This is a genomic window from Brevibacterium ihuae (assembly GCF_900184225.1).
In the GTDB taxonomy this organism is placed as follows: domain Bacteria; phylum Actinomycetota; class Actinomycetes; order Actinomycetales; family Brevibacteriaceae; genus Brevibacterium; species Brevibacterium ihuae.
This window is the reverse complement of sequence record NZ_FXWZ01000003.1, coordinates 57,672-115,342: the sequence shown is the minus strand read 5'-3', so window position 1 is coordinate 115,342 and position 57,671 is coordinate 57,672. Positions and strand designations below refer to the sequence as shown.

Genomic DNA, 57,671 nt, shown 5'->3' with positions numbered 1-57,671 from the left:
CTGGTACTCGTCCCGGCCGGCGTCGGTGCGCCGACCCACCGGCGCGCCGAACGTCAGCCCCTTGGGGTACGTGCCGAGGGTGGCCTCGGGGAAGACCGCGAGCTCGGCTCCGGCGAGAGCGGCATCCTCGAGCAGGTCGCAGATCCTCCGGGTCGTGGCTGCGGTGTCGAAGGGGACGGAGCCGGTCTGGACGACGGCGACGCGGGTCATGGTGTTCTCCTCGGGTGGGTCGGTGTCGGTGGGTCGGTCGCCGGTATGCGTGAGCGGTCCAGCGGGTGGAGCCCGGCAGGAGCCGGATCCCATCTGCCATCGTGCCATCACCGGTGAGGCCCCTGATACCGGCAGCGGCGGTGAGGCGCCGAGGGCGAATCGGAATCATCTGCGATCGGGGCGCCTCGGCTCCGTCCACAGTTGTCGGACCATGGGAAAAATGGCCGTAAGTTTTCGAACGAACTGTGGATAAAGGAGTGTTTGCACTGACTTGATCACTCCCGTGTCCGTGCCTCGCGATAGCGTGGAATCACGGCAGCACCACCGCTCATGGGGTCTCGATCACGGGATGCCGCGTTCGACGGCAACAATACGGGGCGGGTGGGGTCGAAGGCGCCGGGCCGGAGTCGCATGACTGCGGCTGAGATCAGCCCGGACGAGGGAGGAGAAGAGGTGAGCAGCTGATGACCGAGACGACGTTCGAACCCGCCGGCGCCCGGACACCCGCCGATGTCCCGGCACTGCTGCGGCTGCAGGACTCCCTGCCCTCCTACGATCGGCTCATGCTCGCGCGGATGCGGCTCATCGCGGACACCGTCGTCGAGGAGTGCCTCGAACTCGAGCCTCAACCGGCATCCGCACCCGAAGCGAGGACCGCAGTCGGAACCGCGGCCGCGTTGGAGTCAGGATCCCCAGCCGCAGCCGGATCCACGCTCGGGGCCGGATCCACCGGCGAGGCCCGATCCGAAACCGGCGCCGGGCCCGTACGCCCGGGTCTTCCCGCTGAGGAATCCCTGTCGAAGTGGGTCCTCGAAAGGATGACGGGAGAGCACCTCACCTGCCTCGCGGCCGTGCTCGACTCGACGATCACCCGGGCCTACTCGACTGCCCGCGACGCGCTCATCGCCTGCTTCAGCCTCCATCGCTCGCGCGCGCTCGTCGAAACCGGGCGGATGCGCTTCGATCGACTGCAGTACGCGGCACGGCGCGCTCATCGCCTGGGTGACCCCAAGCTCGCCGAGCTCGATGCGGGGATCGCGGAGCTGCGCGCGGATCTGTCGTGGGAATCGTACTGCCGAGCGGTCAACGATCTCATCCGTCTGCTCGCCGATGATGACGAGCAGGCTGAGGACGTCCACACCCGCAGGCGCGTCGAGTTCTGGCGCAGTGACCCTCATGAGGGGAAGCTCCAGCTCACCGGTCCGCTCGAGCCGCTGTACGCACTGCACCGTCGGCTCGAGGCCACCGCTCGGGCGATCGCGCGTGCACAGACCGGCACCTTCGGTGAACAGCTCCAGCCGGGGTCGGTGATCATCGACGATCGCACCGTCCCGCAGCTGATGTTCGACCTCATGAGCACGCTTGCGCCCGGCACCGAGGTCGAGGTCCTCAATCCCGTCGACTTCGGTCGCGCCACTCCGGACTCACGCACCGCCACCGGCAGCCGTGCCGAAACCAGCCTCCGCGACGCTGCTGGCACCTGCACCGTCTCCGTCTCTCGAACCACCACCGAAACCGACTCATGTGCTGATACCGACTCTCGAACCGCCGCCGACTCTCGAACCGCTGCCGACTCTCGAACCGATGCCGCCACCCGCACGACGTCGGACGCGGAAGCAGGTTCGACGGCGGATGCGTCCGATCGGACTCGACCTCGAACCGCGGCGACTGGCACCGGTGCGGGAACCGATCCCGGGCTGCGGGATTGCGGCGACCTCGCTGAAGCGCTTCTCCGCACCGCAGGTACCTCGCCCGAGAATGTCGGAATCGCATTGCCGACTGATGCACGACCGGTCCCGGAACCGGAGCGGCCGCCAGACGACCTGAGCCGTGTCGTCATCACCTGCCCGACGAATCAGGAATGGCTGCGCCGCCAGGCGACCGTCGTCGTCACGGTCCCGTTCCTCACCCTCACCGGACACTCCGACCTGCCAGGGCACTGGTCCGACCGCGGACCCGTGCCGGTGGAGATGGCCCGGCGACTCGCTTCCCGCAGCTCGACGTTCCACCGGATCCTCACCGATCCTGTCACCGGTGTCGTCTGCGACGAGACCGCCCGGTCCTACGCGATCCCCAAGGGCATCCGGATGACGATGAACGAGAAGTGGACCTGGTGCACCGCACCCGGGTGCACGCGGCGTGCCGAGACCTGCGACGCCGACCACGCGATCCCGTTCGATCATGCGGATCCGGCAGCCGGCGGCAGGACCGACCTGGAGAACCTGCACCCCCTGTGTCGGTCGCATCACCTGATGAAGACCGAGGGGACCCTCCGGCTCCGTGCCGGTCCCGGGAACATGAAGAGGTGGGAGTTCCCGCACGGCATCGTTGCCGAGATCCGTGCCGCCGAGCGCGTCATAGACCGCGCCGCTGCCCGTGAGATGCTCCGGATCCTCGGTTCGACGGGTTCGGACGACCGCGCCGGGCCGGAGACCACGGACGACCGCACTGGACAGGAGAACCTGGACGACCGCACTGGACAGGAGAACCTGGACGAATGCGCTGGCCGAGCAGGTCCGGGTGAGCGCGGGAGACCGACTGAATCTGACCGCCGGGACGAACCGGGCGATCATGAGCCTCGGTCCGGACCCGGTCGTTCGCACCGCCGTGCGGAGGATGGCCGTCATCCACGGCCCGCTGCGCCGCCCGATCCGTGGACCAGCCGGAATGATGATGCCGGGGAGCTCTGGACCCACGCGGACGATGACCCGCCGCCGTTCTGAGTACAGTCGGGCACCGTCGCCAGTGCGCCTGCGTCGTTGCCTCCTGACGTTCGGGCCAGGTGCACCGCCGGACAGAGTCGGACTCGCCGCCCTTCTGAGTACAGACAGGTACCGGCGCCGGTGCGCCTGCGTCAGGTCTTCCCGCGGTCTCGGACACGTGCACCGCCGGACCGGGCCGGCCCATCCGCCGCTCGGACACGTAATCCGTTCCGGCATCTGATCCACCGATCACGGCCGGACCTGCAACCGATCTGACATGTGCCAACCGTTCCCGCGCTGCCCGGAATGCTCGACCCACGCGGTTCCGAGCGTCGGTTCCGCGTGGTCTCGCGTGAACGAGCGCGGTGTCGTCGCTCCGGTCGCAAGCAGTTGCAGGCGGTGTTGTCGATCCGCTCCTGCACGCGGCCCTGTCACGCCCGCGCCGAGCGACAGCTCAGGCTCCGCTGATCACCCACGGGAAGGCGTGCGCGGTCGATCGTGCGCCCTGTGCCGACTTCGAGGCGTTCCGCTCGCCGAGGCGCGAGGTGAGATCCTCACCCAGCTCGACGATGCGTCCGAACCGCTCAGGGGTGAGCCACTCCGGTTTCGTCGCGAAGAGGATGTCCTCGCTCGAGGTGTTCCCCGAGGCCCCGGGCGCGAACGGGCATCCGCCGAGGCCGCCGAGCGCACCGTCGACCGAGGTTGCCCCCGCCCCGATCGCCGCGAGGGTGTTCGCCACGCCCAGACCCCACGTGTCGTGACCGTGGAACACGACGCCCGCATCCGGCCGCAGACGCGCGGACTCCGCCACGAGGTGTGCCACCTGGGCCGGATCGGCCTGCCCGAGGGTGTCGGCGATGACCGTCTCGCTGCACCGGGCCGCGCGCGGGTCGGCGACGAGCGCGAGCGTCCGCTGCGGGTCGACCGGCCCGTCGAACGGGCACGTGAACGACGTCGCGAGACACAGCTGGAGCTCGGCCCCGGCCTCGGCGGCGATGTCGAGCGCACGGGGGAGCGCTTCCATGGACGCCTCGGTCGAGCGCCCGATGTTCGCCTCGTTGTGCGCATCGGACACCGAGAGGCAGTACTGCAGACGGGTCACCCCGGCGGCGACCGCGCGCTCGACATGGCGCGGTGTCGCCACCCACAGCCAGCAGCTCTCCAGCTCCTCCGGCGTGAGCTCGGCGACGACCTCGAGCGTGTTCGCCATCGGCGGCACGAGATCCGGCCGCGCGAGCGAACCGATCTCGAGTTCGGGCACCCCGAGAGCGAGGAGCTCACGGATGAGCTCGACCTTGCTCGCGGTGTCGAGCACTCCGCCGGTGAGCTGCAGTCCGTCGCGCAGCGTGACGTCCCGCAGTCGAGCGGTCGCCCGCGGACCGGATCCGGTGGGGGTGTCGTCGATCATCGTCGTCCTCCCTCGGTCCCGGATGCGCTCCGTGCCCCGCCGACCTCGTCGTCGGCCTCACCACCGCCCAGGATCGTCTCGATGGTCCCCGCTTCGACTCCGGCGGCCTCGAGGACCTCGCGCGTATGCTCCCCGAGGTCGGGGCCGAGGTGGTCGATGTCGACCGAGGCCCCGCCGATCACCGGCGTGATACCCGGGAAAGCCACGTCGGTGAGCACCCCGTCGCCGGTGTCGACGTCGAAGTGCTGGAGCATGTTGCGCGCCCGGTACTGCTCGTCGTCGAGGATGTCCACGGCGGTGTAGATCGGACCTGCCGGGACTCCGGCCCTGTCGAGTGCGGCGAGCGCCTCGTCGACGGTGTGCTCCGCGGCCCATGCGCCGATCGCGGCGTCGAGCTCGTCCCGGCGCGCCCAGCGCTGCGCGTTCGACTGCAGGTCCGGGTCGGCGGCGAGGTCCGGCCGGCCGATGACCTCCATGTACCGGCGGAAGATCCCGTCGCCGTTGCCGGCGATGACGATCGACTTCCCCTCCGCGCACACGTACGCGTTCGACGGCGCGATCCCCTCGGTCCGGCCGCCGGTCCGTGTCCGCAGCCGACCGAAGGCGGAGTAGTCGGGCACGAGCGATTCCATGACGGAGAACATCGCTTCGTTGAGCGCGACGTCGACCGTGCGCGGGGGAGCCGCCGCTCCGGACTCCCCGGTGCCGGAGAGCTCGCCGGTGCCCGGACGCACGCCGGTGCCGCGACCCGCTTCGCTCTCCGCCGTCCCCGAATCCTCGGCCCCGGCCGCCTCGGCCGCCTCGCTCCCGGCCGCCTCCGCGCGTCGGCGCTCGCGCTCGAACAGCATCATGCACGCGCCGAACGCCGCCTGCATGCCGGCGATCGAGTCCCCGATCGACACCCCGACGCGCGTCGGCGGCCGGTCCGGGTCGCCGACGAGCTCGCGGAACCCGCCGTAGGCCTCGGCGACGGCGGCGAACCCCGGCCGGGCCGAGAGCGGACCGGTCTGGCCGAACGCGGAGACCCGCACGAGGACGAGCTCAGGGTTGAGCGCGTCGAGCACCTCCGGGCCCAGGCCCCACTTCTCGAGGGTGCCCGGACGGAAGTTCTCGAGCACGACGTCGGACTGTGCGACGAGCGCCTTGACCGCCGCGAGGCCGGCGGGGGAGCGGAGGTCGAGCGCGACCGACTTCTTGTTCCGGTTGATCGTCCGGTAGAGCAGCGAGGTCGTGCCCTGCTGGAGCCGCCAGTTGCGGAGCTCGTCGCCGGTGCCGGGCCGCTCGATCTTGACGACCTCGGCGCCGAAGTCGGCGAGCATGCGCCCGGCGGTGGGCGCGGCGATGTAGTTGCCGAGCTCGAGCACCCGCACTCCGGCGAGCGGCAGATGTGAGCGATCGGTCATGGAACCTCCCGGGACCAGCGATGGCGACGCATCCGGCAGGGGAGCGTCGACGGCGACGAAGAACGGTACCGGCAGTGTGGCACAGCGGCCGCGACGGCACCGGGCCGTCTCATCCCGCGAGGCGCCGGCGCACGCCCGGCCCGGGAGCCCGCGCACGCCCGGCCCGGCGGGCCCGCGGTGATACAGTCCCAAGTGATCGCCTGTGCCGATCGCCCCCGTCTCTAGAGGAGAGTCCTTCATGCCCCTGCGGATGTCGTCCCTGTTCGTGCGCACCCTCAAGGAAGATCCGGTCGACGCCGAGGTCGCCAGCCACAAGCTCCTCCACCGCGCCGGATACATCCGCCGGGCGGCCCCGGGCATCTACACCTGGCTCCCGCTCGGTCTCACCGTGCTGCGCCGGGTCGAGGAGATCGTCCGCGAGGAGATGAACGCCGCAGGCTCCCAGGAGGTCCACTTCCCGGCCCTGCTGCCCGCCGAGCCCTACCAGGCGACGGGCCGCTGGGTCGACTACGGCGACGACATGTTCCGTCTCCAGGACCGCCGGAAGAACGACTACATCCTCGCGCCCACCCACGAAGAGGTCTTCACCCTTCTCGTCAAGGACCTGTACTCCTCGTACAAGGACCTCCCGCTCTCGATCTACCAGATCCAGACGAAGTACCGCGACGAGGCCCGCCCGCGGGCCGGAGTGCTCCGCGGCCGCGAGTTCATCATGAAGGACGCCTACTCCTTCGACATCGACGACGAGGGGCTGTCCGCCTCGTACGAGACCATGCGCCGGGCCTACATCCGGATCTTCGACCGGCTCGGCCTCGAGTACATCACCGTCAAGGCCACCGCGGGAGCGATGGGCGGATCCGAGACCGAGGAGTTCCTCCACCCCTCCGAGGTCGGCGAGGACACCTTCGTCCGCTCGCCGGGCGGATACACCGCGAACGTCGAGGCCGTCACCACCCTGACCCCCGAGCCGCTCGACTTCGCCGACGTGCCGGCGGCCCACGTCGAGGACACCCCCGACACCCCGACGATCGCCACGCTCGTCGCCGCCGCGAACGAGCAGCACCCGCGCGCGGACCGCGAGTGGACCGCCGCCGACACCCTGAAGAACGTCGTCGTCGCGATCACCCACCCGGACGGCGAGCGGGAGATCGTCGTCATCGGGCTGCCCGGCGACCGCGAGGTCGACCTCGACCGCGCGGCCGGCTCGGGCGCGCTCGGCGCCGGCGAGATCGAGGTCGAGCCCGCCACCGAGGCCGACCTCGCCGCCCACCCGGGTCTCGTCCGCGGTTACATCGGCCCCGGCAACAGCATCGACGCCCCCGTCCTCGGGCTCGAGGGCTCGACCGGCATCAAGTACCTCCTCGATCCGCGGGTGGCCCAGGGATCCCGCTGGATCACCGGCTCCAACGAGCACGGCCGCCACGTCTTCGACCTCGTCCACGGCCGCGACTTCACCGCCGACGGCACGGTCGAGGCCGCCGAGGTCCGCACCGGCGACCCCGCACCCGACGGCTCGGGTCCGCTCGAGCTCGCGCGCGGGGTGGAGATCGGTCAGATCTTCCAGCTCGGCCGGCGGTACGCCGAGGCGCTCGGCCTCACCGTCCTCGACGAGAACGGCAAGCGGGCCGTCGTCACCATGGGCTCCTACGGAATCGGCGTCACCCGGGTCATGGCCTGCATCGCCGAGGGCAACCACGACGAGCGCGGCCTCATCTGGCCCCAGCACCTCGCCCCCGCCGACGTCCACGTCGTCGCCACCGGCAAGGGAGACGAGATCCTCGCGAAGGCCGAGGAGATCACCGCCGACCTCGAGGCCGCCGGCGTGCGGGTGCTCATCGACGATCGCCCCAAGACCTCCCCGGGCGTGAAGTTCGGCGATGCCGAGCTGCTCGGCGTGCCCACCGTCCTCGTCGTGGGACGCGGACTGGCCGACGGCACCGTCGAGCTCCGCGACCGCCGCACCGGGGAGAGCCGCGATCTCCCGGTCGCCGAAGCCGTGGCGGAGACCACGCGCTTCGTCGACGAGCAGTACGCCGCGCTCGGAGCGCAGCGCACCGGCCGGTGACCGAGGCCGCCGTCTCCCTGCCGGTCGTCCTCCTGGCGCTCTTCGCCGCCGGGCTGGTCGCCGGCTGGGTCGACGCGGTGGTCGGCGGCGGCGGGCTCATCCAGCTCCCGGCGCTCCTCCTCGTCCCCGGGATCACCCCGCTCGCCGCGGTCGCGACGAACAAGGTCGGGTCGATCGCCGGCACGGCGGTGTCGGCGACGACCTACATGCGGCGCATCCCGCCCGACCTCTCGGCGGTGATCCCCGCCGCGGTCTGCGCCTTCCTCGGGGCGGTGGGCGGCGCGATGCTCGCCGCCTCGGTGCCGGAGGCGCTCTTCACCCCGATCATCCTCGCCGCCCTCGTCCTCGTCGCGATCTTCACGCTCCTCAAGCCGAGCCTCGGCGCCGAGGCCGCCCTGCGGTACCCCGAGCGGAGCCGCCGGTACCATGCGTACTCCTGGCTCATCGGCGGGATCGTCGGCATCTACGACGGGGTGCTCGGTCCGGGAACCGGATCGTTCCTCGTCATCGCCTTCGTCTCGCTCATCGGGCTGAGCTTCCTCCGCGCCTCGGCGCAGGCGAAGATCATCAACTTCGCGACGAACGTCGGCGCGCTCGCGTACTTCATCCCGCAGGGCCACGTCGTCTGGGAGTACGGACTCGCGCTCGCCGCGGGCAACGTGCTCGGCGGATGGATCGGGTCGCGCACCGCGCTCCGGCGGGGCAGCGGATTCGTGCGGATCGTGTTCCTCGTCGTCGTCGGCGCGCTCATCGTCCGGCTCGGCTGGGACTTCGTCAGCGGCCTCCGCTGACAGCGGACACCCAAGGCCTCCGCTGACGGCGGACCTCGGTGGCCTCAGCCGAGGCGCTTGAGCGAGTGGGCGTCGACGCCCTGCACGCCGATCCCGCACAGCGCCCGGCACACCCACAGCGATCGCGCGGCGTCGCCGAAGGCCTTCTCGTTGCCCCCGTAGGCCGAGCGCAGGTACCAGAACATGTTCTCGACCTCGCGCGCCACCGCGGCCCCGATGCCGTAGGCGGGGTCGATCTCCGCATGGGTGCACAGTCGCGTCGCGAAGTCGTGGAGCCACCGGGCCTGCGCCTCGGGCGTCGGACCCGGCAGCTCGAACAGGCGGTTCCACAGGACCGGCGCGACCATGTAGGCCGTCGGTCCGCTCAACGGCTGCGGATCGATCGCCTTCCACGTCGCGACCCCGCGGTGATCGGGGTTCCCGGCGAGGATGTTGTAGTAGTGGAGGTCGGCGTGGATGAGCCACGACTCGTCCGAGCGGGCGAGCGTCTCGATCCACGCGCGGGCGGAGTCGAGGATGTACCTGTCCGCCGGGGTGAATGCGGGGAAGTCGCCGGCGAGCGCGACATCGGCGGGGAACTTCTCGAGCCAGCCGGCCGCGATGTCCTGGACCCGCACGAAGCCCGGCCCGGCGGGGACCTTGAGGGAGCGGGCGAGCTGGCCCCAGATCGGGGCGACGGACTCGAGCGGCTCCGCCGACAGGTTCACCGAGGTGCGCAGCCGCTCCTGCAGCGTCGCCCGGAACGAGGAGTCCTCGCTGATGACGCGGACCGCCCCGTGCCCGCCCCAGGCCTGGAGCGCGTGGAGCACCTGGGTGTGGACGAGCGGATTGTCGGTGTTCGGCCACGCGAACCGCAGCACCGCGCGGTACCGCTCCTGCGTGAGGACGGGGATGACGAGGCTCTCCGCACCCGCCCACGGGGCCGAGGGGATCGGGTCGGCGGTGAGCTTCCACCGGTCGAGGAGCTCGAAGACCATGTGGTCGAGCGCATCCGCCCACGCCTGTGCGCGCGGCGCCCCGATGATCTCCGCGGCGGAGTTGAACAGCACCTCGGGGATCTGCATCACGCGTCGCCTTCCGCGTTCGGGGAGGCCGTTGCGGCATCGCGGATCGCGTAGCGGAGCAGCTGCCGCTCGCCGGTCCGGGCACGGGCCTCGCCGGTGAACCACAGCTGGGCGGCGGCGAGGAACGCCGCGCCCGGGGTGTCGAACAGGCCGAGCACGGCCCCCCGGCGGATCCCGCCGCTGCCGCCGATGGGCGCGAGCTCGCCGCGCTCGCCGACCACGGCGGGCAGTCCCTCGGCGAAGCGCTCGACGGCGGCGGCCGTGCCGTCGGCGAAGTCGAAGGAGACCGGCGTCGGGGTCGCGGTCGGGGTGACGAGCTCGGTCGGCGGCGCCCAGACGGGGCCGACGGCGGCGCGGAGCTCGTCGAGCTCGGCGGAGCCGGCGGCAGGGGGTTCGGTCGCTGAGAGGATGCGGGCGACGTCGTTGCGGAGGGAGTCGAGTGCGTCCGGTTCGGGCACCGCGGGCGGGACGTCGAGCCGCAGTCCGCAGCCGCTGAGCACGAGGCTCGTCCCGACCACTCCCAGCCCGAGCACGGCGCGTCGGCTGGGCAGACGGGCGGGAGAGGGGTGCATGGGCCCAATCGTACCGTGGACTACCCTGGGGGAGACGAGCAGCAGTGCAGACGAGGAGGCCGGAGATGGCGCACGACGAGCAGACCGTTCTCGACCGGATCACCGAGCCGCTCGCGGCCGCCGGGTTCGTCGTCGAGGAGGTCCGAGCGGTGGCGGCCGGCCGCCACCGGACGCTCACCGTGATGATCGATCTGCCCGACGACACCGCCGACCCGGTGTCCCTCGAGCACATCGCGCAGGCCACCCGCGTCGTCTCCGAGGCGATCGACCCGCTGCCGCTGTTCAACGACCATCCCTACGACCTCCAGGTGACCTCGCCGGGCGCCACCCGCGCGCTCTCCGAGCCCCGCCACTTCCGCCGGGTGCGCGGCCGCACGATCGCGGTGCGCACGGCGGAGGGGACGGTGCGCGGCGAGCTCGTCGCCGTCGACGAGGCGCAGATCACCCTGACCGAGGAGAAGACCGGCGAGCAGGCGGAGATCCCGGTCTCCGGGATCGAGCACGCCGAGGTCGTGCTCCGCTTCCGCTGAGAAGCCCTCCGGGTCTGCTGGGAGCTCCCCGGGGGCACCCGGCACTCTGCCCGTCCTCCCTTGCCGGTCGACTAAGGTGGGGTACTCGAACGCACACCGCCGACATGTGAACAGCCGGGCACCACCGCAGCTGTCTGATCGAAGGACTGATCATGGACATTGACCTCAGCGCCCTGCGCCTCGTCGAGCGCGAGAAGGAGATCCCCTTCGACACGCTCGTGGAGCTCATCGAGCGGGCCCTGCTCAACGCCTACCTCAAGACCGAGGGGTCGTACCCCGACGCCCGCGCCGAGCTCGACACGAAGACCGGCGCCGTGGTGATCTGGGCGGTCGAGTTCGACAACGACGACAATCCCATCGGCGAATTCGACGACACCCCCGACGGATTCGGCCGGATCGCGGCGATGGCCGCGCGGAACATCATCCACCAGCAGCTGCGCGACGTCGAGGACGAGTCCGTGCTCGGGTCGTTCCGCGACCGCGAGGGCGAGATCGTGTCCGGCATCATCCAGCAGGGCCGCGACGAGCGGATGATCCAGATCGACCTCGGCGAGGTCGAGGCCGTGCTGCCCCCGCACGAGCAGGTCCCGGGGGAGGAGTACACGCACGGCAACCGGCTGCGGGTCTTCGTCACCGACGTCCACAAGAGCCTCAAGGGACCGTCGATCACCGTGTCGCGGTCGCACCCGAACCTCGTCCGCAAGCTCTTCGCGCACGAGTCCCCGGAGATCGCCGACGGCACCGTCGAGATCGTCGCGCTCGCCCGTGAGGCGGGCCACCGGACGAAGATGGCGGTGCGCGCCACCGTGCCCGGCGTCAACGCCAAGGGCTCGTGCATCGGGGAGCTCGGATCGCGCGTGCGCTCCGTCATGGCCGAGCTCGGCCAGGAGAAGATCGACATCGTCGATCACAGCGACGACCCGGCGAAGTTCGTGGCGAACGCGCTGTCCCCGGCCCGGGCGACCGCGGTCGAGGTGCTCGACCCGAAGCTCAAGGTCGCCCGCGCCACCGTGCCCGCCGACCAGCTCTCGCTGGCGATCGGCAAGGAGGGGCAGAACGCGCGCCTCGCCGCCAAGCTCACCGGCTGGAAGATCGATATCGTCGCGGCCGAGTGACCGGCCGGACGATCGGCGTCCGGCCGGTGATGTAGACTGGAGGGCGTGCCTCACGCAGTCGATCCCACCCGGATGTGCATTGCGTGCAGACGACGCGGACCGCAGTCCTCCCTCCTCCACCTCGGTGTCGTCGAGGGGGATCCGCCGCGGGCCGTCGTCGACACCGGCCGCAGGCTCCCCGGACGGGGCGCCTGGATCCATCCCACGGTGGACTGCTGGCAGGCGGCACTGCGGAAGAATGCATTCGCCCGGGCGTTCCGCCGGTCTCGACTCGAGGCCCCGGAGATCCCGAGCCGGATCCACCATTCGACAGAAGAGCGGGTACACCGAAATGGAAACCAAGCAGTGAGTGCTCAGAAATGACACCCCACACTGACGGTCGTGAGCAGTGAAATGAGCACTGCGACCCGGTAATGAGGTTCCTCCCTGTCCGGGAAGGAACCCGGACAGGAGAGAAGTGGCAAAGCCCCGTGTCCATGAGCTCGCGAAGGAGCTCGGCACAACCAGTAAGGACGTCCTGGAGAAGCTGCAGAACATGGGCGAGTTCGTCCGTTCTGCGTCCTCCACCGTCGAAGCCCCCGTCGTCCGCAAGCTCAAGGAAGCGTACGGCGATCAGGCCGGCGGCGATTCCGCGAAGCCCGCGGCGAAGAAGACCACCGCACAGAAGCCCGCCGGTCGCGGCGCTCCCAAGCCCGGTGCCCCGGCTCCCACGCCCGACCCGGCAGCCGCGAAGAAGGCGAAGCCCGCCGCACCCGTACCCGCGCCTCGGCCGACCGCGAGGCTCCTCGGCCGACCGGCGCCAAGCCGGCCCCCAAGCCCGGTGCCGCGGCCCCGAAGCCGCGCGGCGGCGCACGCCCCGGCAACAACCCGTTCGCACCCTCGCAGGGGATGCCCAAGCCCGGCGGCAAGCGCGGCGGCGCACGCCCCGGCAACAACCCGTTCGCACCCTCGCAGGGGATGCCCAAGCCGGGTGCGAAGCCCGGCCCCAAGCCCTCCGTCGCGGGTGCCCCGCGTCCGGGCGGACCCAAGCCCGGTGCGCGTCCCGGTGCCAAGCCGGGCCCCCGCCCCGGTGCTCCGCGCCCGAACCCGGGTCTGCTCAAGAACTCCGCGCTCGCCACGCCCGCGCCCTCGCGCGGCGGCGGTCGCGGCGGTCCGGGCGGCCCCGGCGGCGGACCCGGCGGTCCTCCGCGCGGCGGCGGACGTCCGGGCGGTCCGCGCGGCTCCGGTCGGGGTCGCGGCGGCACGCAGGGCGCCTTCGGGCGCGGCGGCGGCCGGACCAAGGGCCGGAAGTCGAAGCGCGCGAAGCGTCAGGAGCTCGAGCAGATGCAGGCGCCGTCGGTCGGCGGCGTCACCGTCCCGCGCGGCGACGGCAGCACCCCGCTGCGCCTGCGCCGCGGCTCCTCGCTCGCCGACTTCGCCGAGAAGATCAACACCGATCCGACCAACCTCGTGACGGTGCTGTTCCACCTCGGTGAGATGGCGACGATCACCCAGTCGCTCGACGAGGACACCTTCCAGGTGCTCGGCGAGGAGCTCGGCTACAAGATCCAGATCGTGTCCCCCGAGGACGAGGACCGCGAGCTCCTCGAGAGCTTCGACATCGACCTCGAGGCCGAGGAGGAGGCCGAGGACGACGACGAGAAGCAGGCGCGCCCGCCGGTCGTCACCGTCATGGGCCACGTCGACCACGGCAAGACGCGGCTGCTCGATGCGATCCGCTCGGCGAACGTCGCCTCGAAGGAGGCCGGCGGCATCACCCAGCACATCGGCGCCTACCAGGTCGGTGTGGAGCACGACGGGTCGGAGCGCCGCATCACGTTCCTCGACACCCCGGGCCACGAGGCGTTCACCGCCATGCGTGCCCGCGGCGCCAAGGCGACCGACGTCGCGATCCTCGTGGTCGCTGCCGACGACGGAGTGATGCCGCAGACCATCGAGGCCCTCAACCACGCCCAGGCGGCCGACGTGCCGATCGTGGTCGCGGTGAACAAGGTCGACAAGGACGGGGCGAACCCGGCCAAGGTCATGCAGCAGCTCACCGAGTACAACCTCGTCTCCGAGGAGTACGGCGGCGACACGATGTTCGTGCCGGTGTCCGCGCTCAAGGGCAACGGCATCGAGGATCTCCTCGAGGCCGTCCTTCTCACCACCGACGCCGCGCTCGACCTCCGGGCCAACCCGGACAAGTCCGCGCGCGGCATCGCGATCGAGGCGAAGCTCGACAAGGGCCGCGGCGCGGTCGCGACGGTGCTCGTCGAGTCCGGCACCCTGCGCCAGGGCGACGCGATCGTGTGCGGCACCGCCTACGGTCGCGTGCGTGCGATGTTCGACGAGAACGGCGCACCGGTCGACGAGGCCGGACCGTCCCGTCCCGTCCAGGTGCTCGGCCTGTCGAGCGTGCCCCGCGCCGGCGACACCTTCCTGTCGACCGACGACGACCGCACCGCCCGGCAGATCGCGGAGAAGCGCGATGCCATCGAGCGCAATGCCGCTCAGGCCCGCGGTCGCAAGCGGATCAGCCTCGAGGACTTCACCAAGGCGCTCGAGGAGGGCAAGGTCGACATGCTCAACCTCATCCTCAAGGGCGACGTGTCCGGTGCCGTCGAGGCGCTCGAGGACTCGTTGCTCAAGATCGATGTGGGCGACGAGGTCGATCTCCGGATCATCCACCGCGGCGTCGGTGCGATCACCGAGAACGACATCAACCTCGCGACCGTCGACAACGCGATCGTCATCGGCTTCAACGTGCGTCCCGAGGCCAAGGCCCGCGACGCCGCCGACCGCGAGGGCGTGGACGTGCGCTACTACTCGGTGATCTACGACGCGATCGACGACATCGAGAACTCGCTCAAGGGCATGCTCAAGCCGACCTTCGAGGAGGTGCACACCGGTTCGGCGGAGATCCGCGAGATCTTCCGCTCGTCGAAGTTCGGCAACATCGCCGGTTCCATCGTCCGCGACGGCGTCATCAAGCGGAACTCCACCGCTCGGGTCACGCGCGACGGCGTGGTGGTCGGGGACAACCTCGCCATCGAGTCGCTGCGTCGGTTCAAGGACGATGCCACCGAGGTCCGCGAGGGCTACGAGTGCGGTATCGGACTCGGCAAGTTCAACGACATCCGCGAAGGCGATCTCATCGAGACCTTCGAGATGCAGGAGAAGCCGCGCGACTGAGTCGCACCGGCTCCACCCGATCCGCGCACGGACCGCACGCCGGTCCGTGCGCGGATCCTTCACCGAAAGGAGCACCCATGGCCGATCCCACACGCGCCCGGAAGATCGCCGACCGGATCCAGGTGATCGTCGCCCGGACCCTCGAGAAGCGGGTCAAGGATCCGCGCCTCGGCTTCGTCACCGTCACCGATGTGCGGGTGACCGGCGATCTGCAGCACGCGACCGTGTTCTACACGGTGTACGGCGACGACGACCAGCTCGCCTCGACGCAGGCGGCGCTCGACTCCGCGAAGGGGATGATCCGCTCGGAGGTCGGCAAGGGCCTGCAGATCCGTCTCACCCCGACGCTCGAGTTCGTCGCCGACCAGGTGCCCGCCGCTGCGGCCGAGCTCGACGATCTGCTCGCCAAGGCCGCGGCCCACGACGCCGAGGTCGCCCGGCTCGCCGCACAGGCGAAGCCTGCCGGTGACGCCGACCCGTACCGCAGGCCCAAGGCCGAGGACGACGAGGGCGAGCAGACCGCAGGGTCCTGATCACAGGCCGCGGCCGGCTCCGCACGCCGCTCCGGTCCCGTCCCCCGATCCCGCACCGGATCGGGGGACGCGTGCGTTCCGCCTCGTCAGCCGGGGTGCGATCGATGTCACGGAAACGAGGTGTCGTTATCGTTTTGTCATCATCGGAATCCCCGCTACACTCGGTGGAGATCACGGAACGATTACAACTTTGTTAAGGGACAGTCGAATTGGGTAAGCACTCTGATCCGAAGCCTTCCTGGGGCGCAAACGCGCGGACGCTCGTCCGTGACATCTCCGCCATGGGACGGAAGTCTTCCGGGCGTCACAGCGCCGAACCGAACACCGCGACCGGCGTTCTCAAGACCGTCAAGCGTCGGCCGATGGTCGCCGCGATCGCGCTGCCGGCCGCCGCGACCACCGCGATCGTCGCCTCCTCCTTCGCCTTCGCGCCGGACGAGAACGCCGGCGTCGTCAAGGCCGAGAACCAGGCCACCGCCCCGCCCGCCGAGGCGCCCGAGGAGACCCCCGCGGTCGACGAGGCCGCCGAGCAGGAGCACTGGGACAAGGCCGCCGAGGAGTACTTCGAGTCCCTCAAGGACGACCCGAACTACACGTCGGAAGCGAAGACCGAGGCGAAGCTCCCCACCCCGGAGCCCGAGCCGACCCCCTCGGAGTCGAAATCGAAGTCGAAGGAGCGCACGGAGTCGAGCTCGCGCTCGAGCGACCGCTCCGGTGAGACCGCCTCGGGCTCCTCGAAGGAGTCCTCCGACGAGTCGTCGTCCGGCTCCTCGAAGGAGTCCTCCGACGAGTCGTCGTCCGGCTCCTCGTCCGAGGGCGTGTCGAACTCGCCTTGCTCGGTGTTGTCCTCGATCGAGTCCGGCCTCACCGCCAATGCGAAGAAGGGCTACCGTGCGGTCTGCGCGGCCTTCCCGGAGGTCAAGTCCTACGGCGGCCGCCGCAACGACCCGGGCTCGGACCACCACTCCGGCAAGGCCGTCGACGTGATGATCACCGGCTCGACCGGCGACCGCATCACCGAATACCTCATCGCGAACAAGTCCGAGCTCAACATCAAGTACGTGATCTTCGAGCAGAAGATCTTTGCCTCCTACACCGGCTGGAAGGGGCGCCCGATGTCGGATCGCGGCTCCGCCACGGCCAATCACTACGACCACGTGCACATCTCCTTCCAGTGATGTCCTCCGGCCCCCACCCGGGCCGGACCCGCACGGCGGCGGAACCGCTGCGCTGATACCCTCGGCGCAGCGGTTCTCCTATTCACGGCGGGCGCGATCTCCCCAGCGACAGGACGGTCATGGACCCGAACACCGGCATGCTCATCATCGACAAGCCCCAGGGCATCACCAGCCACGGGGTGGTCTCGCGGGTGCGCAAGTGGTTCGGCACGCGCAAGGTCGGGCACGCCGGCACGCTCGACCCCATGGCCACCGGGGTCCTCGTCCTCGGCCTCGGCCGCGGGACCAAGCTGCTGACGTACCTCGTCGGAGCCCACAAGACCTACACTGCGACGATCCGGCTCGGCAGCTCGACGCCCACCGACGACGCCGACTCCGCGCCGGACGCCTTCGCCGCGCCGGCCGCGCTCGCCGCCCTCACCGCGGAGCGGATCGGCGCCGGCGCCGCGGAGCTCACCGGCGACATCGAGCAGGTCCCGAGCGAGGTCTCGGCGATCAAGGTCGACGGCCGCCGGTCCTACGCCCGGGTGCGGGCCGGTGAGGACGTCGAGCTGCGCGCGCGTCCGGTGACGGTGTCTGCCTTCGACGTCCATGCCGTCCGACCGGGGGAGGAGCACTGGGACGTCGACGTCGAGGTGACCTGCTCCTCGGGGACGTACATCCGTGCCCTCGCCCGTGACCTCGGCCGCGCGCTCGACGTCCACGGCCACCTCACCGCGCTGCGGCGCACCCGGGTCGGGGCGTTCGGCCTCGCCGATGCCATCGCGCTGCCCGAGGACCCCGCGACCGCTTCCGCGCCCGAGCTCCTCCCGCTCGCTGCGGTGGCCGCGCGCGTCCTGCCGGTCGCCGCGCTCACCCCGAACGAGGCGACCGCGCTCATGCAGGGGAAGTTCGTCGACCTGCCCGAGGCGCCCCCGGCGCCGGGCGGGCGCTGGGCCGGGATCGCCGACGGCGAGCTCATCGCGATCCTCGAGCGGCGCGGCGGCCGGTACAAGTCCGCGACCGGGATCGCGATCCCCGGTCCGGGCGCCAGGTGATTCCCCAGGACCACCGATCTCTACAACCTATTTCGGGCGTTTATCTCGGTTACAACTGATTGTGGTTGTGGGTGTCCGCGCCGTCTGCTTGACTGGGTGCATGTTCGTCCTCACGATCGACCAGCGCCGATCGCGCAGCACGCCTGACGCCGTCCCCGGCCTGCTCGCCGCGCTCGACGACCTCGAGGCGGCGATCCCGTTCGCCCGCACCGTCGGTGACGAGATCCAGGGGGTCCTCACCTCGCCGGAAGTCGTCGTCGACGCGGTGCTCCGCGCCGCGCACCCGGACCGGTGGTCGATCGGCATCGGGCTGGGAGGGGTGGAGAGCCCACTGCCCGCGCACAGCCGTGATGCACGGGGCGATGCCTTCGTCCGCGCTCGACAGGCCGTCGAGGAGGCGAAGGAAGCGCTGACCCCGCTCGCTCTCCGGGGAGAGCCCGCACCGTCGGACGCGCCGATCACCGCTGCGGACGCGCAGACGGCACTCCGGCTGCTCGTCCGACTCATCGGCGCGTGCACCGAGGTCCAATGGACGGTGATCTCAGCCGCGCTCGCCGACCCCGCGCTCACCCAGCGCGCCCTCGCTGATCGCCTCGATGTGAGCCAGCAGTTCGTCTCGAAGACCCTGCGGGTCGGCGCCGCCGACCTCATCGCCGACGCCGTGGCGCTCTGCACCCGACTGCTCGCCGCCGTTCACGAACCCGGGGAGTCCGATCATGGGTGAGATCCTCGTCATCTGCGCGGCAGCCCTCGCCGCGGCCGTGCTCGGCTGGCCGGTCACCTCGGGGATCCTGAATCTGGCTGCACGGGCCGACGCGCCCACAGGCGGGGAGCCCGCACGCGGGGAAGCGGAAGCCGCACGTGGGGAAGCGGATCACGACAACGGAACCGCTGCGTCGATCGACGATTCCGGCCTGCTGAGCGGGGGACTGTGGATCGGGATCCTCGAGCGCGCGGGATCGCGGCAGGGCATCCGGCGATCCTCGCCGCCGTCATCGCCGTCAAGGGCCTCGGACGCTTCCCCGAGCTCACGTCGAGCCGGACTGCCGGCGAGCGGTTCATCATCGGCTCTTTCGCCTCGCTGCTCGTCGCCTCCGGCATCGGAGTCCTCGCCCGGATGCTGCGGCTGTGATGCGATACCCTGAACCGGGTATTCGCGCAGGAAGGACGGATGTGGAAGTTTTCTGGGAGCTCGACCGGATCCCCGAGGAGTTCGGACCCACGGCGGTGACCCTGGGCAACTTCGACGGGGTGCACCGCGGGCACCGAGCGGTGCTCGGAGAGCTCGCAACCCTCGCCCGTGCCCGCGCGCTCACGTCGCTGGCGGTGACCTTCGACCCGCACCCGCAGACCGTGCACCGGCCCGACACCCCCGCCGCCCTCATCGGGGCGCTCACCGATCGTCTCGCGCGGATGTCCGAGACCGGCGTCGACGCCGTGCTCGTCCAGCGCTACAGCCTCGACTTCGCCTCCCGGACCCCCGAGGAGTTCGTCCGCGACTACCTCGTCGGCGGCCTCGGCGCGCGCCTCGTCGCCGTCGGCCGGGACGTCCGGTTCGGCCGGGACAACGCCGGGAGCATCGACACGCTCCGCGAGCTCTCCCTCACCTACGGCTTCGAGGTCGTCGTCATCGACGACGTCGGCACCGACGGCCGGTTCTCCTCGACCGAGGTGCGCCGGCTGCTCCGCGCCGGGGACGTCCGCGCGGCCGGCGACATGCTCGGCAGTCCGCACATCGTCAGCGGCACCGTCGTCCACGGCGACGCCCGGGGCCGCGAGATGGGGTTCCCCACCGCGAACCTGTCGCCGGATGCCACCGGCCTCGTGCCCGCCGACGGCGTGTACGCCGGATGGGCGTTCTTCGACGCCGACCCCGAGCGCTATCCCGCTGCGATCTCGATCGGCACCAATCCCACCTTCGACGGCGCCGAGCGCCGGGTCGAGGCGCACATCGTCGACGTCGCGTTCCCCGATCTCGACGTGTACGGCTCGGGGATGACGCTCGAGTTCGTCGACCGGATCCGCGGGCAGGTGACCTTCGACGGGATGGACGCCCTCATCGCGCAGATGCACCGCGACATCGACGACGTCCGCGCCGTGCTAGGCTTGTGAACGCCGTTTTCTCAGCCGGCCGCGGTTCCACAGTGCTCGTCGACACCAGGTCCGGGCGCCGCGCAACGACCAGAAGGAGACATCCATGGCTCTCGATCCCAAGATCAAGCAGGACATCATCAAGGAATACGCGACCCACGAGGGCGACACGGGTTCCCCCGAGGTCCAGGTCGCAGTGCTCACCCGGCGGATCAAGGATCTGACCGAGCACTTCAAGGAGCACAAGCACGACCACCACTCGCGTCGCGGTCTGCTCCTGCTCGTCGGCCAGCGCCGCCGTCTGCTCGGCTACCTGCAGAAGGTCGACATCGAGCGCTACCGCGCGCTCATCGCCCGCCTCGGCCTGCGCCGCTGAGCACCGCGGCCGCTGCGGCCGCGCCGAACCACCCGAACCCGCTGAGGAATCAGCGGGTTCGGTGCATTCAGGGCTCTCCCGGACTCCCGGGGCGCCCGGCGGTGCGGCCCGCTCGGTTCCGCGGCGCCCCCTTGCTAGACTGGAAGGCGTCAGACCCGCCGGAACGGCTTCGCCGGTGATCGGTAGTGACCTCCGCAGCATGACGAATGCGTGGGTCTCGATCGATGACCGGGCCGGATCAGGCGCGCACACGGGTGCGCGCACAGCGGCGGTCACCCCGAGCGCAGCGTCGCTTCGACGCGCGCACTACGAACGGAGCTCACTTGGGCCTCAATCCCGAATCAGCAGTCGCACACATCGACAACGGGCGCTTCGGCTCCCACACCGTCCGGTTCGAGACCGGACGCCTCGCGCAGCAGGCCGCCGGCACCGCCGTCGCCTACCTCGACGACGAGACCATGCTCATGTCGGCCACCGCGGCCGGCAAGTCCCCGAAGGAGCACTTCGACTTCTTCCCGCTCACCGTCGACGTCGAGGAGCGGATGTACGCTGCGGGCCGCATCCCCGGCTCGTTCTTCCGCCGGGAGGGCCGCCCGTCGACCGACGCGATCCTCACCTGCCGCCTCATCGACCGCCCGCTGCGCCCCTCCTTCGTCAAGGGGCTGCGCAACGAGGTGCAGATCGTCGTCACCGTGATGTCGATCCACCCCGACCACATCTACGACACCCTCGCCATCAACGCCGCGTCGATGTCGACCCAGCTCTCCGGTCTGCCGTTCTCCGGCCCGATCGGCGGCGTGCGCGTGGCGCTCATCGAGGACCAGTGGGTGGCCTTCCCCAACCACTCGCAGCTCCAGGACGCGACGTTCGACATGGCCGTCGCGGGCCGCGTGGTCGGCGACGACGTCGCGATCATGATGGTCGAGGCCGAGGCCTCGGTGAACGCCTGGGACCTCATCCAGGGCGGCGCCACCGCTCCTACCGAGGAGATCGTGGCCGACGGCCTCGAGGCCGCCAAGCCGCACATCCGTGAGCTCGTCCGCGCGCAGCAGGAGCTCGCCGACAAGGCCGCGAAGCCCACCGTCGAGTTCCCGGTGTTCCGCGAGTACGAGGACGACGTCTACGCCGATGTCGAGAAACTCGCCTTCGACCAGCAGACGAAGAACTTCCAGATCGCGGACAAGCAGGAGCGCGAGGCCGCCGGCGACGCCCTCCTCGATTCGCTCTTCGCAGAGCTCGGCGAGAAGTACGCCGGGCGCGAGAAGGAGATCGCCGGAGCGCTCAACGCCCTGACGAAGAAGGTCGTGCGCCGCCGCATCCTCACCGAGCAGGTGCGTATCGACGGCCGCGGGCTCAAGGACATCCGTCCGCTCACCGCCGAGGTCGGCGTGCTCCCGCGCGTCCACGGCTCGGCCCTGTTCGAGCGCGGCGAGACCCAGATCCTCGGCGTCACCACGCTCAACATGCTCAAGCTCGAGCAGCAGATCGACTCGCTGTCGCCGGTGACCCGCAAGCGCTACATCCACCACTACAACTTCCCGCCGTACTCCACCGGTGAGACCGGTCGCGTCGGCAGCCCCAAGCGCCGCGAGATCGGCCACGGCGCGCTCGCCGAGCGGGCCCTCGTGCCGGTGCTGCCCTCGCGCGAGGAGTTCCCCTACGCGATCCGCCAGGTCTCCGAGGCGCTCGGCTCCAACGGCTCGACCTCGATGGGCTCGGTCTGCGCGTCGACGCTGGCGATGCTCGACGCGGGCGTGCCGCTGCGCGCACCCGTCGCCGGCATCGCGATGGGCCTCGTGTCCGACGTCATCGACACCGACAGCGGTCCGCAGACGGCCTACGCCGCCCTCACCGACATCCTCGGTGCCGAGGACGCCTTCGGCGACATGGACTTCAAGGTCGCCGGCACCTCGGACTTCATCACCGCGATCCAGCTCGACACCAAGCTCGACGGCCTTCCCGCCGCCGTGCTCGCCGCCGCGCTCAAGCAGGCGAAGGAGGCGCGGACGGTCATCCTCGACGTGCTGACCTCCGCGATCGACGGCCCGGCCGAGATGGCGCCGACCGCACCGCGCATCATCTCCGTGCGGATCCCGGTCGACAAGATCGGCGAGGTCATCGGCCCCAAGGGCAAGATGATCAACCAGATCCAGGAGGACACCGGCGCCGAGATCAGCATCGAGGACGACGGTACCGTGCTCATCGGCGCGACCGACGGCCCGGCTGCCGACGCCGCGCGGTCGGCGATCAATGCGATCGCCAACCCGCAGGTCCCCGAGGTCGGCGAGCGCTACCTCGGCACCGTGGTCAAGTGCATGTCGTTCGGCGCCTTCGTGTCGCTGAGCCCCGGGCGCGACGGACTGCTCCACATCTCGGAGCTGCGCAAGCTCAACGACGGCAAGCGCGTCGAGGACGTCGAGGACGTCGTCTCCGTCGGTCAGAAGATCCAGGTGGAGATCACCAAGGTCGACGACCGCGGCAAGCTCTCGCTCGTCCCCGTCACCGACGAGGACGACTCCGAGGCCGGCCAGGACGAGGAGTAAGCACCCGGTTTGACCACCGAACAGCTCCTGGGGGAGGGCAGCAGCGTCTACCGCTCTGTCCTCCCCAGCGGTATCCGCGTGATCTCCGAGACCATGCCGGGCCTCGAATCCGAGACCGTCGGCATCTGGGTCGACTCCGGATCGCGCGACGAGGCGCCGGAGGCGGCCGGGTCGACGCACTTCCTCGAGCACATGCTCTTCAAGGGCACTCCGGGGCGGTCGGCCCGGCAGATCGCCGAGGCGTTCGACCGCACCGGCGGGGGGAGCAACGCGGTGACCGCGAAGGAGTACACGTGCTACTTCTCCCGCTGCCTCGTCGACGACGTCCCGGAGATCACCGCGCTCCTGTGGGACATGGTGCTGACCTCGACGATCGATGCGGCGGAGTTCGAGCGCGAGCGCGGGGTCATCCTCGAGGAGCTCGCGATGAGCGCCGACGACCCCGCCGAAGTGCTCTACGACGCCTTCGACGAGCACGTCTACCCCGACCACCCGCTCGGGCGGCCGGTGGGGGCGCGCAAGGAGCAGATCCGGGCGCTGCCGCACCGGACGCTCCTCGACCACTATGCGCACGACTACGTCGGGCCCCGGCTCGTGTTCGCCGCCGCCGGCGGGGCCGCGCACGAGCGGCTCGTCGAGCTCGTCGCCCGGGCGACCGCGACGCTGCCCGACCTCGGCGGCGGCGCGCCGACCGGTCTGCGCCCGGTGCGCACCGCTCCGGATTTCACCGCCGGCGTGCGCTCGGTCGTCCGGGAGACCGAGCAGCAGGGGATCATCCTCGGGATGCCCGGCCTGCCCGAGGCCCACGACGACCGGTTCGTCATGACCGTGCTCTACTCGCTGCTCGGCGGCGGCATGTCCTCCCGCCTGTTCCAGGAGATCCGCGAGGACCGGGGCCTCGCCTACAGCGTCCACTGCATCGCGAGCACCCATGCGGATTCCGGGCAGTTCGGGATCTATGCCGGGACCTCGCCGGCCGCGGCCCAGGAGGTCGTCGACCTCAGCGTCGCGGAGCTCGAACGGCTCGCCTCCGAGGTGCCGAGCGAGGCCGAGGTCGAGGCGATCGTGTCGCAGGTGGCGGGATCCACCGTGCTCGGTCTCGAGAGCTCGGCGGCGCGGATGAACCGCCTGGCGCGCGCCGAGCTCTACGGCCGCGAGCTCCAGTCGCCGTCCGACCTCATCGACCGCGTCCGGGCGGTCACCCCCGAACAGGTCACCGCGCTGGCGCATCGGCTGGCCGCGGGACCGCGCGCGCTCGTGACCTGCGGGCCGAACCCGGATCTCACCCTGCGGACGTGAGGCCGCGCTCTCGGAATACTGGGAGGCCCGATCTCGTTGTCGGTGGCAGAACCCTTCGATAGGGTCGAGAATGCATGGCGGCAGATCGCCGCACCCCAGTCGGACCGGAGCCCGTCGCGGCATCCGTCCATAGAGGAGGAAACACATGGTTGAGCAGTACTCGCTCCCGGAACTGCCCTACGACTACGCTGCGCTCGAGCCGCACATCTCGGCGAAGATCATGGAGCTGCACCACGACAAGCACCATGCCACCTACGTCAAGGGTGCGAACACCGCCCTCGAGCAGATGGCCGAGGCCCGTGAGAAGGGCGACTTCGGCACCATCGGCAAGCTCTCGAAGGACCTCTCCTTCAACCTCGGCGGCCACGTCAACCACTCGATCTTCTGGAACAACATGTCCCCGGACGGCGGCGACAAGCCCACCGGCGAGCTCGCCGCGGCGATCGACGACCAGTTCGGCGGGTTCGACGGCTTCCAGGGCCAGTTCACCGGCGTCGCCACCTCGATCCAGGGCTCCGGCTGGGCCATCCTCGGCTGGGACACGCTCGGTCAGCGCCTCACCATCGAGCAGCTCTACGATCAGCAGGGCAACGTCCAGGTCGGCTACATCCCGCTGCTCCAGCTCGACATGTGGGAGCACGCGTTCTACCTCGACTACCAGAACGTCAAGCCCGACTACGTCAAGGCGTGGTGGAACATCGTCAACTGGGAGGACGTGCAGGGTCGCTTCGAGCGTGCACGCACCCAGACCCCGGGTCTGCTGTTCGGCAAGTGAGCCGACGCGCCTGAGCGCTGACGCATGATCTGCGGACCCGGTCGTCACGACCGGGTCCGCAGTCGTCTGCGCCCGCGCCGACGGTAGGATGGACCGCCGGGAGGACAAGAATTCATGAATGACATCAGGGTCGCCGTCATCGGCGCACAGGGACGCATGGGCTCGAACGCCGTGCAGGCGATCGAGGAGGCCGCGGGTCTCGAGCTCGTCGCCGCGCTCGGCAGCTCCGACCCGCTGGAGCAGGTGCTCGACGCGCGGCCGGACGTCGTCGTCGAGCTCACCGTGCCGAAGTCCACCGAGGACAACGTGCGCTTCCTCGTCGAGCACGACATCGACACCGTGGTCGGGACCACCGGGTGGGACGCCGAGCGCCTCGGCAGGCTCGAGGAGCTGCTCGCCGGACATCCGGACACCGCGGTGCTCATCGCCCCGAACTTCTCGATCGGCGCCGTGCTCGCGATGCACTTCGCCGAGATCGCGGCGAAGTACTTCGACTCCGCGGAGGTCGTGGAGATCCACCATCCGCGCAAGCTCGATGCGCCCTCGGGCACCGCCGTCCACACCGCCCAGCGGATCGCCGAGGCGCGGCGGGCAGCGGGCCTGCCCCCGGTGCCCGACGCCACCGAATCCGACCCCCACGGGGCGCGCGGCGCCGTCATCGACGGGATCCATGTCCATGCCGTGCGGCAGCTCGGGATGAACGCGAGCGAGGAGATCCATTTCGGCACCACCGGTGAGGCCCTCACCGTCCGCACGGACACCTTCTCGACGACCGCCTTCATGCCCGGCATCCTCACCGCGGTGCGTGCGATCGGCTCCCGCTCCGGACTCAGCGTCGGCCTCGAGAACTACCTCACCCTCTGATGCCCGCCGCGAAGATCGGGGCGTTCGTCGTCGCGGCGCTGCTCGCCCTGTACCTCGCCTTCACCGTGCAGCGCGGCTGGATCATGATCACCGACGACAGCACCGTCGCGAAGGCGCTCGGCGTCGCCCTGCTCGCCCTGCCGATCGTCGGCGCTTGGGCGCTCATCGCCGAGCTGCTGTTCGGCTCCAGGATGCAGCGCCTCGGGAAGATCCTCGAGGCCGAGGGCGGCCTGCCGGAGGACACCCTGCCCCGCGCGCCGGGCGGCCGGATCGTCCGCGAGGCGGCGGATGCGGAGTTCGCGAAGTACCGCGCGGAGGTCGAATCCGCGCCCGCGGACTGGCGCAGCTGGTTCCGCCTGTCGTGCGCCTACGACGCCGCCGGCGACCGCAAGCGGGCGCGCCGGTCCATGCGGAAGGCGATCGCCCTCGAGCGCGGCCGCTGACCGGACGCTCCCTCAGCCCGCGGCGTCGGGCCGCTGGACCTGGTCGCGGAGCACGGTCTTCTGGATCTTGCCGATCCCCGAGCGCGGGAAGGTGTCGAGGATCTCCACGCCCTTGGGATGCTTGTAGTTCGCCAGCCGGTCGGCGAGGTACTCCCTCACGGACGCGAGGTCAGGCGGGTTGTCCGGGTCCTTGGGGACGATGCAGGCGACGGGCACCTCGCCCCACTTCTCGTCGGGCCTGCCGACGATGCTCACCTCGGACACCTGCGGGTGCCAGGTGAGCGCGTTCTCGATCTCGGCGCAGTAGATGTTCTCGCCGCCGGAGATGATCATGTCCTTGAGCCGGTCGACGACGTAGATGAACCCTTCGGCGTCCCGGCGCACGAGGTCGCCGGAGTGGAACCAGCCGCCGTGGAACGCCTCGGCGGTGGCCTTCTCGTTGTTCCAGTACCGGTCCATGACGCACGGGCCCCGGTAGACGATCTCGCCGACCTCGTCGACGCCGACGTCGTTCATCTCCGGGTCGACCACCCGGATCGAGGTGTCGTCCATGGGCTTGCCCACGGAGCCGATCTTCCGTAGGGAGTCCTCGAACTCGAGGCCGACGCCGTAGCCGGTCGTCTCGGTCTGTCCGAACGAGGCCTTGACCTCGGCCCCGGGCATCGAGTCCTTCATCCGCTCGAGGAGCTTCTCCCTCGCCGGCGCGCCGCCCCAGTTGACGTGGGTGATCGCCAGCCCGTCGCCGCCGGAGCGCTCGATCTCCGCGCACAGGAGCTGCCACTGCTGGGGCACCATGAATGCCGCCGTCACCGCGAACCGCTTCATCGTCGCGAGCGTCTCGCCCGCGTCGAACCCCGCGCTCGGCACGACGAGCGCGGTGCCGCCCCCGGCGAGCGCACCGTGGCAACCGAGGAAGGTCCCGATGTGGAACAGGGGAGGGGCGAGCATGACGACGCCCCGTCCGCTCCGGATGCCCCACCGGTTCGCCACCTGGGTCGAGCACGCGAAGATGTTCGAGTGCGAGATCACCGCGCCCTTGGGATTGCCGGTGGTGCCCGAGGTGTGCATGATCGCGAAGTCGTCGTCCGCCGCGGGGACCACGAGATCGGTCGCCGCGAGCTCCGCGCGGTCCGGGTCCGTGAGATCGAGGAGATCGACCGCGTCGCAGTCGACGATCTGCGGCTCGGCCGCCGCCTGGTCGACGGCGCGGGCGCTGAGCTCGGCGACCTGGGACTCGACGAACAGCATCGTCGGGGTGACGTTGTCGACGATGAAGGCGACCTCGCCGGCGGTGAGCCAGAAGTTGATGGGGACGATGATCGCCCCGATCGCGGAGGCGGCCTGGGTGAGGACGAGGAACTCGGGACGATTGGTCAGCAGGACCGCCACGCGGTCCCCGCGGCCCACCCCGCGCGCCCGCAGATCGGCCGCCGCGCGGCGGATCTGCGCCGCGAACTGCTCCCACGTGATGTCCTCTCCGCGGAAGCTCATGGCGATGGCGTCGGGCACCTCATGGGCATGTCGGAAGATCTTGGCGACCACCGATACGGAGCGGCTGAATGCGAGGGCTGCCTGGTCTGCGGATGTCATCGTCGACGTCTCTCCTTAATGGTCACCGAACGTTCGGTCACCACGAATCTAACGGACCGGGTCGCGCGTGTCACCGGGTGTCGGGCGGGAATCTCCGAGCACGCGCCGCTGCACCGCGCGCACCGCCGAGGACACGGGCCATTCGAGAGGCCCGCGCGGGGAGGCGAATCCCCGCCACAGCAGGGCGAAGAGCACGGCGAGGCCGACGTGGATCATGAGCTCGACGAGCGATCGGATGGGTGCGAGCCGGCTGATCTCGAGGAACACGACGTGACCGGTGTAGACGCTCAGCGGCATGGATCCGGGCGCGCTGAGCGGAGCGAGCAGCCACGCCCGCTCTCCGAGGACGATCGCGGCGAGCGAGCACACGCCGAGCACCGCGGCCGCGAGACCGGCGGTGTGGAGGAGGTCGAACGGGGTGGCCGAGTGCGGCCCGGCGGTGGCGAGCCACCACCACGAGTCGGGCGGGGTGATCCCGTACGAGCCGGTGGTCAGCGTGTGCTCGAGCGATCCCGGTTCGCCGGCGGGCACCGGTCCGAGGGTCGCCTCGAGGGCGCTCCGGCCGCCGGCGGTGAGGAGCAGCGAGGAGACCGCCTTGGCGAGCACGGCGGTGCCGAGGCCGATGAGCTGCGCGGTGATCGCCGTGCGCGGCGCGCGCCAGTCGAGCCGCGCGAGGAACATCCCGAGGATGAGGTAGCCCATCCAGGGCACCACCGGGTAGTACCCGGTGAGCAGCAGGTCGGTGAGCAGCGGCCCCGGGGTGACGAGATCGCCGGGGGTCGGGACGATGTACGAGGTCTCGAGTCCGAACTCCCGGCGCACGACCATGCTCAGCACCGGGACGAGGGTCAGCCACAGGGGCGCGAGGAGGCCGAGGGCGAGGGGCGGGAGGCGGAGGAAGAGCGGCGCGAGCACGAACATCACGCCGTAGAACGTCAGGATGATCGCGATGCTCGAGCTGACGAGGCCGAGCAGCAGGCCGATGACGCCGATGATGATGCCGCGGAGCACGAGCCCCGAGGCGGCCGCCGCCCACGCCCGGCCGCCCGGGCGGGCGAGGACGCGCCGGGTGCTCAGGACCACGGAGAAACCGGCGAGCACCGCGAACAGGGCAGAGGAGCGACCGGCGAACCACACCGCCCGGGTGAAGGAGCCGTCCTCGGCGGTGAAGGCGATGATGTGCGTGATCATCATCCCGAACAGCGCCAGGCCCCGGGCGGTGTCGATGCCGAGATTCCGACCGTCGGGTGCGAGCCGACGGGCCACGGTCGGGGCATCGACCACGCGAACTCCTGCAGGGTAGGGGAGCGGACGGGGACGATTGTGCCACACACGCGGCGGCCGGATCCCGGATGCCCCGGCCGCGGGGCCGATCAGGCGGGGCGGACGGTGTCGCGCAGGACGGTCTACTGGATCTTGCCCATGCCCGAGCGCGGGAACGCCTCGAGGATCCGCACCTCCTTGGGGTGCTTGTACGAGGCGAGGCGATCGCGGAGGTACTCGCGCACGGACGCGAGGTCCGGCGGGTTGTCGGGGTCCTTGGGGACGATGCAGGCGACCGGCACCTCGCCCCACTTCTCGTCGGGCCTGCCGACGATGCTCACCTCGGACACCTGCGGGTGCCAGGTGAGCGCGTTCTCGATCTCGGCGCAGTAGATGTTCTCGCCGCCGGAGATGATCATGTCCTTGAGCCGGTCGACGACGTAGATGAACCCTTCGGCGTCCCGGCGCACGAGGTCGCCGGAGTGGAACCAGCCGCCGTGGAACGCCTCGGCGGTGGCCTTCTCGTTGTTCCAGTACCGGTCCATGACGCACGGGCCCCGGTAGACGATCTCGCCGACCTCGTCGACGCCGACGTCGTTCATCTCCGGGTCGACCACCCGGATCGAGGTCTCCGCGGTCGGGTGGCCGACCGAGCCGATCTTGCGCAGGGAGTCCTCGAACCGCAGGCTCATCGCGGTGCCGGTGGTCTCGGTCTGGCCGAACACCGCGGTGATCGCCGCCTCGGGCATGCATTCGGCCATCCGGAGGAGGAGTTTCTCGCTCGCCGGCGCACCGCCCCAGTTGACGTGGGTGATCGCGAGCCCGTCGCCGCCGGAGCGCTCGATCTCGTCGCACAGCAGGTGCCACTGCTGGGGGACCATGAAGGACGCCGTCACCTGGTTCTCCTTCATCCGTGCCAGCGTCTCGCCGGCGTCGAACCCTGCGCTCGGGATGACGAGGGCGGCCGCACCCCCGGCGAGCGCCCCGTGCGCCGACATGAAGGAGCCGATGTGGAAGAGGGGCGGGGCGAGCATGACGACGCCGGAACCGGCCTCGGCGCCCCAGCGCGCCGCGTTCTGCACCGAGGCGGACTACACGGTGTGGCAGGTGAGGACCGCGCCCTTGGGGTGCCCGGTGGTGCCCGAGGTGTGGAGGATGACGTAGTCGTCGGAGCCGGCGGGCACGACGATCTCGTCGACCGCGAGCGGGTCCCCCTCGCCCGTCGCGCGGAGGAACTCTTCGGAGGCGCAGTCGATGACGACCGGCTGCGCGGTGGATTCGCCGAGCGCGCCGTGCACGAGGTCGAGCGTGTCCGGCTCGGTGACGAGCAGCGCAGGGGTGGTGTTGTCGACGATGTAGGCGACCTCGGCCGCGGTGAGCCGGAAGTTGATCGGCACGATGATCGCGCCGAGCGCGGCGGTGGCCGCGGTGACGAGGATGAACTCCGGCCGGTTGGTGGTGAGCACGGCGACCCGGTCGTCGCGGCCCACGCCGCGGGAGCGGAGGTCGGCGGCGAGGCGGAGGGCGGAGTCCGCGTACTCGCGCCAGCTCGTCTCCGTGCCCCGGTAGCGCAGCGCCGGAGCGTCGGGGATCTCGTGCGCATGGCGCAGGAGCTTCCCGACCATCGACGGCGAACGGCTGAGATCGAGAGCGGCGGCCTCGACGGATGCAGAAGTCACGGGGTCTCCTCGGATGCGACATTGAACACGAGTGAACGTTCGGTGAGGTCGAATCTAGCCAATCGGGTGTGGGATGTCACCACGGCCCCGTGCGAGGCGATCCTGCTGTCCGCCGACGACGGTCGCCGCGGCGCGCTGCGGTCGCGTCGGCGTCCGGGGAGGCGGTGCCAGCCGGTAGGATGAGCCGTATGGCACTCATCTCTGATTCCGCGGCCGCCGAGGTCCGCGAGGCGTTCGGCGCCGTGGGCACGGCGATGATCACGCCCTTCTCCGAGGACGGGACCATCGACTACGCGGTCGTCGAATCGACCGCCGCCCATCTCGTCGACCTCGGCAACGACCAGCTCGTCGTCTCCGGCACCACCGGCGAATCGCCGACCACCTCGGATGAGGAGAAGACGCGCCTCCTCGAAGTCGTCGTCGGGGCCGTCGGCGACCGCGCGCGGATCATCGCGGGCGTCGGCACGAACGACACCGCGCACTCCGTCGAGCTCGCCCGGGCGGCAGCCGCCGCGGGCGCCCACGGACTCCTCGTCGTCACCCCCTACTACTCGAAGCCGCCGCAGGCTGCGATCGCCGCGCACATGCGCACCGTCGCCGACGCGACCGAGCTGCCCGTCATGCTCTACGACATCCCGGGCCGGTCGGGCGTGCCGATCAGCACCGAGACGCTGCTCGAGCTCGGCGAGCACCCCCGGATCCTCGCGGTCAAGGACGCCAAGGGCGACCTCGCGGCGTCGGCGCGCGTGATGTCGGAGAGCCCGCTCGCGTACTACTCGGGCGAGGACGCCCTCAACCTCCCGCTCATGGCCTGCGGGGCCGTGGGCATCGTCTCCGTCGTCGGCCACGTCAGCGCCGATCGATTCGCTTCCATGGTGGCCGCCGTCGAGGGCAACGACCTCGACTCCGCCCGCCGCATCGCCGCGGAGCTCGCGCCCCTCGTCGATGCAGTCATGAATCACATGCCCGGGGTCGTCGCGGTCAAGGCCGCCCTCGAGCTCCAGGGAGTGATTCCCACCCGCGCCACGCGCATGCCCCTGCTGCCGGCCTCCGACGAGCAGGTCGAGCACGTGCGCGCACAACTGAAAAGGAGCGGTTACCTCCAGTGACCACATTTCTCGCAGAACCCGGTGAACCGCCCGTCGTCGATCCGGAGGCCCTGCGCATCGTCGCCCTCGGCGGTCTCGGCGAGGTCGGCCGGAACATGACGGTGTTCGAGTACCGCGGCAAGATCCTCATCGTCGACTGCGGCGTGCTCTTCCCCGAGGAGGAGCAGCCCGGCATCGACCTCATCCTGCCCGACTTCAGCTACCTCGACGGACGGATGGACGACATCGTCGGCCTCGTCCTCACCCACGGGCACGAGGACCACATCGGGGCCGTGCCCTACCTCCTCAAGCGTCGCGCCGACATCCCGATCCTCGGATCCGTGCTCACCCTCGCGCTCATCGAGGCCAAGCTCAAGGAGCACCGCATCCGGGCCACCACGCGCGTGGTCAAGGAGGACGACACCGATCAGCTCGGCCCGTTCGACCTCGAGTTCGTCGCGGTCAACCACTCGATCCCCGATGCGCTCGCCGTCTGCATCCGCACCGGCGCCGGGACCGTGCTCCATACCGGCGACTTCAAGATGGACCAGCTCCCGCTCGACCGCCGCATCACCGACCTCCGGGCGTTCGCCCGGCTCGGCGAAGAGGGCATCGACCTGTTCCTCACCGACTCGACGAACGCCGACGTCCCCGGCTTCACCTCGCCGGAGAAGAACATCGGCCCGGTCCTCGAGACGCTGTTCGGCACGGCCGAGCGGCGCATCATCGTCGCCTCCTTCGCCTCGCACGTCCACCGCGTGCAGCAGGTCCTCGAGGCCGCGAGCGCGCACGGCCGCAAGGTCGCGCTCGTCGGGCGCTCGATGGTGCGCAACATGAAGATCGCCCAGGACCTCGGCTACCTCCACGTCCCGCACGGCGTCCTCATCGACCTCAAGGACGTCGACAAGCTCCCCGACGACCAGGTCGTCCTCATGTGCACCGGTTCGCAGGGCGAGCCGATGGCCGCGCTGTCCCGGATGGCGAACGGCAGCCACCGGATCGAGGTGGGGGAGGGCGACACCGTCATCCTCGCCTCCTCGCTCATCCCGGGCAACGAGAACGCGGTGTTCCGCGTGATCAACGGGCTGATGAAGCTCGGCGCGAACGTCATCCACAAGGGCAACGCGAAGGTCCACGTGTCCGGCCACGCCTCGGCCGGCGAGCTCCTCTACTGCTACAACATCGTCAAGCCGCGCGGAGTCATGCCGGTCCACGGCGAATGGCGCCACATGCTCGCCAACGCGCAGCTCGCGATCGACACCGGTGTCCCCGAGGACCAGGTCGTCATCGCCGACGACGGCTGGGTCGTCGATCTCAAGGACGGCCACGCGGAGGTCGTCGGAGCGGTCGACTGCGACTACGTCTTCGTCGACGGGTCCTCCGTGGGAGAGGTCACCGAGGCCGACCTCAAGGATCGCAGGACTCTCGCCGACGAGGGCTTCGTCTCGGTGTTCATGACCGTCGACGCCAAGCGCCGGGAGATCCTCGCCGGTCCGATCGTCCACGCCCGCGGCGTGGCGGAGAACGACTCGGTGTTCAACTCGATCCGGCCGAAGATCGAGTCCGCCGTCAAGGAGGCGCTCGAGAACGGGACCAAGGACGAGCACCGGCTCCAGCAGGTCATCCGGCGCACCCTGGGCCGCTGGATCTCCTCCAAGCTCCGTCGCCGGCCGATGATCGTCCCGATGGTCGTCATCGTCTGACTCAGGCCCGTCCCCGGACGGGTCCGCACTCCGGTACCGAGCCGGTCCGCCCTCGCGGCGGGCCGGCTCAGTCCGTCTGGTAGGAGCGCCAGCGGGCGGCGAGCCGGTCGGCGGTGTCCGTGAGCGACCGGGCGACCTCGGTGAAGGCGTCGGGGGTGAGTCGCGAGGAGGGACCCGACACGGACAGCCCTGCCGGAGCCGGACCGCCGTCGATCGCGACGGCGAGGCAGCGGACGCCGACCTCCTGCTCCTCGTCGTCGACCGCGAATCCGGAGTGCCGGGCTCGGGCGAGCTCGTCGAGGACGGCTAAGTTCGTCGGCGGCGTCAGATGTGTATAAGAGCCGGGGGGGGAGAGGAGCGCGCGCGCCTCGTCCTCGGGCAGCCGCGCGAGCACCGCCTTGCCGACCCCGGTGTTGTGGAGCGGCACCCGCCGTCCGACCTCGGTGAACATCCGCATCGAGCGGGGCGAGGCGGCCTGCGCGACGTAGGTCATCGAGTCGCGGGTGAAGAACGCGAGGTTGACGGTCTCCCCGAGCGCCTCTGCGAGCGCGGCGAGGAGCGGCTGGGCCTCCGCGCCCGTCTGGTGCGCGGCGACCGCGCCGAGGCGCACCAGGCGCGGCCCGAGCGAGTAGCTCCGGTCGGCGAGCTGGAGCACGATCCCGCGCGCCGCGAGCGTGGAGAGGACCCGGTGCACCGTGGGCACCGGGAGCCGGATCGCGGTGGCGAGATCCTTGCTGCGCGCCGCACCCCCGGCGTCCGCGAGGGCTTCGAGGACGTCGAGGGTGCGATCGACCGATTGGACGCGCTGCGCGGGAGGCATGGTTCAGCGGCGGTCGGCGGGTCCGGTGTCGCGGCGGTGGTCGGCCGAGTGCTCGGCCGGGTCCGCCACGGGTGCGCCGGCCGGCACCTCGGCCGCGGCCCGCTCCTGGGCCTCGTCGACGGGGAGGAGCTCGTCGTTGTCCTTCCCGCCGGAGCGGGATAGGACGACGAACGTCACCGCGAGACCGATGAGGACGAGCGCCAGCAGGATCGTGCCGATGTTGAGGCCGGGGCCGAACACCATGATGTAGGCGATCGATCCCGCGGTGAGGCAGTAGACCGCCATCGGGATGATCGTCTTGCGGATGAGGTCGCCCTCGCGGCCGAGCAGTCCGACGGTCGCGGCAGCGGCGACGACGTTGTGGACGGAGACCATGTTGCCGGCCGCTCCGCCCACCGCCTGTGCGGCGACGACGGTCTCGGGCGACGCCGCGCCGATGTTGACGCCGGTGGTGAACTGGAACTGCGCGAACATGAGGTTGGATACGGTGTTCGACCCGGCGACGAAGGCGCCGAGCGCTCCGACGAACGGTGCGGCGAGCGGCCAGTTCTGACCGAGCGTCTCCGCCGCCGCCGAGGCGAGCGTCACCGGCATCGAATCCATGCCGGCGGCGTTGTAGTCGGGGCCGGAGTTGATGAACACGCGCACCATCGGCACCGAGCACAGGAGCGCGACGGCGGCTCCGGCGATCTGCCCGCCGGCGAGTCCCCACGAGGCGGCGACCTGCCGGCCGTTCATCCGGTGGAGGACGATCGTGATGAGCGAGGCGAGGACGAAGATCGCGCCCGGGGAGTAGAGCAGGTCCATGTTCTGGTTGATCGGCGTGCCGAAGATGCCCTCGACCTTGATGACCGCGGGGCCGGTGAGGAACGCCTTGATCTCCGGGATGTTGCGGGTGAGGAGCAGCAGGACGACGACGATGAGGTACGGCGCCCAGGCCTGCACGAGCGGCATGCGCTTCTTGAGGTGGGAGGCCTCCTCGGCCGGGCTCACCGAGCCCATCCAGCGCTCGGGCCAGCGGTAGCGCGGCGCGAACTCCCAGGTGTCCTTGGGGGTGAGGAAGCCGGCGCGGGCGGCCGGCACGACGATGAGGAGGCCGACGAGGCCGCCGATCATCGAGGGGAACTCGGGTCCGAGGAAGATCGCGACGAGGAGGTAGGGGACGATCATCGCGACCGCCGCGAAGATCGCGAAGGGCGCGACGGCGAGGCCGTCGGCGAACCGGCGGCGGCTGCCGAAGAACCCGGTCATGAAGCAGCACAGGGTGAGCGGGATGAGGATGCCGCAGATGCCGTGGATGATGGCGACCTGGCTCGCGGTGTGGGCGACGAATCCGAGCTGATCGAGGCCGAGCGCGCCGGCGCGCTCGGCGACGTCGGACGACATCGCACCGGTCTCGTCGGCCAGGCCGTTGCCGATGCCGGTGAGCATCGGGGTGCCGACGGCGCCGAAGCTCACCGGGGTCGACTGGATGATGAGGCCGAAGAGCACCGCGGCGATCGCCGGGAACCCGAGAGCGAGCATGAGCGGGGCGACGACGGCGGCGGGCGTGCCGAAGCCGGCTGCGCCCTCGATGAAGCTGCCGAACAGCCAGGCGACGATGATGACCTGCACGCGACGGTCCGCGGACACGGAGATGAAGCCGGCGCGGATCGTGTCGATCGCGCCGGACTTCGTCACGGTGGCGAGCATGAGGAGTGCGCCGAACACGATCCACAGCAGGCCCACCGCGACGAGGATGCCCTGCACGATCGAGGCGCCGATGGTGACGAGATCGATCTGCCAGGCGAAGAACGCGACCGCGGCCGCGACGACGAGGCTGATGGGCATGGCGATCGCGGCCGGCATCCGGAAGCCGAGCAGCAGCACACCGGCCACGATGATCGGGAGGAGCGCCAGCAGCGCCGCGACGAAGAGATTGTCCATGTCGTTCCTGTCCACGGCGGTGCCGCATGAAGTGAGGGGCCGTCACAGGCCGACCGGGCGGCTGTGCCCGGCGGGGTCTGTGACTCCAGTCACGGAGACAGTAGAGGACGCGAGCGCACGGTGCAAGCGTTCGATGAGCGGTTCCTGGGAGCAGTATGTGAACGACGCGCGTGATTCCGGGGCGCGCGGCATTCCACGAGGCGGAAAAACTGATCTCGGAGAGCAACCATGCGCCCTTCCAAGATTCCATGATGCGAAATAGCGATTTCATTCCTCAGCCTGTAGATTGCGGAGGACGAAGGTGTCGCACCTCATACTCAGCCGCGCAGCCGCACGGCCCGGGAAGGACGGAAGCCATGACCACCGTGGACGCCACGATCACCGCGCAGACGCTCGAAGAGCTCGCCGCGCAGCTGCCCGAGGGGGCCGTCATCACCGATCCGGTGAAGATGGAGGCCTATCGCTGGGACCGCGCCAACGATCCCGATGCGGGCATGCCGCTCGCCGTGGTCCGCGCCACCTGCACCGAGGACGTCCAGGCCGCCGTGCGCTTCGCCGCTGCGACGAACACCCCCGTGGTGCCGCGTGGGGCCGGTTCCGGACTGTCCGGCGGTTCGACCGCGCAGAACGGCGCGATCGTGCTCTCCGTCGAGCGGATGAAGGAGATCCGCATCGATCCCATCACCCTCACCGCCGTCGCGCAGCCCGGGGCGATCAACGCCGAGGTCAAGGCGGCGGCCGCCGAGCACGGCCTGTGGTACCCACCGGACCCGGCCTCGTTCGAGTTCTGCTCGATCGGCGGGAACATCGCGACGAACGCCGGCGGCCTGTGCTGCGTGAAGTACGGGGTCACCACCGACTACGTCCTCGGCATGAAGGTCGTGCTGTCCGACGGCCGGCTCGTGACGCTCGGCGGGCCGCGCCTCAAGGACGTCGCCGGCCTGTCGCTCACCAAGCTGTTCGTCGGCAGCGAGGGCACTCTCGGGATCATCACCGAGGTGACGCTGCGCCTCATCCACGTCAAGCGCAATCCCAGCACCCTCGTCGCCACCTTCCGCACCCTCGAGGACGCGACGAGCGCCGTGCTCGGGATCACCGGCCGGCTGCGCCCCTCGATGCTCGAGTTCATGGACCGGCCGACGATCAACGCGGTCGAGGACGAGACCCGGATGGGCCTCGACCGCGAGGCTGCGGCGATGCTCATCGTGCAGTCCGACGAGCCCGCGGGCTACGCCCAGCACGAGATCGAGATCATCGCGGAGGCGTGCACCTCGAACAACGCCACCGAGTGCTACCACACCGACGATCCTGACGAGGGCCAGGCATTCATCGCCGCCCGCCGGATCGCGATCCCGGCGGTGGAGAAGAAGGGCACGATCCTCCTCGAGGACTGCGGCGTGCCGCTCCCGGAGCTCGGCCGCCTCGTCGAGGGGATCGAGGAGATCAGCCGGAACCGCGAGGTCCTCGTCGCCGTCATGGCCCACGCCGGCGACGGCAACACCCACCCGCTCGTCGTCTTCGATCCCACCGACGACGCGGCCCGCGAGCGCGCGCACATCGCGTACGGCGAGATCATCGACCTCGCGGTGTCGCTCGGCGGCACGATCACCGGTGAGCACGGAGTGGGCCGGCTCAAGCGGCCGTGGCTCGGCGACTACCTGGGCCCGGACGTGCTCGAGCTCAACCATCGCATCAAGAACGCCCTCGACCCGCAGGGTATCCTCAACCCCGGCACCGTCTTCGAAGTGCAGGAAGGACGCTGAATGACCGTCGACCCGACCGCTCCCGTCTACACCTCCGTCCCCGTCATCACCCATGACACCGCCGCGCGCGCCGTCGCGCTGACGATCGAGGAGGGGGAGAGGGTCGGCGTGCGCGCCTGCGCGACGATCGTCGACCCCGCCCTCGGACTCGTCGCCTACGGCCGCGCCGACGGCATGACGCCGCACAGCGTCGAGACGAGCCGGCGCAAGGCGCACACCGCCGCCTCCACCCGCCGGCCCAGCGCGCTCATGAACCCCGAGCTCGCGCAGAAGCTCGAGCACGGCACCGGCGGACTGCTCACGAGCATCGCCGGCGGCGTGCCGCTCGTCTTCGACGGCACCCTCGTCGGCGGCCTCGGCGTCGCCGGCGGCAAGCCGGACGAGGACGCGGTCATCGCTGCGGCCGTCCTCGAACGCCTCGGAGCCGAGCCCCCGGCGACCGCCTGACCCGGCCGCCCGCACCCGTCGCACCGGACGGCCCGACGCCGTCCACCGCACCACCCGCATCCGACAGCACCAGCAATCCGATATCGAGGAGTTCCTCATGACCACCACGAACATCGATCTGCCCGACGGCCTGGAGATCACCGGCGAGATCCAGCCGGAGCACGCAGCCGTCCTCACCCGCCCCGCGCTCGAGCTCATCGTCTCGCTCCACCGCGCGTTCGCCGCCACCCGGAAGGAGCGGCTCGCCGCCCGCAAGGACCGCCAGGCCCGCCTCGACGCCGGCGAGGAGCTCGACTTCCTCGAGGAGACCAAGCACATCCGCGAGGACGACTCGTGGCAGGTCGCCCCGCCCGCACCCGGGCTCGAGGACCGCCGCGTCGAGGTCACCGGCCCGACGTACCGGAAGATGACGATCAACGCGCTCAACTCCGGCGCCAAGGTCTGGCTCGCCGACCAGGAGGACGCGAACACCCCCGCCTGGGACTCCGTGCTCGGCGGCCAGGTCAACCTCCTCGACTCGGTCAACCGCGAGATCGACTTCGTCTCCGAGCAGGGCAAGGAGTACACCCTGCGCCCCGATGAGGAGCTGCCGACGATCGTCGTCCGTCCGCGCGGCTGGCACCTCGAGGAGAAGCACATGCGCATCGACGGCGAGATCGCCTCGGGCTCCCTCGTCGACTTCGCGCTGTACTTCGCCACCGCCGGCATCAAGCAGATCGAGAAGGGCCGCGGCCCCTACTTCTACATCCCCAAGATGGAGTCCTACCTCGAGGCGCGGCTGTGGAACGACGTGTTCGTCCACGCGCAGGACGCGCTCGGGGTCCCGCAGGGCACGATCCGGGCCACCTGCCTCATCGAGACCTACCCGGCCGCGTTCCAGATGGAGGAGATCCTCTACGAGCTCCGCGACCACTCCGCGGGCCTCAACGCCGGCCGCTGGGACTACATCTTCTCCGTCATCAAGACCCACCGCGCCAAGGGCGAGGACTGGATCCTCCCGGACCGCGCCCAGGTCACCATGACCGTGCCGTTCATGCGCGCCTACACCGAACTGCTCGTGCGGACCTGCCACAAGCGCGGAGCGCACGCGATCGGCGGCATGAGCGCCTTCATCCCGTCGAAGGACGAGGCGGCCAACGCTAAGGCCTTCGACCAGGTGGAGAAGGACAAGTCGCGCGAGGCGAACGACGGCTTCGACGGCTCCTGGGTCGCCCACCCGGGCATGGTCGAGGCCTGCCGCACCGAGTTCACCGCGGTGCTCGGCGAGAAGCCCAACCAGATCGAGAAGAAGCGCGAGGACGTCTCCGTCTCCGCCGCCGACCTCCTCGCGGTCAAGGACACCCCGGGTGAGATCACCGAGGCCGGTCTGCGCGCCAACATCTCGGTGGGCATCCAGTACGTCGCGGCGTGGCTCGGCGGCAACGGCGCAGCTGCGATCAACGGCCTCATGGAGGATGCGGCGACCGCGGAGATCTCCCGCTCGCAGGTGTGGCAGTGGCTGCACTTCGGCGTCACGCTCTCCGACTCCGGTGAGACGGTGACGAAGGAGCTCGTCGACCGCCTCATCGAGGAGGAGGTGGCGAAGCTGCCCGGCGACGCCGCGCAGTGGCAGACCTCGAAGGACCTGTTCGCCCGGATGGCCACGGCCGAGGAGTACCACGACTTCCTCACCATCCCGGCCTACGAGCTGCTCGGCTGAGCGGATCGGCCGCTCCTGCCGCGCAGGCAGGTGACGCGGGGGCACTCACCGACCAGTGGGTGCCCCCGCGTCGTCGCGTCGTCGGCCGATCGCGGCGCTGCGGGACACACAGGGGGCGGGAATCCCGGGTCCGGGAGGGCCCGCCCCGTACCATGGGGATCATGGCGACCAGTACGACTTCCCCCGCTGCTGGTACCGGCACCCGACGTCGGCGGCGCAGCGCGTCCACCGACTCCACCGGGCGTGCGGGGGCACACGAGACCAACCCGAACGTGGTGACAGGTGCATGGATGGGAGCAGCGCAGATGGCAGGCAACCGCACCCGCAGAGTGCTCACCGAGACCCCTGACGACGACACCCCCACGCGGCGCGACGGCACCGCGTTCTTCCTCGTCGGCCTCGCGATCGTCGTCGCCGCCTTCGAGTGGTGGAACATCCCGGGCGCCTTCGGCGACGGCGTGCGCGCCGTCATCGAGGGCTCTCTGGGCCGCGTCGCGCTCGCGCTGCCCGTGCTCCTCCTCGGCTATGCGCTGCGGCTCTTCCTCCGCGGCGAGGACACGCGGGGGAACAATCGGATCCTCATCGGCCTCCTCGCCTTCGTGCTCGCCGCCGCCGGACTCGCCCACATCGCCGCCGGCACGCCCGGCTTCGCGCACTCGCGCGAGGCGATGATCAACGGGGGAGGGGCGCTCGGCTTCATCGTCTCCTCGCCGCTCGTCGTCGCCACCACCGTCTACGTCGCGGTGCCGCTCCTCGTGCTCCTCGGACTGTTCTCCCTGCTCGTCATGACCGCCACCCCGGTCAATGCCGTCCCGCAGCGGCTCCACGGCCTCTACACGCGGCTCGTCGGCGGCTCCGTCGCCGGTCCCGCGGAGGGCGCCGATGACACCGATCTCGTGCGCGACAACCGGACGACGAGCACCCTCACGCCCGTCATGGGCGCCAAGCGCCGCTCGCGGAAGAAGAAGAGCGAGGACGCCCCGGAGTACGAGAAGGAGCACGACCGGGCCTATGACAAGGCCTACATCCACGACGCCGAGGTCGGTGCCGAGGACCGGACCGACGCGGAGCCGACTCCCGAGCCCGAGCTCTACGACGTCGACGCCGCGGAGCCGGGTCCCCGGCCCGGCCAGCGCCGCCCCACGAAGGCGGAGAAGCAGGCCGCGAAGCTCAAGGCCGACATCGGGATGGAGGACGAGGCCACGCGGGTCCTCGACCGCAAGCCCGATCCCGCGGCGACCGTCCCGGCGGTGTCCACCCCGGCCCCGCAGGCGACCGGAGAGCTCCCGCAGCGCGTCGAGCAGCTCACTCTCGCCGGTGACGTCACCTACACGCTCCCGACCTCGGACTACCTGCTCGCCGGACCGCCGGCGAAGGAGCGCTCGGAGGCCAACGACCGCGTGGTCGAGGCGCTGCGCGACGTGCTCGAGCAGTTCAACATCGACGCCGAGGTCACCGGGTTCTCCCGCGGCCCGACCGTCACCCGCTACGAGGTCGAGCTCGGCGCCGGCACCAAGGTCGAGAAGGTCACCGCGCTGAGCAAGAACATCGCGTACGCGGTGGCGAGCGCCGACGTCCGGATCCTCTCGCCGATCCCCGGCAAGAAGGCGATCGGCATCGAGATCCCGAACGCCGACCGCGAGACCGTCGCGCTCGGCGACGTGCTCCGCTCGCAGGCTGCCCGCCGCACCGATCATCCGATGGTCGTCGGCGTGGGCAAGGACGTCGAGGGCGGGTTCGTCGTCGCCGACCTGTCGAAGATGCCCCACCTCCTCGTCGCCGGCGCCACCGGCTCCGGCAAGTCGAGCTTCATCAACTCGATGATCACCTCGATCATGATGCGCGCGACCCCGGACGAGGTGCGCCTCATCCTCGTCGACCCCAAGCGCGTCGAGCTCACGATCTACGAGGGCATCCCGCATCTCATCACCCCGATCATCACCAACCCGAAGAAGGCGGCCGAGGCGCTCGAATGGGTCGTCCGCGAGATGGACGCCCGCTACGACGACCTCGCGCAGTTCGGCTTCAAGCACGTCAAGGAGTTCAACAAGGCCGTGCGCGAGGGGCGCGTCCAGGCGCCGCCGGGCTCGCAGCGGGTGCTCCAGCCGTACCCGTACCTCCTCGTGGTCGTCGACGAGCTCGCCGATCTCATGATGGTCGCCCCGCGCGACGTCGAGGCCTCGATCCAGCGGATCACCCAGCTCGCCCGCGCCGCCGGCATCCACCTGGTGCTCGCCACCCAGCGTCCGAGCGTCGACGTCGTCACCGGACTCATCAAGGCCAACGTGCCCTCCCGGCTGGCCTTCGCGACGTCCTCGCTCGCCGACTCGCGCGTCGTCCTCGACCAGCCCGGTGCGGAGAAGCTCATCGGTCAGGGCGACGCCCTGTTCCTCCCGATGGGGGCGGCCAAGCCGATGCGCGTCCAGGGGGCGTGGATCAACGAGAGCGAGATCGAGCAGGTCGTCTCCCACGTCAAGGGCCAGCTCACCCCGGTCTACCGCGAGGACGTCGCGGTGGACAAGCCGGCCAAACAGATCGACGAGGAGATCGGCGACGACCTCGATCTCCTGCTCCAGGCCACCGAGCTCGTCGTCACCACGCAGTTCGGCTCGACCTCGATGCTCCAGCGCAAGCTCCGCGTCGGATTCGCCAAGGCCGGCCGCCTCATGGACCTCATGGAGTCGCGCGGGATCGTCGGTCCCTCGGAGGGCTCGAAGGCGCGCGACGTGCTCGTCACCCCCGAGGACCTGCCCGGCACGCTCGCCGTCATCCGCGGCGAGGAGCCGCCGGCCGGCGCCCCGTCCGGCGCGCCCGCAGCCGCAGGCGCCGCCCTCGCAGGAGGCGCGGACGGCGACGCGGACGCCGAGGACACCGCGGTGGTGCCGACGATCGGCGACCTCGATCCCGACACCGGGCTCGAGGTCGTCGAGGCCGGCGGCGAGGACGCGTGGGACCTCACCGGCAGGTAGGCTGACCCGGTGATGACTGAACAGCAGCCGAGCCCGTGGAACCTGCCGAATGCGCTCACCGTCCTGCGCATCCTGCTCGTCCCGGTGTTCCTCGTCCTCCTGCTCGGTCACGAGGGGCTCGACCCGCTGTGGCGCCTCGGCGCATTCATCGTGTTCGGGCTCGCGATGCTCACCGATAAGATCGACGGCGACCTCGCCCGGCGCTACGGGCTCGTCACCGACTTCGGCAAGATCGCCGATCCCATCGCCGACAAGTCGCTCATGGCCGCCGCGCTCATCGGGCTCGCCGTCATCGGCGTGCTCCCGTGGTGGATCCCGGTCGTCATCCTCGTCCGCGAGTTCGGGATCACCCTCATGCGCCTCGTCATCGTGCGGCGCGTCGTGCTCCCCGCCTCCCGCGGGGGCAAGCTCAAGACCGTCCTGCAGACCGTGGCGCTCGGCCTCTTCATCGTCATGCTCCCGCTGTCGACGGTGCTGCCGGGCGGGGTGATGATCGCGGTCATCGTCGTCGCCTGGATCGTCATGACCGCCGCGGTCGTCGTCACCCTCGTCACCGGCGTCGACTACTGCGTCAAGACCGCGCGCCTGCTCCGCGAGGCCGGGCCGCGCCGATGAGCGCGGACGCCCCCGCCGAACGGCACCGCGCGGACGCGGTCGTCACCGGGCTCGTCGAGCGCGGCCTGACCGTCGCCACGGCGGAGTCGCTCACCGCGGGGCTCATCGCCGCGACCCTCGTCACCGTGCCGGGCGCCTCGGCGACCGTGCGCGGCGGGCTCATCACGTATGCGACCGACCTCAAGGCCGCGCTCGCCGGGGTCGACCCGGATCTCCTCGCCCGCGCGGGCGCCGTCGACCCGGAGGTCGCGGAGCAGATGGCGCGCGGTGCCGCCCGGGTGTGCCGGGCGGACCTCGGCCTGGCCTGCACCGGGGTCGCCGGCCCGGAGCCGCAGGACGGAAAGCCGGTCGGGCTCGTGTTCCTCGCGCTCGCCCATGTCGGCGGCACCGCTGTCGTCGAGCACCGGTTCACCGGCGGCCGGGAGAAGATCCGCCGCGCCACGGTGCAGGCGGCCATCGCACTCCTCGCCGACCACCTCCGCTCCCGAGGGGAGTCAGAGTTCGCTGTCAATCGGCCGTGATCCGGGACCGCGGATGGAGCCGACGCCCGCCGCTTGGGTAGGCTTCAGGGAACAAATCCGGCCAGCCGGTCGTTGGGACCGGTACATGGATACACGCACGACGACTCAGCTGCTGCTCACGGGAGGTTCGGCATGACGCTTCTGCGCACCGAGATCGGTGATTCCCTGCGCGCGGCCCGCCGACGCCAGAACCGCACCCTGCGCGACGTCTCGAACGGCGCGAGCGTGTCCCTCGGCTACCTCAGCGAGATCGAGCGCGGTCAGAAGGAGGCCTCCTCCGAGCTGCTGTCGGCGATCTGCGAAGCGCTCGACCTGCCCGTCTCCTCGCTGCTGCGCGAGGTGAGCGACCGCTTCGCGATGAGCGAGGGCGTCGAGATCCCCGACACCGTCCCGGTGGAGATGTCCCGCCGCGTCCTCGCGGGAGAGCCCGCGGACGCGCTCGCCGGGAACGCCTGAATGCGCCACACCCACTACTGGACCCTCATGCGCGAGGAGTTCGGACGCGTCCGGGCGGAATCCCTCCACACCGACCTCGCACTGTCCTCGCTCGGCTCCCGCACCGCCGCCCAGGCGTTCGACGCCGGGATCGATCCCCGGGAGATCTGGCTGGCGGTGTGCGATGCCGCCGGGGTCCCGCCGGAGCGTCGACTCGGCCGCGACAAGCCCCGCTCCACACCGTTCTGAGAGGGCCCGGCGGGACCGCGTGCGACTGCCCTCCGGTGCCGCAGGCCATCCTCTGCGCCCCTGCACTGGGGACGGAGCGTCTGCGCGGCCGTCCCGAGGTCACCGTTCCCGCGACACGCCCGCACATTTCGAACAGGTGTTCCCATTCCGGGTTAGGATGGGCGTCGAGACCGGATGAACGGTGACCCGAGGTCGGATCCATCCGCCCGTCGTGCACAGCTCGTCCCCGAATCGGACCCGTGTCCGTGCCGCGTCCTAGAGTGCTGGCAGACGGACCTACCCAAGGAGGAACCCATGGCAGCACGCACCCCGCGCTCCCCGCAGACCGGCTCTGCGGACAACAAGGCCAAGGCGCTCGAAGCCGCTCTCGGCCAGATCGATCGCCAGTACGGCAAGGGCGCGGTCATGCGCCTGGGTGAGGAGACCCGCGCACCCATCGAGTACATCCCCACGGGGTCGATCGCCCTCGACATCGCGCTCGGCATCGGCGGTCTGCCGCGCGGCCGCGTCGTCGAGATCTACGGCCCGGAGTCCTCCGGCAAGACGACGGTCGCCCTCCACGCCGTCGCGAGCGCCCAGCGCGCCGGCGGCATCGCCGGATTCATCGACGCCGAGCACGCGCTCGACCCGGAGTACGCCAAGGCGCTCGGCGTCGACACCGACCAGCTGCTCGTGTCGCAGCCGGACACCGGCGAGCAGGCGCTCGAGATCGCGGACATGCTCATCCGGTCCGGCGCGCTCGACGTCATCGTCATCGACTCCGTGGCCGCGCTCGTCCCCAAGGCGGAGATCGAGGGCGAGATGGGCGACTCCCACGTCGGACTCCAGGCCCGCCTCATGTCGCAGGCGCTGCGCAAGATCACCGGTGCGCTCGCGCACTCGAAGACCACCGCGATCTTCATCAACCAGCTGCGTGAGAAGGTCGGCGTGTTCTTCGGTTCGCCGGAGACCACCTCGGGCGGCAAGGCGCTGAAGTTCTACGCCTCCGTCCGCCTCGACGTCCGCCGGATCGAGACGCTCAAGGAGGCCGGCGAGGCCGTCGGCAACCGGACCCGCGTCAAGGTCGTCAAGAACAAGGTCGCCCCGCCGTTCAAGCAGGCGGAGTTCGACATCATCTACGGCCACGGGATCTCCCGCGAGGGCAGCCTCATCGACATGGGCGTGGACAACGGGATCATCCGGAAGTCCGGCTCGTGGTTCACCTATGACGGGGACCAGCTCGGTCAGGGCAAGGAGAACGTGCGGAACTTCCTCCGCGACAATCCCGGACTCGCCGAGGAGATCGAGCTCAAGATCAAGCACAAGATGGGTCTCATCGGCGGAGACGACGAGGCCGCGGACGCGGCAGCGGGCGCCCCGGCGGCCGGCGAGCCGGCGGTCGCGCCGGAGAAGAGCAATGTCGACTTCTGATCGCACGGGCGAGGACCGCTCCACTGCGGCGGTCCTCGCCGACGCCCGCCGAGCGATCGACGCCGTCATGGCGGGCGACTCCGCTCCGGGCGACCGTGGTCCGGACTCCGCGGTGTCCGTCGGCTTCGCGGACGTGTGGAAGGGCGGTCGGGGTCGCGGCGACGGCACCGCAGGGCAGACTGTCGACGGAGAGCCTTCTGTTGCCGCCGGGTCCGGCGCAGCGGCTGAACCGGACGCCCTGCCGGGCGCGGTGAACTCGGATGATCCGGAGTACACGCGGGCCAAGAAGCGGGCGCTAAATATGCTCGCCGCCCGCGATCACGCGGTGGCCGAACTCCGGTCGAAGCTCCTCGCCAAGGAGCATCCGAGCGACGTCGTCGACGTGCTCCTCGATCGGCTGAGCGCCTCGGGACTGCTCGACGACGCGGCGTTCGCCGCCGGTTTCGTCCGTGCCCGCAGGGAATCGCGGGCGCTCTCGGTCCGCGCCCTCCGCCTCGAGCTCGCGCGGAAGGGCGTTCCGGAGTCCGCCGTCGCCGCCGCGGTCGACGGGATCGACGACGAGTTCGACCTCGCCTACGGGGTCGCCCTCAAGAAGGCGCGGAGCACCGCCGGTCTGCCCGCGGAGACGCGCCTGCGCCGCACGCTCGCGATGCTCGCCCGCCGCGGGTTCCCGCATTCGGTGTCCATGGCCGCGGCCCGGCAGGCGCTCGAGGAGGCCTGAGGCGGCGCGGTGCTCCGGGGCCGCTCGGTACACTGGAGGCGCCATGACTGATACCACTGCCCGTCCTCTGCAGAACGAGGACGTCTCCGCGACCGTGCGCACCTACGAGGTCAAGACCTACGGGTGCCAGATGAACGTGCACGACTCCGAACGGCTCTCCGGTCTCCTCGACACCGCCGGCTACCGGCCCGCCGACCCCGGACAGGACGCCGACGTCGTCGTCTTCAACACGTGCGCCGTGCGCGAGAACGCCGACAACCGCCTCTACGGAAACCTCGGCCGGCTCGCCCACGTCAAGGAGCAGCGGCCGGGCATGCAGATCGCGGTCGGCGGCTGCATGGCGCAGAAGGACCGCGACACCATCGTCCGCCGGGCGCCGTGGGTCGACGTGGTGTTCGGCACCCACAACATGGGGTCGCTGCCGGTCCTCCTCGAGCGCGCCCGCCACAACGACGAGGCCCAGGTCGAGATCCTCGAGAGCCTCGACGTCTTCCCGTCGACGCTGCCCACCCGTCGCGAATCGAGCCATTCGGGGTGGGTCTCGATCTCCGTCGGCTGCAACAACACCTGCACCTTCTGCATCGTGCCCGCGCTGCGCGGCAAGGAGAAGGACCGCCGGCCCGGTGACATCCTCGCCGAGGTCGAGGCGCTCGCTGCCGACGGGGTCATCGAGGTCACCCTGCTCGGACAGAACGTCAACTCCTACGGCACCGAGTTCCGCGACCGCGGCGCGTTCGCCTCCCTGCTCCGTGCGGTGGGCGCCGTCGAGGGCATCGAGCGGGTGCGCTTCACGAGCCCCCACCCGGCGGCGTTCTCCGACGACGTCATCGATGCCATGGCGGAGACCCCGACCGTCATGCCGCAGCTCCACATGCCGCTGCAGTCCGGTTCGGACACCATCCTCAAGGCGATGCGCCGCTCCTACCGGACCACCCGCTTCATGGGCATCCTCGACCGGGTGCGGGAGCGCATCCCGCACGCGGCCATCACCACCGACATCATCGTCGGCTTCCCCGGGGAGACCGAGGAGGATTTCGAGGGCACCCTCGACATCGTCCGGCGCGCGCGATTCGCCCAAGCCTACACCTTCCAGTACTCGAAGCGACCGGGCACCCCGGCGGCGGAGATGCCGGACCAGCTGCCCAAGGAGGTCGTGCAGGAGCGGTTCGAGCGCCTCGTCGCCCTCCAGGACGCGATCGCCTGGGAGGAGAACCGGGCGCAGGTCGGTCGCGAGGTCGCGGTGCTCGTCACCGCACTGCCCGACGACGAGCACCACCGGTACACCGGACGGGCCGAGGACAACCGGCTCGTCCACGTCGGCGCCCGTGATCTCCCGGCGGCAGCGCGCCCGGGCGACATCCTCACCTGCACGGTGTCCGAGGCTCGTCCGTACTTCCTCATCGCCGACGGTCCCGCCGCGCTGCGGCGTACCCCGTCCGGAGACGCCTGGGACCGGGCGCAGGCGGACGGCTGCGCCCCGGGCGGTGCCGCGCCCGGCGGCCCGACCGTCCTCGGCATGCCGACCATCCGCCCGCGGGTCTGAGCAGTGCGCGATCACCCCGTCGTGTCCGTCGTCGGGGCCACCGCCACCGGCAAGTCCGATCTCGCGATCGCCCTCGCCCAGGCGCTCGACGGCGAGATCATCAACGCCGATGCCATGCAGTTCTACCGCGGGATGGACATCGGCACCGCGAAGCTCCCGCCCGCCGAGCGCGGCGACGTGCCGCACCACCTCATCGACGTGCTCGACGTCGACGAGGACGCCTCCGTCGCGGCCTTCCAGTCCGCCGCGCGGGCCCACATCTCCGACATCCGCGCCCGCGGACGGGTGCCGATCCTCGTCGGCGGGTCCGGGCTCTACGTCCCGGCCGCGACCGACGCGCTGTCCTTCCCCGGCACGAACCCGCGAGTGCGCGCACGGCCCGAAGCCGAGTCCGGCGAGATCGGTCCCGCAGCGCTCCACGCGCGGCTCGCCGAGCTCGATCCGCCGGCCGCGGCGAAGATCAGCCCCGCCGACCCGCGGCGGATCATCCGTGCCCTCGAGGTCATCGAGATCACCGGGGAGCCGTTCACCGCCTACCTGCCCCGCTACGAGTCGGTGATGCCGACCGTGCAGATCGGGCTCGCACTCGACCGCGGGACCCTCCACGACCGGATCGGCCGACGCGTGCGCGCGATGTGGGACGCCGGGTGGGTCGACGAGGTGCGAGCTCTCCTGCCGCGCGGCCTCCTCACGGGGACGACCGCTCGCCAGGCGATCGGGTACGCGCAGATCATCGAGGTCCTCTCCGGGCGCCTCGAACCCGCGGCCGCGATCGAATCGACGATCGTGCGCACGCGGCAGTTCGCGAAGCGGCAGGAGACGTGGTTCCGGCGGGACACCCGGATCCGCTGGATCCCGGCGGGTGAGCGGTCCGTCGACGACGCGCTCGCAGTCCTCCGCGGCGCGCGCAGAACCGGGTCCGACCCCGCGTCCGGACCGCAGGCCTCCGCCCCCGGACAGTAGACTGAGCGCGTGATGACGCATGCACTCACCAAGGGCCACGGCACGGCCAACGACTTCGTCCTCCTCCTCGACGCGACCGGCGAGCACGAGATCACGCCGGAGGACGTCGCGCTGCTGTGCGACCGGCGCCGCGGCATCGGCGGGGACGGCCTCATCCGCGTCGTCCGCAGCGCGGACGCCGGCATCCCGGAAGCCCTCGAGGCCCTGGCGGCCGGGGCGGAATGGTTCATGGACTACCGCAACGGCGACGGCTCGATCGCCGAGATGTGCGGCAACGGGGTGCGGGTGTTCGCTCACTACCTCTTCGAGCGCGGACTCGCCGACATCGTTCCGGGCGCATCGCTGCCCGTCGGCACCCGCGGCGGGGTCAAGCACGTCACCCGGGTCCCGGACGCCACCGGCGGGAACGAGGCGTGGTACCGGGTGGACATGGGCCGCTGGGAGTTCCCCCGCTCGATCGCCGACGGCGCGGACTCCCTCGTCTCCACCGCCGGCATCGACGTCGCCCGTCCGGCGATCAGCGTCGACATGGGCAATCCGCACACCGTGGTCGCGCTCGCCGGAGCCGCCGAGCTCGCCGCCGCGGACCTCACCCGGACCCCCGAGGTCGACCCGGTTCCGGGCAGCGGGACGAACGTCGAGTACATCGTCATCGAGGCCGATCACGACGGGGATCCGGCCACCGGTCGACTCGCGATGCGCGTCCACGAGCGCGGGGTCGGGGAGACCCAGTCGTGCGGCACGGGAGCCTGCGCGGCGGCGCTCGCCGCCCGCTTCTGGGCGGGGCATGGCGGTCCCACGCTGTGGACCGTCGTGCTGCCCGGCGGCACCGTCGAGGTCGAGATCGGCGAGACCGGCGTCGCACTGTCCGGGCCGGCCGTCCTCGTCGGCGACATCGCACTCGCACCCGGGATGCTGTCGACCGCCCCCTGAGCCGCACCGCGCCGGCAGGGACCGCGGTCCCTGCCGGCGCCGTCCTGCGCGGTGCCGGTGCTCAGTCCGCCGCGCGGGTCACCACGAGGACCCGGAACCCCTTCGCCGAGGAGTGCTTCTCCACGGTGAACCCCGCCCCGAGCATCTCGCCCAGCCATCCCCGCAGCGAATCGGCGCCGAGGTTCTTCGACACGACGAGCCAGGCCTGGCCGCCCGGGGCGAGCCGGGGCAGCCAGGTCCGCAGGAGCCCGTGGAGGATCTCCTTGCCCACCCGGATCGGGGGGTTGGACCAGATCGCCGCGAACTCGACGTCGGCCGGGATCTGCTCCGCGGTGACCGCGCGGATCGACTCGAGTCCCAGCGCGGCCGCATTGCGCCGGGTGAGGTCGAGCGCACGCTCGTTGACGTCGAGGGCCCAGATCCGGGTTCCGGTGCCCTCCTCGCGGGCCTCGAGGCCGGCCTGCAGGGAGATCGGTCCCCAGCCGCAGCCGAGGTCGAGGAGGTCGCCCGGCGGCGGAGCGGGCAGGGCACGGAGGAGCACCTGGGTGCCGAGATCGAGACGGCCGGGGGAGAACACCCCGCCGGCGGTCGTCACCTCGACCGGCCCGCCCGCGAGGTGCGCGGTGATCGTCCGCACGGTGCCGGGGGCGGACGGAGACGCGGAGAAGTAGTGGTCGTTCATCCCGCCCATCGTAGTGCGCCGCACCGCGCGCGGGCCCGTGCGCGTGTGGGAGAATGGAGGACCGCCCCCGATCGAGAGAAGTCGATGCCCGTGACCGGATCCACCCCGGATTCCACCCGCCCCTCCGACCAGCCGGCTGCAGAGACCGGTGGAGACGGAGTCCCCGCCGCGCAGCAGGCCGCGAGCGCCGACGAGCGCCGCCGCGCGATGATCGACCGGGTGCTCTCCCGGGCCGGGACCGCCCTCACCGACGAGGAGCTCACCCACGAGGACGATGCCCAGCTCGACGTCCTCGAACGCCGCGCGCTGCGCCGGGTCGACGGGCTGTCGACCGAGCTCGAGGACGTCACCGAGGTCGAGTACCGGCAGCTGCGCCTCGAGAAGGTCGTCCTCGCCGGCCTCTACACCTCCGGCACCGCGCTCGAGGCGGAGACCTCGCTGCGCGAGCTCGCCGCGCTCGCCGAGACGGCCGGCTCGACCGTGCTCGACGGACTCCTCCAGCGCCGCGACACCCCCGACCCCGGAACGTACTTCGGGCGCGGCAAGGCCCAGGAGCTCGCCGAGGTCGTCGCCGCCGTCGGCGCGGACACCGTCGTCGTCGACACCGAGCTCGCCCCCGGACAGCGCCGTGGCCTCGAGGACGTCGTCAAGGTCAAGGTCATCGACCGCGTCGCCCTCATCCTCGACATCTTCGCCCAGCACGCGAAGAGCCGCGAGGGCAAGGCGCAGGTCGAGCTCGCCCAGCTCGAGTACCTGCTCCCGCGCCTGCGCGGCTGGGGCGAGTCGATGTCCCGACAGGCCGGCGGTCGCGTGGCCGGCGGTGAGGGCATCGGCTCGCGCGGACCGGGCGAGACGAAGATCGAGCTCGACCGCCGCCGGATCCGCACCCGGATGGCCAAGCTCCGCAAGCAGATCCGCGAGATGGAGCCGTCGCGGGAGACCAAGCGGGCCAACCGCACCCGGCACCACGTGCCGAGCGCGGCGATCGTCGGCTACACCAACGCCGGGAAGTCCTCGCTCCTCAACCGGCTGACCTCGGCCGGGGTCATGGTGCAGAACGTCCTGTTCGCCACCCTCGATCCGACGGTGCGCCAGGCCCGGACCGCCGACGGCCGGGACTTCACCTACACCGACACCGTCGGCTTCGTCCGCAACCTGCCCCACCAGCTCGTCGAGGCGTTCCGCTCGACGCTCGAGGAGGCGGCCTTCTCCGATCTCCTCGTCCACGTCGTCGACGCCTCCCATCCGGACCCGACGAGCCAGGTGCAGGCGGTGCGCGACGTGCTCGCCGACGTCGACACCGCCGACATCCCCGAGCTCATCGTCTTCAACAAGGCCGACATCGCCGACCCCGTCGCGCTCGCCGCGCTGCTGCGCGCCCACCCGGGATCGCTCGCGGTGTCGGCGGCCACCGGGGCGGGGATCCCCGAGCTCGAGGAGCGGATCGCCGACATGCTCCCGGTGCCCGCCCACGAGGTCACCGTCCTCCTGCCCTACGACCGCGGCGACCTCGTCTCGCGGATGCACGACGAGGGGACCGTGCTCGAGGAGAAGCACCTGCCGGAGGGCACCGCGGTGCAGGCGCGGGTCGACGCCGACCTCCTCGCCGAGCTCGAGGCATTCCGCAAGCCGGACATGTTCTCCGGCGGGGCTGCGTGAGCACGACCGCGGACCTGCTCGCGCGGGCGGTCGCCGCACTCGGCGGGAGCCCCCGCGAGGGCCAGCAGACCATGGCCGAGGCGGTCGTCGGCGCCCTCGACTCCGGCACCCACCTCCTCGTGCAGGCCGGCACCGGCACCGGCAAGTCGCTCGCCTACCTCGTGCCCGCGGTCGACTACGCCGTGCGCACCGGGGAGCGGGTCATCGTGTCGACGGCGACGCTCGCGCTCCAGAACCAGATCGTCAACCGCGACGTGCCCCGGCTGCTCAAGGCCATCGGCCCGGAGCTCGAGCGCAGGCCGCGGGCAGCCGTGCTCAAGGGCCGGCGGAACTACGTGTGCAAGCACAAGCTCGACGGCGGCTATCCCGACGACGCGCTCGGCATGCTGTTCGACCTCGGCGCCGATGACGCCGCGGGACGCGGGGGCGGCCAGTCCTCCGCGCTCGGCGAGGAGATCCAGCGGGTCCGCAGCTGGGAGCGGATCACCGAGAGCGGCGATCGCGACGACCTCGTCCCCGGCGTGTCCGATCGCGCCTGGTCGCAGGTGTCGGTCAACGCCTTCGACTGTCTGGGCGCGAAGTGCCCCGCGTTCGAGGAGTGCTACGCCGAGCAGGCGAAGGTCACCGCCGCCGCGGCCGACATCGTCGTCACCAACCACGCGCTGCTCGCGATCGACGCGTTCGGCGATCACGCGGTCCTGCCCGAGCACGAGGCCGTCGTCATCGACGAGGCCCACGAGCTCCGCGACCGGGTGACGAACGCGCTGTCCGGATCGCTCACCGTCCCCATGCTCCACGCCGCCGCACAGTCGGCGCGGAAGGGCACCGCGGTGCAGGACGGGGTCGTCGGCCTCCTCGAGACCGCCGCCCAGTCCTTCGAGAAGGCGCTCGCGGCGACCGCCGACGGGCTCCTCCAGGTGTGGCCGGAAGCGCTGTCGACGGCGGTCATCGCGGTCCGCGACGCCGCTCGGCAGATCCTCGCCGAGGCCGGCCGCGGGACCGGGTCCGCGGAGCCCGATACCGGCCTGCAGATGGCGCGGGCGCGGCTCGAGGAGGTGTTCGAGCTCGCCGAGCGGATGGCGGAGCTCACCGACAACGACGTCACGTGGGTGACCCGGTCGACCTTCCGGGAGACGGAGACGACCTCGCTCGTCGTCGCCCCGCTCAGCGTCGCCGGCACCATGCGCAACGGGATCTTCGCCGAGTCGACGGTCATCGCGACCTCCGCGACGCTCGCGCTCGGCGGCCGCTTCGAGCCGGTGGCGGCCTCGCTCGGCCTCGCGGGGCCCGAGGCGCCGCGCTACGACGCGATCGACGTCGGCTCGCCGTTCGACTATCCGCGGCAGGCGATCCTCTACGTCGCCTCGCACCTCGCGCGCCCCGGGCGGAGCGGTCTCACCGACGAGATGATCGCCGAGCTCCGCGAGCTCGTCGCCGCCTCGCGCGGGGGAGCGCTCGGCCTGTTCTCCTCGAAGTTCGCCGCCGAGCAGGCCGCAGCGGCGCTCCGCGAGACCCTCGACACCCCGGTGCTCCTCCAGGGGGAGGAGTCGCTCGGTGCCCTCGTGGCGCGGTTCGCCGCGGAGGACGACACCACCCTGCTCGGCACGATGTCGCTGTGGCAGGGCGTCGACGTGCCTGGCCGGACGTGCCGCCTCGTCGTCATCGACCGGATCCCCTTCCCGCGTCCGGATGACCCCCTGACCCGGGCGCGCACTCGGGCCGCGGAGCGCAACCGGGCCAACGGCTTCATGACGGTGAGCGCGACCCATGCCGCGCTGCGCCTCGCCCAGGGTGCCGGTCGGCTCGTGAGGACCACCGAGGACAGGGGAGTGGTGGCCGTGCTCGATTCGCGCCTGCGGACCGCCGGCTACGGCGGGTTCCTCGCCGACTCGCTGCCCCCGATGTGGCGCACCGAGGACGGCGCCGCCGTCCGCGCCGCGCTCTCCCGGCTCGCCGCGGGGGACTGAGTCCGGGTCAGGCGCGGGGGCCCCGACGGCTCAGACGCGGCGGATGACGGCGACGACGATGCCCATGATCGTTGCGTGATCGCCGTCGATCGGGTCGTAGAGCGGGTTCCGCGGCAGCAGCCACTGCTTGCCCTCGGACCGCTTGAGGACCTTGACCGTGGCCTCGTCGTCGAGCAGCGCGGTGACGATCTCCCCGTTCTCCGCGGTGTTCTGCCGCCGGACGACGACCCAGTCGCCGTCGCAGATCGCGGCATCGATCATCGAGTCGCCCGACACCTGGAGCAGGAACAGGTCACCGGAGCCGACGACCTGGGTCGGCAGTGCGAACACGTCGTCGACCGCCTCCTCCGCCGTGATCGGCCCGCCGGCGGCGATCCGCCCGAGCACGGGCACCATCGCGGTGTTCGCCGAGCCGGCGTCGGGAACCGGGGCGGCTGCCTCCTCCGCGGGGTTGACGATCTCGATCGCGCGCGGACGCTTGGGGTCGCGGCGCAGATAGCCGAGCCGCTCGAGCTGGGACAGCTGGTGGGCCACGCTCGAGAGCGAGGCGAGCCCGGCGGCCCTGCCGATCTCGCGCATGCTCGGCGGATACCCGTTCGTGTACACCGCCGACTCGATGGTCTCGAGGACGAGGCGCTGGCGGGGGGTGAGGCGCGCGTCCCCGGCTGCGGCCGATCCCTCGGGCAGCTCGACGATGTCGGCCTGCGAGGCGCGGAAGTCCTCGATCTCGTCGATCACGGCATCGTTCCGCGGCCGACCTCTGGGTCGTCGTGACTGCGGGCTCATGGCTCTTCCCTTCCCGTTCTCCCACTGCGCTGCGCGATCGTCGGCCTCCCACTGCGCTGCGCGATCGTCGGCGCGCTCCCGGCGGTCCGGCCCGGGGCCGTGTCCGTGCCCGGTGCAACACTTCGAACATAGCTGATCGCGACGTCGTTCGAATCCATTTTCACACACGTGTTCGAGAAACAGTGGACATCCGTTCGAATGTTGTGTTCAATAGTACATGAGTTCGAATCGGCGACGGACGGCCGGGCCACCCGCCCGGCGACCGTCGGCCGGAGGGCGGTTCCGCCGCCCGCCGCAGGTTCGATGACCAAGGAGGTTGATCCCCATGTCCGCACCCGCCACCGCTCCCGCCCGCACCGTCCTCACGCCGCGCGGTCGGCGTGCGCTGCGCCTGGCGAGGACCGCCGGCCTCGTGCTGTGCGCCCTCGTGCTCGGCATCGTCATCGCCCTCGCGACCGGCGCCCAGGCCTCGGCCGGCTCCGCCGCCGGTGCCGCGACGGCCGGCTCCGGATTCGACACCGTGATCGTCGACGAGGGCGATTCGCTCTGGTCCATCGCCGCGGAGGTCTCCGGGGGAGCGGACACGCGCGACGTCGTGCTCGACATCGTCGAGATCAACGAGCTCGACCGGCAGGTCGTCCACCCCGGACAGGAGCTCGCGGTCCCCGGGCGATAGACTCGTCCGGTGACGACTCTCGACGACCTCCCCATCCGGGACGACCTGCGCGGCTCGGTGCCGTACGGCGCACCGCAGCTCGACGTCCCCGTCCAGCTCAACGTCAACGAGAACTCGCACCCGGTACCCCCGCAGGTCGTGGAGGCGATCGAGTCCTCGCTCGGGGCCGTGCTGCGGGATCTCAACCGCTACCCGGACCGGGAGTTCACCGCGCTGCGCGCCGCGCTCGCCGGCTACCTCGACGGCGTCCTCGAACGGCAGAGCGACCGCGGTTCCGCTCCGGCGGAGGCGCGGCAGCACATCGCCCCGGAACAGATCTGGGCCGCGAACGGATCGAACGAGGTCCTCGCCCACATCCTCCAGGCGTTCGGCGGTCCCGGCCGCACCGCGCTCGGCTTCACCCCGAGCTACTCCATGCACCCGCTCATCACCGCCTCGACCGGCGCGGCGTGGGTCGAGGCCCCGCGCGTCGCCGGGTTCGACATCGACATCGACACCGCCGTCGCCGCGGTGCGCGAGCACCGGCCGGACGTCGTCTTCCTCTGCACTCCGAACAACCCCACCGGCAACGGCCTCGGCCTCGAGGTCGTCGAGGCCGTGCTCGCGGCGACGGACGGGATCGTCATCGTCGACGAGGCCTACGCGGAGTTCGCCCGGCCCGGGTTCCGCACCGCGCTCGGGCTGCTCCCGGACCACCCCCGCCTCGTCGTGTCCCGGACGATGAGCAAGGCCTTCGCGTTCGCCGGCGTCCGGCTCGGCTACGCCGTCGCACACCCGGCGCTCGTCGACGCCCTGCGACTCGTGCGTCTGCCCTATCACCTCTCGGCGCTCACCCAGGCCGCCGCCTGCGCCGCCCTCGCCCATGCGCCGGCGCTCCTCGCCAACGTCGACCGCCTCGTCGCCGAGCGCGACCGGATGTCCGAGGCGCTGCGCGCCCTCGGGTTCTCCGTGGTGCCGAGCGACTCGAACTTCCTCCTGTTCGGCGGCATCGCCGAGCCGCACGCGCTGTGGCAGGATCTCCTCGACCGGGGCGTCCTGATCCGCGACATCGGGATCCCCGGGCACCTGCGCGTCAACGCCGGTACCGTGGAGGAGACCGACGCCTTCGTCGCCGCCGTCCGCGGGTGCCTGGCCGACCGGCCCGCACACCTCGCCGTTGCGCACGACGACAGCACCACCCCCGCACGAGCAAAGGATCACGACTCCGCATGACCACTCGCCAGGCATCGGCACAGCGCACGACGAGCGAATCCGACGTCACCGTCCGGGTCGACCTCGACGGCACCGGCACCTCGGACATCTCGACGGGCGTGCCGTTCTACGACCACATGCTCACCGCGCTGTCCAAGCACTCGCTCATCGACCTCGAGGTCCGGGCCTCCGGCGACATC

At 70.9% G+C, this 57,671-nt stretch carries 50 protein-coding genes and 2 pseudogenes (2 of these 52 cut by a window edge); 39 read left to right on the top strand and 13 right to left on the bottom strand.

Annotated elements, in window-relative coordinates; all coding sequences use genetic code 11:
- Positions 1–210, bottom strand: the 5' portion of a protein-coding gene (locus tag C1A17_RS05870; protein ID WP_101651750.1) for a carbon-nitrogen hydrolase family protein. The gene continues 714 nt to the left of window position 1, outside the view; only the first 210 of its 924 coding nucleotides appear in the window; it begins with the start codon at positions 208–210; its stop codon lies beyond the left edge, outside the window.
- A gap of 464 nt (positions 211–674) precedes the next feature.
- On the opposite strand from C1A17_RS05870, the gene C1A17_RS05865 reads away from it, so the two are divergent.
- Positions 675–2,933 (top strand): HNH endonuclease signature motif containing protein, encoded by a 2,259-nt coding sequence (locus tag C1A17_RS05865; RefSeq protein WP_101651748.1) that lies wholly within the window; start codon positions 675–677, stop codon positions 2,931–2,933.
- 433 nt (positions 2,934–3,366) lie between these two features.
- Here C1A17_RS05865 and C1A17_RS05860 read toward each other — a convergent pair whose 3' ends face one another.
- Positions 3,367–4,320, bottom strand: a complete 954-nt coding sequence (locus tag C1A17_RS05860) for a beta/alpha barrel domain-containing protein (RefSeq protein WP_101651746.1) — start codon at positions 4,318–4,320, stop codon at positions 3,367–3,369.
- Positions 4,317–5,723 (bottom strand): CaiB/BaiF CoA transferase family protein, encoded by a 1,407-nt coding sequence (locus C1A17_RS05855; RefSeq protein WP_101651745.1) that lies wholly within the window; start codon positions 5,721–5,723, stop codon positions 4,317–4,319. The genes C1A17_RS05860 and C1A17_RS05855 overlap by 4 nt, the downstream gene beginning before the upstream one ends.
- Before the next feature lie 238 nt (positions 5,724–5,961).
- Between C1A17_RS05855 and C1A17_RS05850 the strand changes: the two genes are divergently transcribed.
- Both C1A17_RS05850 and C1A17_RS05845 read left to right on the top strand, forming a co-directional pair.
- Positions 5,962–7,788: a proline--tRNA ligase gene (locus C1A17_RS05850; RefSeq protein ID WP_101651744.1), complete on the top strand. Its 1,827-nt coding sequence runs from the start codon at positions 5,962–5,964 to the stop codon at positions 7,786–7,788.
- Positions 7,785–8,579, top strand: a complete 795-nt coding sequence (locus C1A17_RS05845) for a TSUP family transporter (RefSeq protein WP_101651743.1) — start codon at positions 7,785–7,787, stop codon at positions 8,577–8,579. Before C1A17_RS05850 ends, C1A17_RS05845 begins: the two co-directional genes overlap by 4 nt.
- Before the next feature lie 44 nt (positions 8,580–8,623).
- On the opposite strand, the gene C1A17_RS05840 is transcribed toward C1A17_RS05845, so the two are convergent.
- Together C1A17_RS05840 and C1A17_RS05835 are read right to left on the bottom strand one after the other, a co-directional pair.
- Positions 8,624–9,643 carry an aminoglycoside phosphotransferase family protein gene (locus tag C1A17_RS05840; protein WP_101651742.1) on the bottom strand — a complete coding sequence of 340 codons (1,020 nt, stop codon included), beginning with the start codon at positions 9,641–9,643 and terminating at the stop codon, positions 8,624–8,626.
- Positions 9,643–10,215: a hypothetical protein gene (locus tag C1A17_RS05835; RefSeq protein ID WP_146000586.1), complete on the bottom strand. Its 573-nt coding sequence runs from the start codon at positions 10,213–10,215 to the stop codon at positions 9,643–9,645. The genes C1A17_RS05840 and C1A17_RS05835 overlap by 1 nt, the downstream gene beginning before the upstream one ends.
- A gap of 65 nt (positions 10,216–10,280) precedes the next feature.
- Between C1A17_RS05835 and C1A17_RS05830 the strand changes: the two genes are divergently transcribed.
- The 16 genes and pseudogenes from C1A17_RS05830 (at position 10,281) to C1A17_RS05755 (ending at position 26,173) form a co-directional block, all read left to right on the top strand.
- A complete protein-coding gene (locus C1A17_RS05830) occupies positions 10,281–10,745 on the top strand; it encodes a ribosome maturation factor RimP (RefSeq protein ID WP_101651740.1) in 465 nt (154 codons plus the stop codon).
- A 152-nt stretch (positions 10,746–10,897) separates the two neighbouring features.
- Entirely contained in the window at positions 10,898–11,860 is a 963-nt protein-coding gene (nusA, locus tag C1A17_RS05825; protein ID WP_101651739.1) for a transcription termination factor NusA, read from the top strand.
- Positions 11,861–11,932: 72 nt separating this feature from the next.
- Positions 11,933–12,223 (top strand): YlxR family protein, encoded by a 291-nt coding sequence (locus C1A17_RS14810; protein WP_101651738.1) that lies wholly within the window; start codon positions 11,933–11,935, stop codon positions 12,221–12,223.
- A gap of 94 nt (positions 12,224–12,317) precedes the next feature.
- A pseudogene (infB, locus tag C1A17_RS05815) lies at positions 12,318–15,034 on the top strand (translation initiation factor IF-2).
- 77 nt (positions 15,035–15,111) lie between these two features.
- Complete coding sequence (gene rbfA, locus C1A17_RS05810) at positions 15,112–15,567, top strand: 30S ribosome-binding factor RbfA (RefSeq protein ID WP_101651737.1); 456 nt, start codon at positions 15,112–15,114, stop codon at positions 15,565–15,567.
- A gap of 281 nt (positions 15,568–15,848) precedes the next feature.
- On the top strand, positions 15,849–16,745 hold the full coding sequence (locus C1A17_RS05805) for a VldE C-terminal domain-containing protein (RefSeq protein WP_245873515.1): 897 nt from the start codon (positions 15,849–15,851) through the stop codon (positions 16,743–16,745).
- 119 nt (positions 16,746–16,864) lie between these two features.
- A complete protein-coding gene (truB, locus tag C1A17_RS05800) occupies positions 16,865–17,782 on the top strand; it encodes a tRNA pseudouridine(55) synthase TruB (protein WP_101651733.1) in 918 nt (305 codons plus the stop codon).
- A gap of 100 nt (positions 17,783–17,882) precedes the next feature.
- Positions 17,883–18,506 carry a hypothetical protein gene (locus C1A17_RS05795; RefSeq protein ID WP_101651731.1) on the top strand — a complete coding sequence of 208 codons (624 nt, stop codon included), beginning with the start codon at positions 17,883–17,885 and terminating at the stop codon, positions 18,504–18,506.
- A gap of 207 nt (positions 18,507–18,713) precedes the next feature.
- Positions 18,714–18,914, top strand: coding sequence for a hypothetical protein (locus C1A17_RS05790; RefSeq protein ID WP_101651729.1), 201 nt, complete (start codon positions 18,714–18,716; stop codon positions 18,912–18,914).
- A gap of 41 nt (positions 18,915–18,955) precedes the next feature.
- Positions 18,956–19,894, top strand: coding sequence for a bifunctional riboflavin kinase/FAD synthetase (locus tag C1A17_RS05785; RefSeq protein ID WP_101651727.1), 939 nt, complete (start codon positions 18,956–18,958; stop codon positions 19,892–19,894).
- Between the two features lie 85 nt (positions 19,895–19,979).
- Positions 19,980–20,249, top strand: a complete 270-nt coding sequence (rpsO, locus tag C1A17_RS05780) for a 30S ribosomal protein S15 (protein WP_101651725.1) — start codon at positions 19,980–19,982, stop codon at positions 20,247–20,249.
- 323 nt (positions 20,250–20,572) lie between these two features.
- Positions 20,573–22,792: a polyribonucleotide nucleotidyltransferase gene (locus tag C1A17_RS05775; RefSeq protein WP_101651723.1), complete on the top strand. Its 2,220-nt coding sequence runs from the start codon at positions 20,573–20,575 to the stop codon at positions 22,790–22,792.
- Between the two features lie 9 nt (positions 22,793–22,801).
- Positions 22,802–24,091: a M16 family metallopeptidase gene (locus C1A17_RS05770; protein WP_245873513.1), complete on the top strand. Its 1,290-nt coding sequence runs from the start codon at positions 22,802–22,804 to the stop codon at positions 24,089–24,091.
- A gap of 145 nt (positions 24,092–24,236) precedes the next feature.
- Positions 24,237–24,866: a superoxide dismutase gene (locus tag C1A17_RS05765; RefSeq protein WP_101651722.1), complete on the top strand. Its 630-nt coding sequence runs from the start codon at positions 24,237–24,239 to the stop codon at positions 24,864–24,866.
- A gap of 114 nt (positions 24,867–24,980) precedes the next feature.
- Complete coding sequence (gene dapB, locus C1A17_RS05760) at positions 24,981–25,730, top strand: 4-hydroxy-tetrahydrodipicolinate reductase (RefSeq protein WP_101651720.1); 750 nt, start codon at positions 24,981–24,983, stop codon at positions 25,728–25,730.
- Complete coding sequence (locus tag C1A17_RS05755; protein ID WP_101651718.1) at positions 25,730–26,173, top strand: hypothetical protein; 444 nt, start codon at positions 25,730–25,732, stop codon at positions 26,171–26,173. Before dapB ends, C1A17_RS05755 begins: the two co-directional genes overlap by 1 nt.
- 12 nt (positions 26,174–26,185) lie before the next feature.
- Here the strand turns inward: C1A17_RS05755 and C1A17_RS05750 are convergent, their stop codons facing one another.
- From C1A17_RS05750 to C1A17_RS14460, 4 genes and pseudogenes are all read right to left on the bottom strand, one after another.
- Entirely contained in the window at positions 26,186–27,763 is a 1,578-nt protein-coding gene (locus tag C1A17_RS05750; protein ID WP_101651716.1) for an AMP-binding protein, read from the bottom strand.
- Positions 27,764–27,811: 48 nt separating this feature from the next.
- Entirely contained in the window at positions 27,812–29,047 is a 1,236-nt protein-coding gene (locus tag C1A17_RS05745) for a heparan-alpha-glucosaminide N-acetyltransferase domain-containing protein (protein WP_245873511.1), read from the bottom strand.
- Between the two features lie 122 nt (positions 29,048–29,169).
- Positions 29,170–29,445, bottom strand: coding sequence for an AMP-binding enzyme (locus tag C1A17_RS14465; RefSeq protein WP_245873782.1), 276 nt, complete (start codon positions 29,443–29,445; stop codon positions 29,170–29,172).
- 123 nt (positions 29,446–29,568) lie between these two features.
- Positions 29,569–30,651 (bottom strand): annotated as a pseudogene (locus C1A17_RS14460) (AMP-binding protein); the annotation flags it as partial.
- A 242-nt stretch (positions 30,652–30,893) separates the two neighbouring features.
- On the opposite strand from C1A17_RS14460, the gene dapA reads away from it, so the two are divergent.
- Together dapA and C1A17_RS05725 are read left to right on the top strand one after the other, a co-directional pair.
- Positions 30,894–31,814 (top strand): 4-hydroxy-tetrahydrodipicolinate synthase, encoded by a 921-nt coding sequence (dapA, locus tag C1A17_RS05730; RefSeq protein WP_101651710.1) that lies wholly within the window; start codon positions 30,894–30,896, stop codon positions 31,812–31,814.
- Positions 31,811–33,496: a ribonuclease J gene (locus tag C1A17_RS05725; protein WP_101651708.1), complete on the top strand. Its 1,686-nt coding sequence runs from the start codon at positions 31,811–31,813 to the stop codon at positions 33,494–33,496. Before dapA ends, C1A17_RS05725 begins: the two co-directional genes overlap by 4 nt.
- 67 nt (positions 33,497–33,563) lie before the next feature.
- Here the strand turns inward: C1A17_RS05725 and C1A17_RS05720 are convergent, their stop codons facing one another.
- Positions 33,564–34,316, bottom strand: coding sequence for an IclR family transcriptional regulator (locus C1A17_RS05720; protein WP_101651706.1), 753 nt, complete (start codon positions 34,314–34,316; stop codon positions 33,564–33,566).
- A gap of 3 nt (positions 34,317–34,319) precedes the next feature.
- On the bottom strand, positions 34,320–36,242 hold the full coding sequence (locus C1A17_RS05715) for an L-lactate permease (protein WP_146000585.1): 1,923 nt from the start codon (positions 36,240–36,242) through the stop codon (positions 34,320–34,322).
- Between the two features lie 356 nt (positions 36,243–36,598).
- On the opposite strand from C1A17_RS05715, the gene C1A17_RS05710 reads away from it, so the two are divergent.
- From C1A17_RS05710 to dapF, 13 genes are all read left to right on the top strand, one after another.
- Positions 36,599–38,005, top strand: a complete 1,407-nt coding sequence (locus C1A17_RS05710; RefSeq protein ID WP_101651705.1) for an FAD-binding oxidoreductase — start codon at positions 36,599–36,601, stop codon at positions 38,003–38,005.
- Entirely contained in the window at positions 38,006–38,452 is a 447-nt protein-coding gene (locus C1A17_RS05705; RefSeq protein WP_101651703.1) for a GlcG/HbpS family heme-binding protein, read from the top strand.
- Between the two features lie 97 nt (positions 38,453–38,549).
- Complete coding sequence (gene aceB, locus C1A17_RS05700; protein WP_101651701.1) at positions 38,550–40,151, top strand: malate synthase A; 1,602 nt, start codon at positions 38,550–38,552, stop codon at positions 40,149–40,151.
- Positions 40,152–40,312: 161 nt separating this feature from the next.
- Positions 40,313–43,120, top strand: coding sequence for a DNA translocase FtsK (locus C1A17_RS05695; protein WP_425427277.1), 2,808 nt, complete (start codon positions 40,313–40,315; stop codon positions 43,118–43,120).
- A gap of 12 nt (positions 43,121–43,132) precedes the next feature.
- Positions 43,133–43,735: a CDP-diacylglycerol--glycerol-3-phosphate 3-phosphatidyltransferase gene (gene pgsA / locus C1A17_RS05690; RefSeq protein WP_101653548.1), complete on the top strand. Its 603-nt coding sequence runs from the start codon at positions 43,133–43,135 to the stop codon at positions 43,733–43,735.
- The gene (locus tag C1A17_RS05685) at positions 43,732–44,256 is read left to right on the top strand and encodes a CinA family protein (RefSeq protein WP_101651697.1); all 525 of its coding nucleotides are present in this window, start codon (positions 43,732–43,734) and stop codon (positions 44,254–44,256) included. The genes pgsA and C1A17_RS05685 overlap by 4 nt, the downstream gene beginning before the upstream one ends.
- 132 nt (positions 44,257–44,388) lie before the next feature.
- Positions 44,389–44,712, top strand: coding sequence for a helix-turn-helix domain-containing protein (locus C1A17_RS05680; protein WP_101651695.1), 324 nt, complete (start codon positions 44,389–44,391; stop codon positions 44,710–44,712).
- A complete protein-coding gene (locus C1A17_RS05675; protein ID WP_101651694.1) occupies positions 44,713–44,940 on the top strand; it encodes a DUF3046 domain-containing protein in 228 nt (75 codons plus the stop codon).
- Positions 44,941–45,234: 294 nt separating this feature from the next.
- The gene (gene recA, locus C1A17_RS05670; protein WP_101651692.1) at positions 45,235–46,350 is read left to right on the top strand and encodes a recombinase RecA; all 1,116 of its coding nucleotides are present in this window, start codon (positions 45,235–45,237) and stop codon (positions 46,348–46,350) included.
- Positions 46,337–47,071: a regulatory protein RecX gene (locus tag C1A17_RS05665; protein WP_245873509.1), complete on the top strand. Its 735-nt coding sequence runs from the start codon at positions 46,337–46,339 to the stop codon at positions 47,069–47,071. Before recA ends, C1A17_RS05665 begins: the two co-directional genes overlap by 14 nt.
- 43 nt (positions 47,072–47,114) lie before the next feature.
- Positions 47,115–48,614: a tRNA (N6-isopentenyl adenosine(37)-C2)-methylthiotransferase MiaB gene (miaB, locus tag C1A17_RS05660; protein ID WP_101651690.1), complete on the top strand. Its 1,500-nt coding sequence runs from the start codon at positions 47,115–47,117 to the stop codon at positions 48,612–48,614.
- A 3-nt stretch (positions 48,615–48,617) separates the two neighbouring features.
- Entirely contained in the window at positions 48,618–49,577 is a 960-nt protein-coding gene (gene miaA / locus C1A17_RS05655; protein ID WP_101651689.1) for a tRNA (adenosine(37)-N6)-dimethylallyltransferase MiaA, read from the top strand.
- Between the two features lie 12 nt (positions 49,578–49,589).
- A complete protein-coding gene (gene dapF, locus C1A17_RS05650) occupies positions 49,590–50,510 on the top strand; it encodes a diaminopimelate epimerase (protein WP_101651687.1) in 921 nt (306 codons plus the stop codon).
- A 61-nt stretch (positions 50,511–50,571) separates the two neighbouring features.
- On the opposite strand, the gene C1A17_RS05645 is transcribed toward dapF, so the two are convergent.
- Entirely contained in the window at positions 50,572–51,192 is a 621-nt protein-coding gene (locus C1A17_RS05645) for a class I SAM-dependent methyltransferase (protein WP_101651685.1), read from the bottom strand.
- Between the two features lie 84 nt (positions 51,193–51,276).
- Between C1A17_RS05645 and hflX the strand changes: the two genes are divergently transcribed.
- Both hflX and C1A17_RS05635 read left to right on the top strand, forming a co-directional pair.
- Positions 51,277–52,851: a GTPase HflX gene (gene hflX / locus C1A17_RS05640; protein ID WP_483861849.1), complete on the top strand. Its 1,575-nt coding sequence runs from the start codon at positions 51,277–51,279 to the stop codon at positions 52,849–52,851.
- On the top strand, positions 52,848–54,818 hold the full coding sequence (locus C1A17_RS05635) for an ATP-dependent DNA helicase (protein ID WP_245873507.1): 1,971 nt from the start codon (positions 52,848–52,850) through the stop codon (positions 54,816–54,818). The genes hflX and C1A17_RS05635 overlap by 4 nt, the downstream gene beginning before the upstream one ends.
- Positions 54,819–54,848: 30 nt before the next feature.
- Here C1A17_RS05635 and lexA read toward each other — a convergent pair whose 3' ends face one another.
- Positions 54,849–55,604, bottom strand: a complete 756-nt coding sequence (lexA, locus tag C1A17_RS05630; protein ID WP_101651683.1) for a transcriptional repressor LexA — start codon at positions 55,602–55,604, stop codon at positions 54,849–54,851.
- Between the two features lie 325 nt (positions 55,605–55,929).
- On the opposite strand from lexA, the gene C1A17_RS05625 reads away from it, so the two are divergent.
- The 3 genes in view from C1A17_RS05625 to hisB are tightly spaced (at most 9 nt apart) and all read left to right on the top strand, a layout consistent with a single transcriptional unit that may run on beyond the window.
- Positions 55,930–56,280 (top strand): LysM peptidoglycan-binding domain-containing protein, encoded by a 351-nt coding sequence (locus C1A17_RS05625; RefSeq protein ID WP_101651681.1) that lies wholly within the window; start codon positions 55,930–55,932, stop codon positions 56,278–56,280.
- A 9-nt stretch (positions 56,281–56,289) separates the two neighbouring features.
- Entirely contained in the window at positions 56,290–57,492 is a 1,203-nt protein-coding gene (locus tag C1A17_RS05620; RefSeq protein ID WP_101651679.1) for a histidinol-phosphate transaminase, read from the top strand.
- On the top strand, positions 57,489–57,671 hold the beginning of the coding sequence (hisB, locus tag C1A17_RS05615) for an imidazoleglycerol-phosphate dehydratase HisB (RefSeq protein ID WP_101651676.1). Its footprint extends 420 nt past the window's final position; only the first 183 of its 603 coding nucleotides appear in the window; its start codon is at positions 57,489–57,491; its stop codon lies off the right edge, out of view. The genes C1A17_RS05620 and hisB overlap by 4 nt, the downstream gene beginning before the upstream one ends.

Bases quoted from the DNA above. Each gene is read 5' to 3' on its own strand.
- C1A17_RS05865 (WP_101651748.1), top strand. From the start codon at position 675: ATGACCGAGACGACGTTCGAACCCGCCGGCGCCCGGACACCCGCCGAT.
- C1A17_RS05860 (WP_101651746.1), bottom strand. From the start codon at position 4,320: ATGATCGACGACACCCCCACCGGATCCGGTCCGCGGGCGACCGCTCGA.
- C1A17_RS05855 (WP_101651745.1), bottom strand. From the start codon at position 5,723: ATGACCGATCGCTCACATCTGCCGCTCGCCGGAGTGCGGGTGCTCGAG.
- C1A17_RS05850 (WP_101651744.1), top strand. From the start codon at position 5,962: ATGCCCCTGCGGATGTCGTCCCTGTTCGTGCGCACCCTCAAGGAAGAT.
- C1A17_RS05840 (WP_101651742.1), bottom strand. From the start codon at position 9,643: ATGCAGATCCCCGAGGTGCTGTTCAACTCCGCCGCGGAGATCATCGGG.
- C1A17_RS05835 (WP_146000586.1), bottom strand. From the start codon at position 10,215: ATGCACCCCTCTCCCGCCCGTCTGCCCAGCCGACGCGCCGTGCTCGGG.
- C1A17_RS05830 (WP_101651740.1), top strand. From the start codon at position 10,281: ATGGCGCACGACGAGCAGACCGTTCTCGACCGGATCACCGAGCCGCTC.
- nusA (WP_101651739.1), top strand. From the start codon at position 10,898: ATGGACATTGACCTCAGCGCCCTGCGCCTCGTCGAGCGCGAGAAGGAG.
- C1A17_RS14810 (WP_101651738.1), top strand. From the start codon at position 11,933: ATGTGCATTGCGTGCAGACGACGCGGACCGCAGTCCTCCCTCCTCCAC.
- rbfA (WP_101651737.1), top strand. From the start codon at position 15,112: ATGGCCGATCCCACACGCGCCCGGAAGATCGCCGACCGGATCCAGGTG.
- C1A17_RS05805 (WP_245873515.1), top strand. From the start codon at position 15,849: ATGGGACGGAAGTCTTCCGGGCGTCACAGCGCCGAACCGAACACCGCG.
- truB (WP_101651733.1), top strand. From the start codon at position 16,865: ATGGACCCGAACACCGGCATGCTCATCATCGACAAGCCCCAGGGCATC.
- C1A17_RS05795 (WP_101651731.1), top strand. From the start codon at position 17,883: ATGTTCGTCCTCACGATCGACCAGCGCCGATCGCGCAGCACGCCTGAC.
- rpsO (WP_101651725.1), top strand. From the start codon at position 19,980: ATGGCTCTCGATCCCAAGATCAAGCAGGACATCATCAAGGAATACGCG.
- C1A17_RS05765 (WP_101651722.1), top strand. From the start codon at position 24,237: ATGGTTGAGCAGTACTCGCTCCCGGAACTGCCCTACGACTACGCTGCG.
- dapB (WP_101651720.1), top strand. From the start codon at position 24,981: ATGAATGACATCAGGGTCGCCGTCATCGGCGCACAGGGACGCATGGGC.
- C1A17_RS05755 (WP_101651718.1), top strand. From the start codon at position 25,730: ATGCCCGCCGCGAAGATCGGGGCGTTCGTCGTCGCGGCGCTGCTCGCC.
- C1A17_RS05750 (WP_101651716.1), bottom strand. From the start codon at position 27,763: ATGACATCCGCAGACCAGGCAGCCCTCGCATTCAGCCGCTCCGTATCG.
- C1A17_RS14465 (WP_245873782.1), bottom strand. From the start codon at position 29,445: ATGATCATCTCCGGCGGCGAGAACATCTACTGCGCCGAGATCGAGAAC.
- dapA (WP_101651710.1), top strand. From the start codon at position 30,894: ATGGCACTCATCTCTGATTCCGCGGCCGCCGAGGTCCGCGAGGCGTTC.
- C1A17_RS05720 (WP_101651706.1), bottom strand. From the start codon at position 34,316: ATGCCTCCCGCGCAGCGCGTCCAATCGGTCGATCGCACCCTCGACGTC.
- C1A17_RS05715 (WP_146000585.1), bottom strand. From the start codon at position 36,242: ATGGACAATCTCTTCGTCGCGGCGCTGCTGGCGCTCCTCCCGATCATC.
- C1A17_RS05710 (WP_101651705.1), top strand. From the start codon at position 36,599: ATGACCACCGTGGACGCCACGATCACCGCGCAGACGCTCGAAGAGCTC.
- C1A17_RS05705 (WP_101651703.1), top strand. From the start codon at position 38,006: ATGACCGTCGACCCGACCGCTCCCGTCTACACCTCCGTCCCCGTCATC.
- aceB (WP_101651701.1), top strand. From the start codon at position 38,550: ATGACCACCACGAACATCGATCTGCCCGACGGCCTGGAGATCACCGGC.
- C1A17_RS05695 (WP_425427277.1), top strand. From the start codon at position 40,313: ATGGCGACCAGTACGACTTCCCCCGCTGCTGGTACCGGCACCCGACGT.
- pgsA (WP_101653548.1), top strand. From the start codon at position 43,133: ATGACTGAACAGCAGCCGAGCCCGTGGAACCTGCCGAATGCGCTCACC.
- C1A17_RS05685 (WP_101651697.1), top strand. From the start codon at position 43,732: ATGAGCGCGGACGCCCCCGCCGAACGGCACCGCGCGGACGCGGTCGTC.
- C1A17_RS05680 (WP_101651695.1), top strand. From the start codon at position 44,389: ATGACGCTTCTGCGCACCGAGATCGGTGATTCCCTGCGCGCGGCCCGC.
- C1A17_RS05675 (WP_101651694.1), top strand. From the start codon at position 44,713: ATGCGCCACACCCACTACTGGACCCTCATGCGCGAGGAGTTCGGACGC.
- recA (WP_101651692.1), top strand. From the start codon at position 45,235: ATGGCAGCACGCACCCCGCGCTCCCCGCAGACCGGCTCTGCGGACAAC.
- C1A17_RS05665 (WP_245873509.1), top strand. From the start codon at position 46,337: ATGTCGACTTCTGATCGCACGGGCGAGGACCGCTCCACTGCGGCGGTC.
- miaB (WP_101651690.1), top strand. From the start codon at position 47,115: ATGACTGATACCACTGCCCGTCCTCTGCAGAACGAGGACGTCTCCGCG.
- dapF (WP_101651687.1), top strand. From the start codon at position 49,590: ATGACGCATGCACTCACCAAGGGCCACGGCACGGCCAACGACTTCGTC.
- C1A17_RS05645 (WP_101651685.1), bottom strand. From the start codon at position 51,192: ATGAACGACCACTACTTCTCCGCGTCTCCGTCCGCCCCCGGCACCGTG.
- hflX (WP_483861849.1), top strand. From the start codon at position 51,277: ATGCCCGTGACCGGATCCACCCCGGATTCCACCCGCCCCTCCGACCAG.
- lexA (WP_101651683.1), bottom strand. From the start codon at position 55,604: ATGAGCCCGCAGTCACGACGACCCAGAGGTCGGCCGCGGAACGATGCC.
- C1A17_RS05625 (WP_101651681.1), top strand. From the start codon at position 55,930: ATGTCCGCACCCGCCACCGCTCCCGCCCGCACCGTCCTCACGCCGCGC.